At 57.5% G+C, this 56,211-nt stretch carries 59 protein-coding genes, 2 tRNA genes and 4 pseudogenes (2 of these 65 only partly in view); 39 read left to right on the top strand and 26 right to left on the bottom strand.

Annotation, left to right across the window (positions count from 1 at the left end; genetic code table 11):
• From JFT87_RS06520 to JFT87_RS06490, 7 genes are all read right to left on the bottom strand, one after another.
• On the bottom strand, positions 1-300 hold the start of the coding sequence (locus JFT87_RS06520; protein WP_201199841.1) for a substrate-binding periplasmic protein. The gene continues 456 nt to the left of window position 1, outside the view; only the first 300 of its 756 coding nucleotides appear in the window; it begins with the start codon at positions 298-300; the stop codon falls past the left edge of the window.
• Positions 301-372: 72 nt separating this feature from the next.
• On the bottom strand, positions 373-1,143 hold the full coding sequence (gene hisF / locus JFT87_RS06515; RefSeq protein WP_007949037.1) for an imidazole glycerol phosphate synthase subunit HisF: 771 nt from the start codon (positions 1,141-1,143) through the stop codon (positions 373-375).
• Positions 1,144-1,152: 9 nt separating this feature from the next.
• Positions 1,153-1,890, bottom strand: a complete 738-nt coding sequence (gene hisA / locus JFT87_RS06510; protein WP_201199840.1) for a 1-(5-phosphoribosyl)-5-[(5-phosphoribosylamino)methylideneamino]imidazole-4-carboxamide isomerase — start codon at positions 1,888-1,890, stop codon at positions 1,153-1,155.
• A 42-nt stretch (positions 1,891-1,932) separates the two neighbouring features.
• Positions 1,933-2,190: a DUF2164 domain-containing protein gene (locus JFT87_RS06505; RefSeq protein WP_095167374.1), complete on the bottom strand. Its 258-nt coding sequence runs from the start codon at positions 2,188-2,190 to the stop codon at positions 1,933-1,935.
• The gene (gene hisH, locus JFT87_RS06500; protein WP_201199839.1) at positions 2,191-2,829 is read right to left on the bottom strand and encodes an imidazole glycerol phosphate synthase subunit HisH; all 639 of its coding nucleotides are present in this window, start codon (positions 2,827-2,829) and stop codon (positions 2,191-2,193) included.
• Positions 2,829-3,422, bottom strand: coding sequence for an imidazoleglycerol-phosphate dehydratase HisB (hisB, locus tag JFT87_RS06495; protein ID WP_003218037.1), 594 nt, complete (start codon positions 3,420-3,422; stop codon positions 2,829-2,831). Before hisB ends, hisH begins: the two co-directional genes overlap by 1 nt.
• A gap of 309 nt (positions 3,423-3,731) precedes the next feature.
• Positions 3,732-5,396 (bottom strand): OFA family MFS transporter, encoded by a 1,665-nt coding sequence (locus JFT87_RS06490; protein WP_201199838.1) that lies wholly within the window; start codon positions 5,394-5,396, stop codon positions 3,732-3,734.
• A gap of 317 nt (positions 5,397-5,713) precedes the next feature.
• Here JFT87_RS06490 and JFT87_RS06485 point away from each other — a divergent pair, with 317 nt between their 5' ends.
• The 22 genes and pseudogenes from JFT87_RS06485 (at position 5,714) to JFT87_RS06380 (ending at position 23,239) form a co-directional block, all read left to right on the top strand.
• Positions 5,714-6,118 carry an acetyl-CoA sensor PanZ family protein gene (locus JFT87_RS06485; RefSeq protein WP_201199837.1) on the top strand — a complete coding sequence of 135 codons (405 nt, stop codon included), beginning with the start codon at positions 5,714-5,716 and terminating at the stop codon, positions 6,116-6,118.
• A 76-nt stretch (positions 6,119-6,194) separates the two neighbouring features.
• Entirely contained in the window at positions 6,195-8,426 is a 2,232-nt protein-coding gene (locus JFT87_RS06480) for an AsmA family protein (RefSeq protein ID WP_201199830.1), read from the top strand.
• Positions 8,423-9,490: an A/G-specific adenine glycosylase gene (gene mutY, locus JFT87_RS06475; protein ID WP_201199820.1), complete on the top strand. Its 1,068-nt coding sequence runs from the start codon at positions 8,423-8,425 to the stop codon at positions 9,488-9,490. Before JFT87_RS06480 ends, mutY begins: the two co-directional genes overlap by 4 nt.
• On the top strand, positions 9,487-9,759 hold the full coding sequence (locus tag JFT87_RS06470; protein WP_008024947.1) for an oxidative damage protection protein: 273 nt from the start codon (positions 9,487-9,489) through the stop codon (positions 9,757-9,759). Before mutY ends, JFT87_RS06470 begins: the two co-directional genes overlap by 4 nt.
• 103 nt (positions 9,760-9,862) lie before the next feature.
• Positions 9,863-9,938 (top strand) — tRNA-Phe (locus tag JFT87_RS06465).
• A 207-nt stretch (positions 9,939-10,145) separates the two neighbouring features.
• Positions 10,146-11,349: pseudogene (locus JFT87_RS06460) on the top strand (tyrosine-type recombinase/integrase).
• Between the two features lie 101 nt (positions 11,350-11,450).
• Positions 11,451-12,368 carry a hypothetical protein gene (locus JFT87_RS06455; RefSeq protein WP_201199818.1) on the top strand — a complete coding sequence of 306 codons (918 nt, stop codon included), beginning with the start codon at positions 11,451-11,453 and terminating at the stop codon, positions 12,366-12,368.
• 124 nt (positions 12,369-12,492) lie between these two features.
• On the top strand, positions 12,493-12,747 hold the full coding sequence (locus JFT87_RS06450; protein WP_201199816.1) for a helix-turn-helix transcriptional regulator: 255 nt from the start codon (positions 12,493-12,495) through the stop codon (positions 12,745-12,747).
• 134 nt (positions 12,748-12,881) lie between these two features.
• Positions 12,882-13,052: a helix-turn-helix domain-containing protein gene (locus JFT87_RS28755; protein WP_446739716.1), complete on the top strand. Its 171-nt coding sequence runs from the start codon at positions 12,882-12,884 to the stop codon at positions 13,050-13,052.
• Entirely contained in the window at positions 13,049-13,732 is a 684-nt protein-coding gene (locus JFT87_RS06440) for a KilA-N domain-containing protein (protein WP_201199814.1), read from the top strand. The genes JFT87_RS28755 and JFT87_RS06440 overlap by 4 nt, the downstream gene beginning before the upstream one ends.
• Positions 13,733-14,209: 477 nt before the next feature.
• Positions 14,210-14,452, top strand: coding sequence for a hypothetical protein (locus JFT87_RS06435; RefSeq protein ID WP_201199812.1), 243 nt, complete (start codon positions 14,210-14,212; stop codon positions 14,450-14,452).
• Positions 14,449-14,709, top strand: coding sequence for a hypothetical protein (locus JFT87_RS06430; RefSeq protein WP_201199810.1), 261 nt, complete (start codon positions 14,449-14,451; stop codon positions 14,707-14,709). The genes JFT87_RS06435 and JFT87_RS06430 overlap by 4 nt, the downstream gene beginning before the upstream one ends.
• A 207-nt stretch (positions 14,710-14,916) precedes the next feature.
• Positions 14,917-15,405: a hypothetical protein gene (locus JFT87_RS06425; RefSeq protein WP_201199808.1), complete on the top strand. Its 489-nt coding sequence runs from the start codon at positions 14,917-14,919 to the stop codon at positions 15,403-15,405.
• A 12-nt stretch (positions 15,406-15,417) separates the two neighbouring features.
• Entirely contained in the window at positions 15,418-15,705 is a 288-nt protein-coding gene (locus JFT87_RS06420) for a hypothetical protein (RefSeq protein ID WP_201199806.1), read from the top strand.
• Positions 15,698-15,925 (top strand): hypothetical protein, encoded by a 228-nt coding sequence (locus tag JFT87_RS06415; protein WP_192559525.1) that lies wholly within the window; start codon positions 15,698-15,700, stop codon positions 15,923-15,925. Before JFT87_RS06420 ends, JFT87_RS06415 begins: the two co-directional genes overlap by 8 nt.
• Complete coding sequence (locus tag JFT87_RS06410) at positions 15,922-16,803, top strand: toprim domain-containing protein (RefSeq protein WP_201199804.1); 882 nt, start codon at positions 15,922-15,924, stop codon at positions 16,801-16,803. The genes JFT87_RS06415 and JFT87_RS06410 overlap by 4 nt, the downstream gene beginning before the upstream one ends.
• The gene (locus JFT87_RS06405; RefSeq protein WP_201199802.1) at positions 16,790-18,592 is read left to right on the top strand and encodes a DUF927 domain-containing protein; all 1,803 of its coding nucleotides are present in this window, start codon (positions 16,790-16,792) and stop codon (positions 18,590-18,592) included. The genes JFT87_RS06410 and JFT87_RS06405 overlap by 14 nt, the downstream gene beginning before the upstream one ends.
• 645 nt (positions 18,593-19,237) lie before the next feature.
• Positions 19,238-19,846 carry a hypothetical protein gene (locus JFT87_RS06400; RefSeq protein ID WP_201199798.1) on the top strand — a complete coding sequence of 203 codons (609 nt, stop codon included), beginning with the start codon at positions 19,238-19,240 and terminating at the stop codon, positions 19,844-19,846.
• Between the two features lie 111 nt (positions 19,847-19,957).
• Positions 19,958-20,308: a hypothetical protein gene (locus JFT87_RS06395; protein ID WP_201199796.1), complete on the top strand. Its 351-nt coding sequence runs from the start codon at positions 19,958-19,960 to the stop codon at positions 20,306-20,308.
• Between the two features lie 3 nt (positions 20,309-20,311).
• A complete protein-coding gene (locus JFT87_RS06390; RefSeq protein WP_201199795.1) occupies positions 20,312-20,932 on the top strand; it encodes a tail assembly protein in 621 nt (206 codons plus the stop codon).
• A 713-nt stretch (positions 20,933-21,645) separates the two neighbouring features.
• Positions 21,646-22,982, top strand: a pseudogene (locus tag JFT87_RS06385) (S-type pyocin domain-containing protein).
• Positions 22,979-23,239: a bacteriocin immunity protein gene (locus tag JFT87_RS06380; RefSeq protein WP_201199794.1), complete on the top strand. Its 261-nt coding sequence runs from the start codon at positions 22,979-22,981 to the stop codon at positions 23,237-23,239. The pseudogene JFT87_RS06385 and the gene JFT87_RS06380 overlap by 4 nt, the downstream one beginning before the upstream one ends.
• Positions 23,240-23,765: 526 nt before the next feature.
• Here JFT87_RS06380 and JFT87_RS06375 read toward each other — a convergent pair.
• Positions 23,766-24,596, bottom strand: coding sequence for a DUF4238 domain-containing protein (locus JFT87_RS06375; protein WP_201199793.1), 831 nt, complete (start codon positions 24,594-24,596; stop codon positions 23,766-23,768).
• Positions 24,597-24,962: 366 nt separating this feature from the next.
• On the opposite strand from JFT87_RS06375, the gene JFT87_RS06370 reads away from it, so the two are divergent.
• The gene (locus JFT87_RS06370; RefSeq protein WP_201199792.1) at positions 24,963-25,319 is read left to right on the top strand and encodes a DCL family protein; all 357 of its coding nucleotides are present in this window, start codon (positions 24,963-24,965) and stop codon (positions 25,317-25,319) included.
• Between the two features lie 500 nt (positions 25,320-25,819).
• On the opposite strand, the gene JFT87_RS06365 is transcribed toward JFT87_RS06370, so the two are convergent.
• Positions 25,820-26,149: a hypothetical protein gene (locus JFT87_RS06365; protein ID WP_201199790.1), complete on the bottom strand. Its 330-nt coding sequence runs from the start codon at positions 26,147-26,149 to the stop codon at positions 25,820-25,822.
• A gap of 58 nt (positions 26,150-26,207) precedes the next feature.
• Entirely contained in the window at positions 26,208-26,627 is a 420-nt protein-coding gene (locus JFT87_RS06360) for a hypothetical protein (RefSeq protein WP_201199789.1), read from the bottom strand.
• Between the two features lie 1,300 nt (positions 26,628-27,927).
• Between JFT87_RS06360 and JFT87_RS06355 the strand changes: the two are divergent.
• The 3 genes and pseudogenes from JFT87_RS06355 to JFT87_RS06345 all read left to right on the top strand — a co-directional run.
• A pseudogene (locus tag JFT87_RS06355) lies at positions 27,928-28,779 on the top strand (SDH family Clp fold serine proteinase); the annotation flags it as partial.
• A gap of 289 nt (positions 28,780-29,068) precedes the next feature.
• Positions 29,069-29,911, top strand: coding sequence for a KilA-N domain-containing protein (locus JFT87_RS06350; RefSeq protein WP_342367168.1), 843 nt, complete (start codon positions 29,069-29,071; stop codon positions 29,909-29,911).
• 739 nt (positions 29,912-30,650) lie between these two features.
• Entirely contained in the window at positions 30,651-31,004 is a 354-nt protein-coding gene (locus tag JFT87_RS06345) for a hypothetical protein (RefSeq protein ID WP_201199787.1), read from the top strand.
• Here JFT87_RS06345 and JFT87_RS06340 read toward each other — a convergent pair.
• Positions 31,001-31,291 (bottom strand): YceK/YidQ family lipoprotein, encoded by a 291-nt coding sequence (locus JFT87_RS06340; RefSeq protein ID WP_201199785.1) that lies wholly within the window; start codon positions 31,289-31,291, stop codon positions 31,001-31,003. The genes JFT87_RS06345 and JFT87_RS06340 overlap by 4 nt on opposite strands.
• 277 nt (positions 31,292-31,568) lie before the next feature.
• Between JFT87_RS06340 and JFT87_RS06335 the strand changes: the two are divergent.
• The 4 genes and pseudogenes from JFT87_RS06335 (at position 31,569) to JFT87_RS06320 (ending at position 34,575) form a co-directional block, all read left to right on the top strand.
• Positions 31,569-32,626, top strand: a pseudogene (locus JFT87_RS06335) (PDDEXK nuclease domain-containing protein).
• Between the two features lie 68 nt (positions 32,627-32,694).
• Positions 32,695-33,663, top strand: a complete 969-nt coding sequence (locus JFT87_RS06330; RefSeq protein WP_201199783.1) for an alpha/beta hydrolase family protein — start codon at positions 32,695-32,697, stop codon at positions 33,661-33,663.
• 37 nt (positions 33,664-33,700) lie between these two features.
• On the top strand, positions 33,701-34,117 hold the full coding sequence (locus JFT87_RS06325) for a hypothetical protein (protein WP_201199781.1): 417 nt from the start codon (positions 33,701-33,703) through the stop codon (positions 34,115-34,117).
• Between the two features lie 5 nt (positions 34,118-34,122).
• Positions 34,123-34,575, top strand: coding sequence for a hypothetical protein (locus JFT87_RS06320; RefSeq protein WP_201199779.1), 453 nt, complete (start codon positions 34,123-34,125; stop codon positions 34,573-34,575).
• A 72-nt stretch (positions 34,576-34,647) separates the two neighbouring features.
• On the opposite strand, the gene gabP is transcribed toward JFT87_RS06320, so the two are convergent.
• Positions 34,648-36,039 (bottom strand): GABA permease, encoded by a 1,392-nt coding sequence (gene gabP, locus JFT87_RS06315; RefSeq protein ID WP_201199777.1) that lies wholly within the window; start codon positions 36,037-36,039, stop codon positions 34,648-34,650.
• 562 nt (positions 36,040-36,601) lie between these two features.
• Between gabP and JFT87_RS06310 the strand changes: the two genes are divergently transcribed.
• The 6 genes from JFT87_RS06310 to JFT87_RS06285 all read left to right on the top strand — a co-directional run bounded on the left by JFT87_RS06310 (position 36,602) and on the right by JFT87_RS06285 (position 41,302).
• Positions 36,602-37,375, top strand: a complete 774-nt coding sequence (locus JFT87_RS06310; protein ID WP_201199773.1) for an ABC transporter ATP-binding protein — start codon at positions 36,602-36,604, stop codon at positions 37,373-37,375.
• A gap of 13 nt (positions 37,376-37,388) precedes the next feature.
• Positions 37,389-38,135 (top strand): ABC transporter substrate-binding protein, encoded by a 747-nt coding sequence (locus JFT87_RS06305; protein WP_201199772.1) that lies wholly within the window; start codon positions 37,389-37,391, stop codon positions 38,133-38,135.
• A gap of 78 nt (positions 38,136-38,213) precedes the next feature.
• Positions 38,214-38,909 carry an ABC transporter permease gene (locus JFT87_RS06300; protein ID WP_201192248.1) on the top strand — a complete coding sequence of 232 codons (696 nt, stop codon included), beginning with the start codon at positions 38,214-38,216 and terminating at the stop codon, positions 38,907-38,909.
• Positions 38,906-39,595, top strand: a complete 690-nt coding sequence (locus JFT87_RS06295) for an ABC transporter permease (RefSeq protein WP_201199770.1) — start codon at positions 38,906-38,908, stop codon at positions 39,593-39,595. Before JFT87_RS06300 ends, JFT87_RS06295 begins: the two co-directional genes overlap by 4 nt.
• On the top strand, positions 39,576-40,808 hold the full coding sequence (locus JFT87_RS06290) for a methyltransferase (protein WP_201199768.1): 1,233 nt from the start codon (positions 39,576-39,578) through the stop codon (positions 40,806-40,808). The genes JFT87_RS06295 and JFT87_RS06290 overlap by 20 nt, the downstream gene beginning before the upstream one ends.
• Positions 40,809-41,226: 418 nt before the next feature.
• Positions 41,227-41,302 (top strand) — tRNA-Thr (locus JFT87_RS06285).
• 73 nt (positions 41,303-41,375) lie between these two features.
• On the opposite strand, the gene JFT87_RS06280 is transcribed toward JFT87_RS06285, so the two are convergent.
• Entirely contained in the window at positions 41,376-41,660 is a 285-nt protein-coding gene (locus JFT87_RS06280) for a helix-turn-helix domain-containing protein (RefSeq protein WP_201199767.1), read from the bottom strand.
• Entirely contained in the window at positions 41,650-41,967 is a 318-nt protein-coding gene (locus JFT87_RS06275; protein WP_201199766.1) for a transcriptional regulator, read from the bottom strand. The genes JFT87_RS06280 and JFT87_RS06275 overlap by 11 nt, the downstream gene beginning before the upstream one ends.
• A gap of 471 nt (positions 41,968-42,438) precedes the next feature.
• Here JFT87_RS06275 and JFT87_RS06270 point away from each other — a divergent pair, with 471 nt between their 5' ends.
• Entirely contained in the window at positions 42,439-42,720 is a 282-nt protein-coding gene (locus JFT87_RS06270; protein ID WP_122594001.1) for a DUF3077 domain-containing protein, read from the top strand.
• A 43-nt stretch (positions 42,721-42,763) separates the two neighbouring features.
• Here JFT87_RS06270 and JFT87_RS06265 read toward each other — a convergent pair whose 3' ends face one another.
• Together JFT87_RS06265 and JFT87_RS06260 are read right to left on the bottom strand one after the other, a co-directional pair.
• The gene (locus JFT87_RS06265; protein WP_201199765.1) at positions 42,764-43,441 is read right to left on the bottom strand and encodes an RES family NAD+ phosphorylase; all 678 of its coding nucleotides are present in this window, start codon (positions 43,439-43,441) and stop codon (positions 42,764-42,766) included.
• Complete coding sequence (locus JFT87_RS06260; RefSeq protein WP_201199764.1) at positions 43,441-43,851, bottom strand: antitoxin Xre-like helix-turn-helix domain-containing protein; 411 nt, start codon at positions 43,849-43,851, stop codon at positions 43,441-43,443. Before JFT87_RS06260 ends, JFT87_RS06265 begins: the two co-directional genes overlap by 1 nt.
• Positions 43,852-44,171: 320 nt before the next feature.
• On the opposite strand from JFT87_RS06260, the gene JFT87_RS06255 reads away from it, so the two are divergent.
• The gene (locus JFT87_RS06255) at positions 44,172-45,098 is read left to right on the top strand and encodes a LysR family transcriptional regulator (RefSeq protein WP_201199763.1); all 927 of its coding nucleotides are present in this window, start codon (positions 44,172-44,174) and stop codon (positions 45,096-45,098) included.
• On the opposite strand, the gene JFT87_RS06250 is transcribed toward JFT87_RS06255, so the two are convergent.
• The 10 genes from JFT87_RS06250 to JFT87_RS06205 form a co-directional block, all read right to left on the bottom strand.
• The gene (locus JFT87_RS06250; protein WP_010464672.1) at positions 45,015-45,332 is read right to left on the bottom strand and encodes an AzlD domain-containing protein; all 318 of its coding nucleotides are present in this window, start codon (positions 45,330-45,332) and stop codon (positions 45,015-45,017) included. The two genes, JFT87_RS06255 and JFT87_RS06250, sit on opposite strands and share 84 nt — an antisense overlap.
• Positions 45,311-46,027 (bottom strand): AzlC family ABC transporter permease, encoded by a 717-nt coding sequence (locus JFT87_RS06245; protein ID WP_201199762.1) that lies wholly within the window; start codon positions 46,025-46,027, stop codon positions 45,311-45,313. The genes JFT87_RS06250 and JFT87_RS06245 overlap by 22 nt, the downstream gene beginning before the upstream one ends.
• Positions 46,024-46,461 carry a GNAT family N-acetyltransferase gene (locus JFT87_RS06240; RefSeq protein WP_201199761.1) on the bottom strand — a complete coding sequence of 146 codons (438 nt, stop codon included), beginning with the start codon at positions 46,459-46,461 and terminating at the stop codon, positions 46,024-46,026. The genes JFT87_RS06245 and JFT87_RS06240 overlap by 4 nt, the downstream gene beginning before the upstream one ends.
• Positions 46,462-46,474: 13 nt before the next feature.
• Entirely contained in the window at positions 46,475-47,221 is a 747-nt protein-coding gene (locus JFT87_RS06235; protein ID WP_201199759.1) for a 2OG-Fe dioxygenase family protein, read from the bottom strand.
• 231 nt (positions 47,222-47,452) lie between these two features.
• Positions 47,453-48,739, bottom strand: coding sequence for an OprD family porin (locus JFT87_RS06230; RefSeq protein WP_201199757.1), 1,287 nt, complete (start codon positions 48,737-48,739; stop codon positions 47,453-47,455).
• A 295-nt stretch (positions 48,740-49,034) separates the two neighbouring features.
• Complete coding sequence (locus tag JFT87_RS06225) at positions 49,035-49,703, bottom strand: DsbA family protein (protein ID WP_201199755.1); 669 nt, start codon at positions 49,701-49,703, stop codon at positions 49,035-49,037.
• A gap of 270 nt (positions 49,704-49,973) precedes the next feature.
• Complete coding sequence (locus JFT87_RS06220) at positions 49,974-50,186, bottom strand: hypothetical protein (RefSeq protein ID WP_123598111.1); 213 nt, start codon at positions 50,184-50,186, stop codon at positions 49,974-49,976.
• Positions 50,187-50,430: 244 nt separating this feature from the next.
• Entirely contained in the window at positions 50,431-51,537 is a 1,107-nt protein-coding gene (gene aguA, locus JFT87_RS06215) for an agmatine deiminase (protein WP_201199753.1), read from the bottom strand.
• A gap of 4 nt (positions 51,538-51,541) precedes the next feature.
• Positions 51,542-52,420 carry an N-carbamoylputrescine amidase gene (gene aguB / locus JFT87_RS06210; protein WP_201199751.1) on the bottom strand — a complete coding sequence of 293 codons (879 nt, stop codon included), beginning with the start codon at positions 52,418-52,420 and terminating at the stop codon, positions 51,542-51,544.
• Positions 52,421-52,710: 290 nt separating this feature from the next.
• Entirely contained in the window at positions 52,711-55,623 is a 2,913-nt protein-coding gene (locus JFT87_RS06205; RefSeq protein WP_201199750.1) for an aminotransferase, read from the bottom strand.
• Positions 55,624-55,789: 166 nt separating this feature from the next.
• Between JFT87_RS06205 and rfbC the strand changes: the two genes are divergently transcribed.
• Positions 55,790-56,211 carry the 5' portion of a dTDP-4-dehydrorhamnose 3,5-epimerase gene (rfbC, locus tag JFT87_RS06200; protein ID WP_201199748.1) on the top strand. 124 nt of this gene lie beyond the right edge of the window, so 422 of the gene's 546 nt are visible here — the first part of the coding sequence; it begins with the start codon at positions 55,790-55,792; its stop codon lies beyond the right edge, outside the window.

Below are 56,211 nucleotides of genomic sequence, written 5' to 3'. Positions count from 1 at the left end.
CATCACGAATACGCCGTAACCGGGTTTTTCGAGGGCGATCTTGTAGATTCGCTCCCAAGGGAAACGTAGCGTCAGGCTGTAGGTGATGTTGGCGCGCTTGAACATCTCGCGGACGATGTCCACGGCGATGCCATTGATGTTCTCGTCTTGAGCAAAGTTTTTGCCATTCATCGCCATGTTGTACGGCGGGAAGTTTTCGGTCAGCAGCACCAGGTCGGTGGCAGGACTTTCTTCAGCGTGGGCTGCATTGATGAGCAATACAGAGGCGCTGGCGAGGACGAGAAGAAGACGTTTGAGCATGTCGGGCTACCGGAATCCATGGCGTGCCCAAGAGTGCCTTGAGCCCGCCATGCTGTCCACTGGCCTGTATGTTTAGCGCATCACGATTCCGCGATGAGCCATGTAGGCCTTGGCTTCCTGCACAGTGTATTCGCCGAAGTGGAAAATACTCGCCGCCAGCACCGCACTGGCGTGGCCTTCGAGGATGCCGTCGGCCAGATGCTGCAAGTTGCCGACGCCGCCGGAGGCGATCACCGGAATACCCAGCGCATCGCTGATCGCGCGGGTGACACCCAGGTCGAAGCCGTTTTTCATGCCGTCCTGGTCCATGCTGGTCAGCAGGATTTCACCGGCACCCAGGCCTTCCATCTTCTTCGCCCATTCAACGGCGTCGAGACCGGTCGGTTTGCGGCCGCCGTGGGTGAAGATTTCCCAGCGCGGGGTTTCGCCCGGCAGTGAAACCTTCTTCGCGTCGATGGCGACGACGATGCACTGCGAGCCGAAATGCTGCGCGGCTTCGCCGACGAACTCCGGGTTGAACACCGCGGCGGTGTTGATCGAAACCTTGTCCGCGCCGGCATTCAGCAAGTTGCGAATGTCCTGCACGGTGCGCACGCCACCGCCGACGGTCAGCGGGATAAACACCTGGCTGGCCATGCGCTCGACGGTATGCAGCGTGGTGTCGCGGCCATCGACGCTGGCGGTGATGTCGAGAAAGGTAATCTCGTCGGCACCCTGCTCGTCGTAGCGGCGGGCGATTTCCACCGGGTCACCGGCGTCGCGGATGTTCTCGAACTTGACGCCCTTGACCACCCGGCCGTTGTCCACGTCCAGGCAAGGGATGATGCGTTTGGCCAGCGCCATGGTCAGTCCTCAGCCTTTGTACGAATCGCAGAAAGCTTGCGCTTCAGCGACGTCGAGGGTGCCTTCGTAGATCGCCCGGCCGGTGATCGCGCCGATGATGCCTGGCGCCTTGGCGTCGAGCAGCGACTTGATGTCACCGAGGTTGTGAATACCGCCGGACGCGATCACAGGAATACGCGTGGCAGCGGCCAGCGCCGCGGTGTACGAAACGTTGCAGCCCTGCATCATGCCGTCTTTGGCGATGTCGGTATAAACGATCGCGGACACGCCATCAGCTTCGAACTGCTTGGCCAGGTCGATGACCTGAATGGTGCTGATTTCGGCCCAGCCGTCGGTGGCGACGAAACCGTCTTTCGCATCCAGACCAACAATCACTTTGCCCGGGAACGCGCGGCAAGCTTCAGCAACGAAGGCCGGATCTTTTACGGCTTTGGTGCCGATGATCACGTAGCTCACGCCCGCTTTGACGTAGTGCTCGATGGTTTCCAGGGAACGGATACCGCCGCCGATCTGGATCGGCAGGTTCGGGTAGCGCTTGGCGATCGCGGTGACCACTTCGCCATTGACCGGCTGGCCTTCGAAGGCGCCGTTCAGGTCGACCAGATGCAGACGGCGGCAACCACCCTCCACCCACTTGGCAGCCATGCTCACCGGGTCATCGGAGAACACCGTGGAATCTTCCATGCGGCCCTGGCGCAGACGAACACAGGCACCGTCTTTGAGATCGATAGCGGGAATAATCAGCATCTGGCAAACCTTCAAATTCGATTGTTCAGCTTCGCTCGAAAATCAGTTTTTCTCGAGCGCCCACAGGTCGCTTTCGATGCTTTCGAACCTTTCTTTAAGGTGCGTCTGCACATCGAAAATCGCCCTGTTGTAATAGTGCGGCGCAATTTCGCGGGTAAACAGCTCAAGGATTTCCCCCGCTTCGAACGAACCCAGGTCCAGTTCGAAACGATCCTCCATGAACCGCTTGATCTTGTGATTCGCCTCGTTCTCCTGCTCAGGAGTGAGGGTCAGGATCGGCGGCTTCTTCTTGACGGCCATTTACCAGCGACCATCCCACGCGGCGAAGTTCTGCAGCAATTGCAGGCCATGGGTATGGCTCTTCTCCGGGTGGAACTGCACGGCGAAACGCGAGCCATCGGCCAGCGCCGCAGCGAAATCGACACCATAGTGACCGCCACCCACCACTTGCCGCGCATTGCCGGCAGCGATGTAGTAGCTGTGCACGAAGTAGAAACGCGCCAGGTCCGGAATGTTGTGCCACAGCGGGTGATCCACCGTCTGCTTCACTTCGTTCCAGCCCATGTGCGGGACTTTCAGGTGTTCGCCGTCTTCATGCAGGTCTTTGCCGAAGAACTTCACCGCGCCCGGGAACAGGCCGATGCAGTCAACGCCTTCGTTCTCTTCACTGCTGTCGAGCAAGGCTTGCATGCCGACGCAGATGCCGAGGAACGGACGGTCCTGGCTGACTTCACGCACCAGCGAGTCGAAGCCCAGGCGACGGATCTCCGCCATGCAGTCGCGAATCGCGCCGACGCCGGGGAATACCACCCGGTCGGCTTCGCGAATCACATCGGCATCGCTAGTGATCAAGACCTTGCCGGCACCGACGTGCTCGAGGGCCTTGGCCACCGAGTGCAGGTTGCCCATGCCGTAATCGATAACCGCGACCGTCTGCATTACAGAACGCCTTTGGTCGATGGCATCTGACCGGCCATGCGGTCATCCAGCTCTACAGCCATGCGCAGGGCGCGGCCGAAAGCCTTGAACACGGTTTCGATCTGGTGGTGAGTGTTGGTGCCACGCAGGTTGTCGATGTGCAAGCTGACGAGAGCATGGTTGACGAAGCCCTGGAAGAATTCCTGGAACAGGTCAACATCGAAGCCGCCAACGGTGGCGCGGGTATAGGGAACGTGCATCTGCAGGCCAGGACGGCCGGAGAAGTCGATCACCACGCGCGACAGCGCTTCATCGAGCGGTACGTAGGCGTGGCCGTAGCGACGGATGCCTTTTTTGTCGCCGATGGCTTTGGCAAAGGCCTGACCCAGGGTGATACCGACGTCTTCCACCGTGTGGTGGTCGTCGATATGCAGGTCGCCCTTGCTGACAATATCCAGGTCGATCAGCCCGTGACGGGCGATCTGGTCGAGCATGTGCTCAAGAAAAGGTACACCGATATCAAATCGGGCCTTTCCGGTGCCATCCAGGTTGATCGAGGCTTTGATCTGGGTTTCCAGAGTGTCGCGCTCGACAGACGCCTTACGTTCGGCCATCACCAGCTCCGCAAAATCATTGGGCGAAAAAGGCAGCCATTATAGGGGCGCGGGCGCCAAACAGAAACACGATACGTGATATCCCTGACGGACAGACCCCCGTGCTGTCGGGGATAGACATGTCCGTACAACCATTTTGCAGAACACACAAAACAAATGTGGGAGCGGGCTTGCTCGCGAAAGCGGTGTGCCAGGCAACATAGATGTCGACTGACACTCCCTCTTCGCGAGCAAGCCCGCTCCCACAGGGTTCGATGCTATGCAGGGCTGACCTGGGCCTCTCAGGCTCAGGCCAGCCCGGACAACATCTTAGTGGAACAGTACTGCTGTTTTCTGCAGGGTCACCCAAACACCCCACGCCAACGGAATACCCACCACCAACCACGCAGCAATCGCCAACGGCTTGCTGCCCGGCGCGGCCTTCCACTCCAGCACAGTGCTGCTGTCAGCACCCTTGTCGTGGCCCAGCGCCTGTTCGGCAGCCAGTTGCGCGTCGGTCATAAAGTACTTGTCGGCCACCGGGCGAACCAGCAGGTTGCACAGGAACCCCAGCACCAGCAGGCCCGCGAGGATGTACAGCGTGATGTCGTAAGCGGCAGCACGTTCAACGCCGATGCTCAGCTGATATTCACGCAGGTAGTTCACCAACACCGGCCCCAGCACGCCCGCCGCCGCCCACGCGGTCAGCAGACGACCGTGGATCGCGCCGACCATTTGCGTACCGAACAGGTCCGCGAGGTAGGCCGGAACAGTCGCAAAACCACCGCCGTACATCGACAGGATGATGCAGAACGCCGCTACGAACAGCGCAACGTTACCCAGGTGACCAAGGTTCGGGATCAGTGCGTACAGGGCAAAGCCCAGGGCGAAGAACACGAAATAGGTGTTTTTGCGGCCCAGGTAGTCGGAGAACGATGCCCAGAAGAACCGGCCACCGATGTTAAACAGGCTCAGCAACCCCGTGAAACCGGCCGCAATGGCCGCGATGGAAGCCAGTTGCCCGGCGTCCAGCTGACCGAATGGCAGGTCAACACCGATCAATTTACCGCCAAACACTTCCTGCAACAGCGGCGAAGCCATGCCGAGAATGCCGATACCGGCGGACACGTTCAGGCACAGCACCAGCCACACCAGACGGAATTGCGGGGTTTTCCACGCCACGTTCACGTGGACATGACGATGAGTGATCATCGCGTTCGCCACTTTTTTCGCCGGAGCCGTCCAGCCTTCAGGCTTCCAGCCGGTTGGCGGAACGCGGTAGGACAGTGCGCCACCGATCATGAACACGAAGTAGATCGCGGCCATCACCAGGAAGCTCTGCCATACGCCCACGCCAGTTGGCGAAGCAAAATGGCTCATCAATGCCGCAGCCAGCGGAGCACCAACCATCGCGCCGCCACCGAAGCCCATGATCGCCATGCCCGTCGCCATGCCGCGCTTGTCCGGGAACCACTTGATCAGGGTCGAGACCGGCGAAATGTAACCCAGGCCCAGGCCGATACCGCCAATGACCCCGGAGCCGATCCACATCAGCCAGATCTGGTGGGTATAAATCCCCAGCGCCGAAATCAGCAAACCGCCGCACCAGCACAGTGCCGATACAACACCAGCCTTGCGTGGCCCGGCATGTTCCAGCCAGCCACCCCAGATCGCTGCCGAGCAGCCGAGGAAGATGAAGAACAGGGTGTAGATCCAGCCGAGCATCGAGATCGGCCAGTCGCATTGAGATGAGAAAACTTGCGAGATGAAGCTCATGTCCGGCGCGCAAGCGACTGGAGCGGTCACGCCCAGGGCTTTGGACAGCGGCAACCAGAACACCGAGAAGCCGTAGGCCATGCCGATGCAAAGGTGGATGGCCAAAGCGGCCGGTGGTACCAGCCAACGGTTGAAACCGGGCTTGGCGATGATGCGTTCCTTGGACAGGAACGCGGGCTGGCCGGCCTTGAGGCCGTCCGCCGTTATGCTCGTGCTCATTCTGTATCCCCCAATTATTAGTATGGTTCGCCAGCCACTCTTCACCCACAGCCTTTATGCACGCAGGCATGACCGTTTTTTGGGTGAAACCCGTTTGGGCGCGATGTTCAGTCGCAGAAGGACGGACGAACCGGCAGAGGTTACCATTTGCTCGTGACAGAAAAACCAAACTGACATCACCTTTTGTATGTCATCTGTTCTCCTCCCTGTTGGAACGGCGGGAGGCTGCGATCTTTTGATCCTGTTTTTTTAAAATCAAAATCAAAAGATCGCAGCCCGCGGCAACTCCTACGCAGGGCTTTTCCTACGGAGCCACCATGCCAGTCATCGTTGAGACGCTTGCAGACGCCACTTACCAGGATCAGCAAGACCTGCAAAAGATCTACCGCGATGCGCCGCACTGGCTGTTTGCACCGTTTGCCGGTGACGTGCAGTTGATCGAAGGCTGCCTGCGGGACGGCTCACTGATTGCCGGGCGCTTCAACGATCGGCTGCTGGGCGCCGGACGCCTGCAACGTCAACCGAACGTCTGGCATTTGTCGCAAATTTGCGTGCGAAAAATCACCCGTCGCCGTGGCGTGGCAGAGCGGTTGGTGAACGAAGCGCAGAAAATGGCGTCGCAATCGGGCGCGACATTACATTTGCTAGCGCCTGCCGGGCACCTGGAAGCCCAGGCACTGGCGGCCAAACTGAACGTGCCATTGGATGTACTGCCGACATGAACTGACCGGTCGTCAGTTTTGGGGCGCTATACTCCCCGGCTATTTTTCGAATTCGACTAACTACAAGGACTCGCCCATGAAAGCGTTCGGCAAAATCCTGGGTCTGGTACTTCTCGGGCTGTTGCTGATCATTGTGGCGCTGGGCTTTGCCCTGACCCACCTCTTCGATCCCAACGACTATAAAGACGAGATTCGCCAGATTGCCCGCGACAAGGCCCACATCGAGCTGACGCTCAATGGCGATATCGGCTGGAGCCTGTTCCCGTGGCTGGGCCTGGAATTGCACGACGCCAGCATCGCGACCCTGATCAAACCCAACGAACCTTACGCAGACTTGCAAATGCTCGGCCTGTCGGTTCGCGTGCTGCCGCTGCTGCGCCGTGAAGTACAGATGAGTGACGTGCGCGTCGAAGGCTTGAACCTGCGCCTGAACCGCGACAAGGACGGCCACGGCAACTGGGAAGACATCGGCAAGCTCCCGCCAGAGCCCAACACTGCTCCAGCTGGCACCCCGCCGGCTGCCGGCGAGCCTGCGCCAGAAGCCCCCGCTGTAGCGGAAAAACCGCCGCAGCCGATCCGCCTGGACATCGACAGCCTGACCGTGAACAACGCGCGGGTTGAATACAACGATGAAAAAACCGGCAAGAACTACAGCGCCGAAAGCATCCAGATGAGCACCGGAGCTGTTCACGATTCGACCAACATTCCGCTCAAACTCACGGCGTTCCTGTCTGCGAACCAGCCTGCGCTGCGGATTCGTACCGAGCTTAACGGTGAGCTGCGCATCGCCCGCGCCCTTCAGCGCTACCAGTTCGAAGACATGAAACTGTCCGGCGAAGTGACCGGCGACCCGCTGCAAGGCAAGACCATGACCTTCGCCGCCCAGGGTCAGGTGCTGCTGGATAAAGCGGCCAACGTCGCCGAATGGACCGGGATCAAGATCTCTGCCAACCAGTTGCGCGCCTTGGGTGAACTGAAGGTCAACGACCTCGACAAGACCCCGCAAATAAACGGCGGCCTGTCGATTGCCCAGTTTGACCTGGCCAAATTCGTCGACAGCATCGGCCAGAAACTCCCGGCCATGGCCGAAGGCAGCCTGAGCAAAGTCGAGCTGGTCAGCCGTCTCGCCGGGACGCCCACCAGCCTGGCGTTCGACAACATCAACCTGAAAGTCGACGACAGCAACTTCAGTGGCCGGATCGCCGTCGAGGACTTCGCCAAGCAATCGCTGCGCGCCACCCTCAAGGCTGACACGTTCAACGTCGATCGTTACTTGCCGCCCAAATCCGCCGAAGCCAACAGCGCCACGCAAGTGCGTCAGGCCGAAGTGGCCAGCACCGAGGCCGATGCCATGGCTGGCGCCGGGACTACACCGCTGCCACCGTCACCGACCAAAGGCGCCTGGAGCACCGAGCGCCTGCTGCCGGTGGAACGCCTGAGTAAACTCGACGTAGATGCCGACCTGACCTTCGGCCTACTGACCCTCGACAAACTGCCCATCCAGAACGCTGCGCTCAAAGCCTCCGGCCAGGGCGGCTTGCTGACCCTCGAAAACCTGCGCGGCGACTTGTACAACGGCAACTTCGAAGCCAAGGGCACCCTGGACGTGCGTCAGCAAGTGCCGGCCCTGAGTATGCAAACCCATATCACCAAAGTGCCGGTGGAAAAGATCCTCGAAAGCCAGGGTAAAAATCCGCCAGTCAAAGGCCTGGTGACGCTCACCAGCGCGCTGACCGGCAACGGCAACAGTCAGAAAGCACTGATCGAAAGCCTCAACGGCAACGCCAGTTTCGTCATCAACAACGGCGTGCTGCTCAATGCCAACCTTGAGCAGCAACTGTGCAAAGGCATCGCCACCCTGAACCGCAAAACCCTCAGCGGCGAACCACGGGGCAAGGACACGCCGTTCCAGGAACTCAAGGGCAACCTGACCTTTCGCAACGGCGTGGCCAGCAATCCCGACATGAAAGTGCGCACCCCGGGCATGACCGTCAACGGTGACGGCGACGTCGATCTGCGGGTGCTGGGCATGGACTATCGCGTCGGCATCATCGTCGAAGGCGATACCAGCGCCATTCCGGATCCGGCCTGCCAGGTCGGCGACAAGTTCGTCGGCATCGAGTGGCCGTTGCGCTGCCGTGGTCCGCTGGAACTGGGAGCCAAGGCCTGCCGCCTGGACAACGAACGCATGGGCCAGGTCGCGGCTAAATTGGCCGGCGACAAGCTCAGCGACAAGATCGACGAGAAGCTTGGTGACAAAGTCAGTCCTGAACTGAAAAACGCATTGAAGGGGCTGTTCAAGCGATGAGAGCCGAGCAGTTTTCATCGGCGGTGCTGGACTGGTACGACCGCCACGGCCGCCACGACTTGCCCTGGCAACAGGGCATCACCCCGTACCGGGTGTGGGTCTCGGAAATCATGTTGCAGCAAACCCAGGTCAGCACCGTGCTGAACTACTTCGACCGTTTCATGGCTTCGTTGCCGACGGTTGAAGCCCTGGCTGCAGCGCCGGAAGACGAAGTGCTGCACTTGTGGACGGGCCTGGGCTACTACACTCGCGCACGCAATCTGCAGAAGACCGCGAAGATCGTCGTCGCTGAATACGGCGGCGAATTCCCCCGTGATGTGGAAAAGCTTGTCGATCTGCCGGGCATCGGTTTGTCCACGGCCGGCGCCATCGCCAGCCTGAGCATGGGCCTGCGGGCGCCGATCCTCGACGGCAACGTTAAACGGGTCCTGGCGCGCTTTACCGCGCAAGAGGGTTATCCGGGTGAGCCGAAGGTCGCCAAACAGCTCTGGGCGAACGCTGAGCGCTTTACACCGCATGATCGAGTCAACGCCTACACCCAGGCGATGATGGATCTGGGCGCCACGCTTTGCACTCGCAGTAAACCGAGCTGTCTGCTCTGCCCGCTGGAAAAGGGCTGCGAAGCGCACATGCTCGGCCTGGAAACCCGCTACCCGATCCCCAAACCGCGCAAAACCGTGCCACAGAAGCGCACGTTGATGCCGATGCTCGCCAACGGCAAAGGTGCGATTCTGCTTTACCGGCGGCCTTCCACGGGCCTGTGGGGCGGTTTGTGGAGCTTGCCGGAACTCGACGACCTCGACGACCTGCAACATCTGGCCACGCAGCACTCGCTGGAACTGGGCAGCCAACAAGCGCTGCCGAGCCTGGTCCACACCTTCAGCCACTTCCAGTTGTCCATCGAACCCTGGCTGGTCCAGGTCCAGGAGTCCGGTCATCACGTGGCCGAGGCTGACTGGCTCTGGTATAACCTCGCCACCCCGCCGCGCCTGGGCCTTGCCGCCCCGGTCAAAACCTTGCTCGAACGCGCGGCCGCCGTATTGAACGCAGGAGAGTCGTCATGACCCGCACCATCATGTGCCGCAAGTACAAAGAAGAATTGCCAGCCCTGGAGCGCGCCCCGTTCCCGGGCGCCAAAGGTCAGGACATTTTTGACCACGTCTCGGCCAAGGCCTGGGCCGACTGGCAGAAACACCAGACGCTGCTGATCAACGAAAAACGCCTGAACATGATGAACGCCGAAGATCGAAAATATCTGCAGGGCGAAATGGACAAGTACTTCTCCGGCGAGGAATACGCCAAGGCCGAAGGCTACGTTCCGCCGGCTGAATAATCCCGATATTTCGGGGGTCGGAACGTAAGCGACGGTAATAATTAAAATTTTTTTGAAAACTTTCTTGACGACCCCCTGAAAAACCAGTTTAATGCGCCCCGTTGCCCAGATAGCTCAGTCGGTAGAGCAGGGGATTGAAAATCCCCGTGTCGGCGGTTCGATTCCGTCTCTGGGCACCACCTTTCGTTTTCAGGTGATGCCAAGCACACCTGAAAGCACACAAGAAGCCCGCCTAGTGCGGGCTTTTTGCTTTCTACGGTTCCCAACCGTTCCCTTGTAAGCCCAAACATATGTGAGTAGATTCGTGAGTAGATCCAGTTCGGTCTACAAATCTACTCACACCACCGTGGCAAAAGCCCGGCTGGTGTGGCCTGCAAGGAGGCAGCGTGCCACTCTCAGATACCACCATCCGTACCGCCAAGCCGAAGGACAAGCTTTACCGGCTGACCGACGCCAACGGCTTATGCCTTGAAGTAACCCCGACTGGTTCCAAACTATGGCGCTATCGGTACCGCTTCAACGGCAGCGCGAAGATGCTGGCGCTCGGCCCATACCCAGCGGTTACCCTGCTGAAAGCTCGTCAACTTCGCGATGGGGCACGCCAGCTACTGATTGAAGGCACCGATCCCGGCGAGCAGAAAAAACCGCCAAACAAGCACAGAAGGTCGAGGGGCTGACTTTCGAGACGTTGGCGCGAGAGTGGTTTGCCTACAACGCCCCCGCTGGGCAGAGAGCACAACCTACAAAGCCAAGCTGTACCTGGAGAATGATTTGATTCCGGGTATCGGCGCCCGACCGGTGAAAGCGATCACTCGGCCCGATCTGGTGGAGCTGGTGCGCAAGGTTGAAGCTCGGGGCACGCTAAATGCCGCCGGTAAGATCAGACAATGGCTACACCAGATATTTCGGTATGGGCTGGCCAAGGGCGTCGTTGACGCCAACCCGGCCACGGATCTGAGTGTGGTAGCAGCACCACCGAAAGCTGCCCGCCATCATCCGCACGTCACCTTTGCTGAACTCCCAGAACTGTTGGCCAAGAGCGAGGCCGCGAATATCCACTCGCTTACCCGGCATGCCATCCGCCTGCTGACACTGACGGCCGTTCGCCCGGGCGAGCTTCGCCAAGCCCCCTGGGCTGAGTTCGACTTGGAGCGCGCAACCTGGACAATTCCGGCCGAGCGCATGAAAGCCCGCCGCCCTCACATCGTCCCTCTGCCCCGCCAGGCCGTCGCCATCCTGCGCCTGCTCCAAGAGATCACTGGCCGCTACGCACTGGTCTTTGCTGGCGCCAATCCCGAGCGCCCCATGAGCGAAAACACGGTGAACAAAGCGTTGCGGATGATGGGCTACGAAGGTAGGCAGACCGGCCACGGTTTCCGTCACTTACTCAGCACGGAACTGAACGGTCGCGGGTACAACAAGGATTGGATCGAACGTCAACTGGCCCACGGTGACAGCGACGAGATACGCGGCACCTACAACCATGCCGCCTACGTCGAGCAGCGCCGGGAAATGATGCAAGCTTGGGCAGATTCAATCGACGCACTTTGCGCTGGCGCTAAAGTGGTGAGCATCAAACGAAAGGCATAAAGAGTTTTGGCTGGCCTAGCTCGACGGAGCGAAAAGCGGACTTCCCACCCGCCTGACTGGCAGACCTATTCAGTAGTGGGAGCGCTTGGAAGGGTGACGTGATGAATGACGGAATAGTACGTGGCATAGACAAAACCCAATTATTGGGACATTGCAGCACGGAAGATGAATTAGTAGAAAAACACATCACTGACGTAATTCATCAACATCACACCCTAGGTGATAGCCTGGTTGAACTGGAAAACTTTGGCGCTTGGATGATGACCCTCCAAGAAGCTGCTGAGCTAATCGCCTGCGATCAATGGTCTGCCGGGAATGTAAACATACCTGAGCTTACTGCATACACTGGCCACCTACTGTCATACGAGGCAACCTCTAAACTCGTAAATATCACGGAGATATTCCTACCAAAACTGATTAACGCCGTTGAGATAGGTCGCCTTAAAGCCGCGAGAACCCTACGTGATTTTGATGAGATCATTGTTCCCGACCTGACCTTCGTCGATTACAGCGCGTTATGTGAGTGGCTGACTGGAAGAGGATATACACCTGGGGAGGCATTTGAGGAATGGTATGACCGGGCTATTAATATTTCGGACAGACTGGTCGAAGAGGTAATCTGGCTGCGAAGGGCCGCTAGAGACGAAATAAAAGCAATGCCTGTAACAATCGGCTACTCGAGCGTTCAGGTGATTGACAATGAAGCAGGCGTCGAGGTCTTAAGTAGCCAATTAAAGTCAGCCCTTTTAGAAAATCAGCACTTACGAGAAAGGTTGGCGAAAGCTGAGTTAACGCGACAAGAAACAGCACATAATACATCTAAGAAGTCACATTTGCTGGCCACTGCTGCGCTGTTAAAACTATTAGAGTCGCCAATTGATCGCCCAAGACCTCAAGGAATGAAACAGTCCGCCATCAAGTCAGCGATTTTGGAGCGTTTCTCTTTTCGTGGCTTGAAAGAGCGCAATCTTGACGAAATATTTTCTGCCGCAAACAAGGCTATGGCAGAAGAGAAATAACCTCACCCAGCGATTTATACGCTCACCGCAATTGCGGAACGAAAAACCGCAATTGCGGTTACACCTACCGTAATCCGCCCCAGCATAAGCCCATGTTCTCAACGCCACCCAAGGAGGCGCTAGCATGGCAAACACAACCCACCCAATCCGCAAGCAAACCGAACAATCCCCAGTCCAGCCTGAGCGGCCACTTCGCTTCATCAAACTGGGTGAAGTCAAAGCCCTGACCACCCTTTCGACATCTGAAATTTACCGTCGCATTGCAGCCGGGCGCTTTCCCAAGCAGGTAATGCTCGGACCAAAGTCCGCCGTCTGGATCGAAGCAGAAGTTATCGCCTGGTGCGACTCCTTGGTCGCGCTGCGAGTGGAGGCTGCATAAATGGCCAACCAAAAAAAGGCCAACCCAATAAGGCCAGCCCAGAAAAAACTCACCTCTACGATACCAGTAATCTCGCCCAACTAGTTCGGCTTGTTCCCCGTCTTCGTCAGGGGCCGGCTGACACCTTCACCATAATGCGCGAGCTGAACATCTGCCGTCCTGGCGCCCGTATCTGCGACTTGCGCAATACCGGCTACAAGATCATCACCAACCGCATCACCATGACGGATGAATGGGGGCGCACCCACCGCGGCGTTGCCGTTTACACACTGATCGCTGAACCAGGTGCGAAGGTGGCGGCATGACAGCCCGCATAATCCCATTCGACTACCAAGGCCACACAGTCACATTCAACGCCGAAGGCTGGCTTCACGCGACCGTGATCGCTGAACGCTTCGGCAAGCGCTTGGATCATTGGCTGGATAACGCTGAGACACTCGAGTACATCCGTGCGCTGGATGAGATTCAGCATCACGGCTCGGGGCCGTCCACTATCGTGAATACCCGGAAATCCGGGTATTTGAAATCTCGCCGCGGTAACGCCGGCGGCACTTGGCTCCACCCCAAGCTGGCAGTGGCGTTCGCCCGCTGGTGTGATGCCAAGTTCTCTGTTTGGTGTGACATGCAAATCGAGGCGCTGATACACGGCGACCAGGCGAATTGGCAACAAGCACGCCAGCAGTCAGCTATTGGCTATCGCGGCCTGTGTGAAGCGCTGGCGATCGCCCACGAGGAGAGCGGCAAGACTCCCCAGCGGCACCACTTCATCAATGAAGCAAAGCTGATCAACCAGGCAATCACCGGACAATTCGCCGGCCGCAATCGCGATCAACTCAGCGCGCATGAGCTGGTGCTGGTCACTCTGATTGAGATCCGCGACGTGCTGCTGATCGGCCAGGGCAAAGACTTCGCGGCCCGCAAAGCATCCCTATTGCGCTATGTCCAAAGCCTTACCTCCAAGCACCTTCGGAGTGATGCCGCATGAACGCCTTGCTCATTATCGGGGATGAACAGTCGATAACTTTTCTTGCCAGTAGTCACACCCGCCGGTATGGTTCGCCTGTCGCTGCAAATTCAGCGACCGACCTTGGCGGGTCGAACAGTAAACGGCGCAACAGCGCCCCCATTACGATTGCAGGCGCTTTTTTGCGTCCGCATTCTCGTGTTATGGCGGGTTGCGCAGGAGCACCCTCGGGTGCGCCGGGTTCCGTTTACCCCGGTCCGCCAATCCTGTGCAACTCGCCACCCTTCCCTGCTTGGCGGCAGATAGGAGTGGCTCCAGTGAAGTAAACGGAGCTACACCCATGAAACACGCCCTAATTCCGTCCAAAGTCCGCGCCTTCGCTCACCGCCGCATGGCCCTGAGCGCTCTCCGCGCAAACTCGTCTCTCTCAGTTCGTCTCGCCCGCTACAACGCCCACATGGCCATCGTCCGCACTCTGGAATCTGTCGGGGGTGTCGCATGACTGCCGCAGCCCGTTCCGCGCATCGAGTTGCCAGTGACGCCTTCGAGCACCTGAGAGGCTGCCAGGAGGTTTTGCAGCAGCTTGAAGCATTACTGATCGCCCTCAAAGAATCCTCCCCGCAACACTCCAACCAGTCGCGCCTCGCCTCACTGGGTGCGTTCGTCGCGATGGATCACGCGAACTCGGTGGATTGTTTCATCGAGGACTATGAGCGCCTGCTGGAAGGGAGCGCGGAATGATGACCAAATCGAAAGCAGGCACCTGCAAACAGGTGGCCCAAGAGGCAATGTTCCAGCTCGATTGCTGCCGCGAGTTTACCGACTGGATGCTTGCTCTGATGACCGCCATTCGTGACGACCAAAAACACTCAGATGGAAAGAACGTTCCTGGTCTGTCGAACCTTGGCGTGTACCTGGCAGAAACGCAGCTTGGGGATGTGGAGCAATCATTTGAGCTGCTCAGTGACAACCTGTCGAACCTCGGAGGTGCGGCATGACTGGCGCACTCCAGACCAACACAGGCGTGGTCGACAATCTGCGAGATGCGCAGGACATTATGGTGCTGCTGGCGATGTCGCTGGCGCTGATCGCCTCCCCTCCACTCACATCCTTGTGGCCCGCGTTACCGCCGTGTTCGCACAGCACGCAGCCATGACTTGGGCCGAACTCCTGGGTGATGTCATCGCCGAGCAGGAGGCCACCAAATGATCCAGCCACTGAAATTCAAGCCGCGGAAAACGTATCCGACGCACCGCCTCCCCTATGTCGGCTACGAGAACTATGCCGATCGCTATGGGCGAATCGGATATTGGGATGTCCCTTTGACTGGTGGCTACAACGGAGGCTGGGCGACCGGTCGCGCCTTGGGCCTCGTCGCAATCAAGCACATGAGCCAACACGATCACGACGGTGATGGCGGCCACCTCAAGAGCATCGCGTCTGCCTGGATTGATCGAGCCAGCACTGCCGCCCCAGCGGAGCTGGAAACTCTGCAGGGGCAGGTGTTGGGGTTCATGGAGGAGATCGGCCGATGGGCGCACGCGGCAGCGATGGCGTCCCGTTGCAAGCTCGCCAAGCTCGACGAGAAGGCCGAGCTCCAGAAGGCAAACGCAGGCTTAGGGCTCAGGCCTGTAGCGACCAAAAGCCAGCCACCGCAGGCAATGCAGAACGCCGCGCAAACACTGATTCGATAAAGAGTTAAGACCATGGAATTTCAAAACGGCGCGTCTGCGTCGACGGGATCGGCTTGCCTGAAGAAAGCCACCGAACTGTTTTACGTCACTCACCCGAAGGCGCCCAAGGCGTTGCTGGGGCCATTCTTGACTGAGGCCGACGCCGAGTGCGGACGCGTAGTTATGCGTAGCGCCGGCGCCCAGGTCACGGCGTGCTTGGTCGACTCCATCGACGACTTCACCCGTTGGCACGGTGTGAACAACGGACAAGTTTGCCGGGCCTTTGCTGGCGCTGATCGACGGGAGGTCAGCCATGGGTGACGTGACCCCAATCAATCGCAAGAGCAGTGGCGGGCCACCCGCTGCCGGCGCTCATATCGATAGCGCCAGCTACGTGCTGCTGGTGGAAACGCTGGTCGGCTTCTTGGAGCTGCGCATCTCGGAAGGCGACCAAGGCCGTCACTGCGATGAGCTGGAGCGCCTGACTCAGAAACTGGAGAGTTTGGCCAAGCGGTTTACCCCGCCGAAGGGGGCCGCATGACTGAGGCAACGATCCTATTCCGTGATGCGCTCCAGGCCGTCTATGGCCCCCTCGACTGGATTCCAGAGCCCGACGGTGCAATCCACCGATTCCGTGTGCCGGAAGATAAGCCTGGTTCGCTCAACGGCTGGTATGTGCTGTACCTGGACGGCATTGCATCCGGTGCTTTCGGGAGTTGGAAAGCCGGAGGCGCCAGCACCTGGTGTAGTCGCGAACCGGTGGACGCCCGCGAAGCGGCCCAGATCCGCGAACGTGTTGAGCTGGCCAGGCGCCAGCGAGTGGCCGAACAGCGCCAGCGCCATGAGCGAGCGGCGGCAAAGGCCAATCACTGGTGGTGCAACGCGCGCCGCGCATCACCAGACCATTCGTATCTGGTGGCGAAGGGCGTTCGCTCCTACGGCTTGCGCCAGCGTGGGGCTGAACTACTCGTTCCGCTGTACCTGGACGGTCAGTTGGTCAACCTGCAACGAATTGCTCCGGACGGCGGCAAGCGCTTTCTCTTCGGCGGGCGGATCAAGGGAACCTATTCCCCGCTGGGCATCATCCAGCCCGGCGCGGTGCTTTGTATCTGCGAAGGGTGGGCGACCGGCGCCAGCCTCCATCAGCACGGCGGATACGCGGTTGCCGCAGCCATGAACGCGGGCAACTTGATGCCGGCCGCTATGGGTCTCCGCTCGCGCTACCCAGCCCAGCCGATTGTGGTAGCCGGCGACGATGATCGCCTTACCGAAGGCAACCCAGGCCGCGCCGCTGCAAACGCAGCAGCCGCAGCCGTGGGTGGTGAGGTCGCTTTCCCTGACTGGCCAGACAACGCACCTGAATCCCTGACTGACTTCAACGACCTTGCAAACTGGAAACTCGCCAATGGCCAAGCCTGACGCCAACGTGATCACCCTTCGGCCAGAAGCCGCCACAATTGCACCAGCGCGTCCCTGCTGGGCGGTGTACGAGCATTGGGTAACCAACGAGAACGGCCGCAAGCTGCGCCCCGGGGTGTACTGGCACAGCTTCAAGCGCACCGCCGCCGATCAGGACGACGCGGAGAGCGACGCCGCCGACCGCCCGATCACCGACGAATGGATATCCAGCCCCGTCACAGTCGTCGCTCGCACCACAAACAGCGACGATGGCAGCGAAGGTCGATTGCTGCGTCTGGTCACCGAGGGCGGCATCAAGGAGTGGATCATCGCCATGGAGGTGTTCGGCGGCAGCGGCGAGGACGCCCGGCGCGCCTTGTTCGGGATGGGCGTCATTATCGCCCTCAAGAAACGCGGCACGTTCATGGAGTACCTGCTCGACCAGCATCCTGCAGAAGTGTTCGCCACCACCAGCCGGCCGGGTTGGCATGAATCGGGCGCGTTCGTGCTGCCCGGGAGGACGATCGGCAGCGACAAAGTGCGATACCAGGCCAGCAACAAGGCGCAGGTTCTTTTCTGCCGCCGTGGTGAGCTGGCGCTGTGGCAATCGGAGGTGGCTGCCAAGTGCGCAGGCAATCCGGTGCTGACACTGGCGATCGGCTGCTCGTTGGCCGGCCCGCTGCTGAGTCTGGTCGGCGTGCTGGGTGGTGGCGTTCACCTGGTGGGCGACAGCTCGAGCGGCAAATCCTTGGCGCAGTTGATCGGCTCGTCGGTGTGGGGTGACCCGGGCGTGTTCGCCGCCAGTTGGGACATGACCAAGGGTGGACTTGAGATCGAAGCGTCGAGCCGTAACGACACCATCCTGCCGCTGGACGAAATCAAACGCGCCGACCCCAAGCGAGTACAGGAAATGGCCTACTCCCTCGCCAACGGCCAGGGTAAAGGCACCATGACCCGTGAGCGTGAAGGCCGCGCCAAATTGAGCTGGCGCCTGCTGACCCTTTCCAGCGGCGAGCGCTCGCTCTCTGAACACGCCGCGATATCCGGCAATGCCGCCCACGCTGGCGCCGAATTGCGCATGGTCGACGTGAACGCCGGTACTCGGACACACCGGGCCTTCGACGAATTGCACGGGCTTGAGGGGGCGGACTTTCACCGACAGCTCACCGTGGCGGTAGGCGCCCACCATGGCCACCTTGGGCCAGAGTTCGTGGAGCGTCTGGTCGCAGCCGATGACAAGCCTGGCCTGCTCAGTGACTTTGACGGCATCCGCGCCCAGTTCGTAGAGGACAACGCGCAGGCCGGCCGTGTCGCTGACCGGTTCGCCGTGATCGCGCTGGCTGGCGAGATGGCCATCGCCTACGGACTGCTCCCGTGGGAGCCGGGTACAGCCCTCGCCGACTGCCGTCTGCTCTACGGCGAATGGCTCTCCCGTGTCGGCGGAGGGAATGCCGAAGACCGCCAGATCTTGGCCGGCATCATCGATTTTATCGACAAGCACGGCAGCAGCCGTTTCTCGGACGTGGACGCACCCGAGGCGGACGCAAAGGTTTTCAACCGCGCCGGGTACTGGGAGGTGGTCGCCAACAAGCGACTGTTCCTCTTCAACAAGTCCGCGCTCATCGAAGCCGCCCATGGGTTCGGCCTCACCCGCGTCATCAAGGCGCTGGAGGTTGGCGGAGCCCTGGCCAAGCGCGACACCGATCGGGATAGCCGAAAAACCAAAAAGTACCGCATCCCCGCCGGCGGATCTGCTCGGCTGTACGTCATCGACACGGAAGCTCTGGATGGCGAAGGCGGTGCCGTATGACCTCTACCAACACCAGAGACGAATGCCCGACTTCACAGGAACCTACAAACGTGGGGAACAGGGGGAACGGGGGAACAGCCAGCAAAGACGCGGCTTGTAGCCGTTCCCCCTTATTTGGTGTTTGGGGAACAGGGGGAACACAAACATGTTTTTGAATATAAGTAAGCAGCGCTTTCCTGACGTTTGGTTATCACTGTTCCCCACAAAAAAACGTGGGGTACAGAATCCCCCTCTGAAAGCCCCGGAATCATTGGGTGTTCCCACTGTTCCCCCGTTCCCCCGTTTTTTTCACAGACACATTTGGGCAATGGTGCAAATCGGGCGAGGTGAAGCCGTGAGCCTCCTTTCCAGCCTGCTCGATCACATGCCGCCAGCTATCACCGGTACCGACTCCACAATTTTGCGGAGCCGCCCAGAACCTCGCCCGAGCCTGGTTTTGGCCAACCTCGTCGAGCGCACTCCGCGGCTCATCACAAGCTCACACGCAAGCGCCGCCACTGCCACGCCTGAATGGCGACGGGCGCGCGACCATTACCTCAACCACATCATGGTTTGTCGGAGTTGCTACGCGCCTACCGGCCGCCATTGCCCCGCAGGCGCCCACCTGCGCGCCAGCTATGACAACACGCCCATGGAGGCGCACCAATGACGCCAAGCCTTATCGCCCGCTTGTGCAACATCGCATTGAAACCCGGCATCAGCGCCAGCACGCAGCTCATCACAACTCGGCGGATCTGCCGCGCCATTGCTGACCAGCTCGACGCTATCCGCGCCGAACGTCGAGCCATTCGCCGCGAAGCCGGCAAATTGAAAGCGTTTCTGCCATTCACGCGGCAAGCGATCGAGGAGCTGGAGGAAAGAGCCCGGGAACATCAGGAGGCTATCCGCACCGGAGCACAGGATGCGCTCGCCGGGTTCGGCCAATCGCTGATGTTCGACCGGGAAGGGCTGGCGCAGGCGTTGGGATTCGACCGGATGTGCGACCTGCTGAGCGTCAACCCGGTACATCGCCAGCAAGCCAGAACAGACGGAGACACCAGCCTTCGCGGGTTGGCCTACCTCTCCCAACTGGAGGACAGCGCCGACCACAAGAGTGAGGAATGGGGCGCCGGTGGCCCTCTGTATCGCGCCTGCCATGCCGCCGTGATCCGGTTCATCAGGGAATGCCCCGAAGACCAGTTGCCTGATCCCTTCGCGCCTGGCGCTCCCTTCGGCCCGAAGCTCCCGCCAACCCTAAGCATCGTCGGCAAGTAGAGACCCAATTACGCGACACGTATTGCGAATCACGAAAACGTGTCGCTACACGGAGCAACACAACCGGGCATCCGCCCATCAATGGCGCCACGGCGTCGAAGGAGGCAATACATGTCACACCACATGCGCTTCGCGGAAGCGTGCAAGGACACAGATTTCACCACTGACCCCGGCACGATCGGCGGGTACATCGTCTGGACGGTAGAGCACGTGCGTGACGGCCAGCGGGTGGAGATTGAGGGGCCTTTCTACACCGAGGAGGAGGCCAGGATCTCCGCCGAACTGATGCGCATCGAATACCGGGGAGCCCGGGCGTACAAATCGACTCACTGCTCGGCCTGGAATCCAGACGTGAAACGCGAGATCGCAATTCGAAACGACGCAATGGCCGCCCGCATGATCCTCGCCGGCCAGCTCGGTATGGAAATTCCCAAACACAGCGCCCAAGGCGCCCAGGAGTAACAAATGGCGATGGCAACAAATTTTGGCAATAAGACCCTGATCCTGCTCGGCGGTAGCGCTGGGAAACTCTTTGGTCGGGAACACTTGTACGAGCTTTCCACGGGGGATGTTCGCGAAGCGGTCAAGGCCGTCGACGTAAATCACCCCGGCCTCGTGAAATACCTGGCCAACGCCAGGAGCAAAGGCTTGGAGTTCGCCGTCTTTCGAAACAAGCGCAACATTGGAGAGAGAGAAATAGGTCTCGGCGGTGCGCAGGAGATCCGCATCGTCCCGGTGATTGCGGGCAGCAAGCGCGCCGGCACCATGCAGACGGTCCTCGGTGTTGCGCTTATCGCGATCGCCACCATCGCGACCGGTGGTTTTGGTGGACTGGCCGCTGGCGGTGCGTGGGGAGCCGTGGGAGCGGCAGGTATCGCCAACGTGGCTGGCGGTGTGATTCAAATGATAAGCCCCCAACAAGGCGGCCTCAAAACGAGCTCATCACCAGAAAACGCCGCCAGTTATGCCTTCGGCAGCGCACGAAACACCACGGCCAGTGGCAACCCGGTCCCGATCTGCATTGGCCATCGCAGGTGGGGCGGAATAATCATCTCGGCCTCCATTCATGCAGAGGACAAAGCGTAACGGCCGGGGACTAGCCGGTGATACAGTCGCCATTTTTCGGAGGGAAGACGATGCAAAGGATTATCACGGCAGTTTGTTGTGTTGTTGCTCTGGGCGGCTGTACCACATCACTCCAGGATATGCGCACAGAGGGGCCTGAAAGGACTTTCACAACCCAGAAGCCAGAGCAGCAGGTAGCAGAATGCATCCTCTATGCCTGGCAAAACGAGTCGCTGGCGGGAGTTCACTACGCGGTAAGCCTTCAGCCTCGCCCAGGTGGTGGTAAGTCAGTAGTTAACGCCGGAAACAGAGAGATGGCGGACGTGATCGGCGGAAAGGGACAAACCGCAATCCGGTTCTACTCCAGTAGCAGCATGGGATGGATAACGGATCGACGAGCCGCAAGCATCCAGACCTGTCTGTGACTATGTCGACCCCAAGGACAGGCTGAGCACCAAATGTCGTATCGGCCTGTCTCATTGGAAGTGGTAACCAAGCGTGGTAACCACCATTGGTAACCACCCCAGCAGCGCACTCGCAGGCCAACCGATAACCCTGACGTGGTTCACTCGATGTCAGGTTTTGTCAGGTTCTCGAAGTGCTCGAACACACCTGGCGTCTGGCGATAAGCCACCACTCGACACTTCGCCCTCAGCGGTTATTCTCCTTTTTCGAAAATGCCGTTCGCCAGCGGCGAGCTTGCCTCAGGATGGAAAGGATTCAGGAATCAAGGAATGAGCGGATACGTCCCCAACCCACCGAAGGGCTACCGCAACAGCGGCACCGAGCCCGTCGATATACATGCCCAGCGTTGGGCTGAATACAAAGACCTCCCGGCGAAGAACGAGACGAAACCTGCCAGCAAAGGCTGTGTATTCGCCAAAAGTTGTGATCTTGCAGATGGTGTGATCGATCACAAAAAGCCTGCCGGATTTATCCCGGTCGAGACCCTGGCAAACTACGGAGAGTTTTCCCTCCTCGGCGGTCGCGAGACCGACGCCGCGGGAAATATCCAGCTGAAAAAATCAGCGGCAGTGCCTTACCCGCAGCCTTGGGAACTCTCCTTTTGGGTGGCGCTGGCGCCGCGGCTGCCTCTTGTGGCGGGCTGTGTACGGCTGGAGTTGCTGGGGGCGCGGGTGTTGCAACCGGCTCTGCTGCAACGGGGGCTGCTGGTAGTACCGGCGTTCTCACCGCCGGCGTGGCCGCTGGTACATTGGCGGGGATAGTCGCGCTAATGTGGCCGTCGACCCTTGGTGACAGCTCCCTTTACACGGAAGACCAGCTTCGGTCACTGGAGAAGGCCCGAACTCGCGTCCGCCTCCATGTTGAGGAGCAGGCGGACGGAACCCTAAAGGGGTACGGGTACAACACTCAGAAGCGCAGTGACTGGGAAATGATTCCTGTCGTGCAATTCGTCCAGCAGGGATCTCAGCAAGTGGCAGACTTCGGCGACGGTGTAACCCTCATATGGACGCCGGCGGTTGATCCCTCGAGCACCGCCGGTATCCCGCCGTTAGAGAGTGCTCCTCAAGCTCCACAGATTTGGATTTATCCGCCGACCGAACAAGCTGACAGCATCATTGTCAGCCCGATCTACCCGGACCGATACAAAGATTTCATCCTCGTATTCCCGGCTGATTCAGGTGTACAGCCGCTGTACATTGTGATGAATGTTCGTCTCAACCCAGGCACCGTTACTGGGCAGGGAACAGACGTGACAGGCATCTGGCTCGCCGGCGCCAGCGTCGGTCTAGGGTCGCCCGTGCCGACGCGAATCGCAGATCAGCTAAGGGGAAAGAGCTTCAGCAGCTTCGATGCTTTCAGAAAGGCATTCTGGATAGCGGTCGGGAGCGATTCGGAGCTCGCCAGTCAATTCAACGACAGCAATAAAGCCCGAATGCTTGAAGGTATGGCGCCTCGCGCCCGGGCGATTGATACCGTGGGCAAGCGCCGATCCTTTGAGCTTCACCACGGGATTCCTGTTTCTGAGGGTGGCGAGGTTTACGACGTCGACAACCTCAGCGCCATGACACCCAAACACCATATTGATACCCACCGGAGCCCGAAATGATCGCACTCAAAAGCAGCCTTTCCGAATACACGGAGAGCGAATTTCTCGCACTGATCAAAGAAATCTGCAGCGCCGCTGGCACCGAAGACTATCAGGACGAGTTGCTAGAAAACTTCATCGAAGTAACTGGTAATGCTGCCGCCTCTGACTGGATTTACTACCCAGAGAACGGCGAGGACGACTCGCCTGAAGGCATTCTGCAAACAGTGAAGGACTGGCGAGCGGCGCAGGGTTTGCCAGGGTTCAAGAGAGCGTAACAACTCTTCACGTCGTGATGTCACCCAATCAGTTCAAGGCCGGTATCCACCTCGGTATCCACGTTTTGGTTAGATCTGGCGGGGATACCTTGGTGGTGACCATATGCGGTGACCACCAATGGTGACCGCTCTCCCTTGGTCACCGACGCACCAAATCCCCTTTGCCGAAACGCCCCACGGAAGGCTGGCGCCTAGTTCCGGCCGGCGTGTTTCGCGCAGTTCGTCGCGCGCATCCGTCGCGCACCTGGTCAATGCGCGAAGCCATCCCCAGGCAAGGCTTCACGCACCCTTCACGCAGTCTCTTCACGCGCCTGGAGTGCGCGCACTTCCTGTGGGAGCGAGCTGTGTGACGTTGGTACGCAGCCAGGTACGCATCATTGGTACGCCCCCGTCGATGCATACCAGCACCAAGTTCGCACTGAGGTTCGCAACCATTAACGCGAGAACTGCGAATCGGCCTGCCAACAACAGAGCGCTCCCAGACCGTTCACCACCCATTCAGGTACTCACGATTCGCTCGCAAAACTTAGTACGGCCTATCATCAAACTGCAGCTCGAATGGTGGGCTGATCTTTCGAACAACAGGGCTCACTGCAAGCCGACGCGCGAAGTAGAAGTCAGTCGCCCGCGCTATGGCTGCTTGGTTGATGACTGTAACCTGGTCAGGAGTCAGTATCGAATCGGGTAGACCAGCTACGATCGCGATCTTGGGTGAGAGCGGAACTATCATCATGTCGTCAAAGCAATCCGGAACGATGAACTCGTCAGAATAAGATCGAGCAATGCCCCACTGCATTGTCTGGTTGTCTTGGAGAAATTGATTCTGATATCCAAAAACGTGCAAGCTCGCCATTAGCCTGCCCTTCATAACGCCATCGACGGCATACATGACGTGCTTTCGCTCCAGGATCTCCTGTTGGTCTTTGGTTAGAGAGTCTCCAGCGACTCCATAGAGTGAGACGTCTTCCAGACCTTCAAGCCTGAATTTATGGCGTGTACGCCAAAGGGAAAAGAACTCCTCCACGATGCGCTTCTCGAAAATACCGATGGTAATCACGGAGCCATTCTCTATGGCCCGAGCTAATGCCTGAAAGCGATCCTCAATGTTCTTTCCTACCCCCGCCTCGGTTTTTTGATCCCAAACCCGCTTGGCGCAGAAGATCGCATTATTAGGCTTTAGCGGTATGACGCGGCCCAGCTTCTTAACGAAGACCTCAACTATCCCGTCTGAATTTGTAAAGCGTTGGATACCTGCTTTCGGGAAGACATGCTGGTCTACTGTCAGACGGTGAGGATTACCAGGTTGGGTAGGCTCAAACTTCACGATTCGCTTTCCTCGGATCTGCTCTGGAAGCATTAGGTTCGCACCTTTGGTTCGCACCCTACAACGCGAACTGGTGCGAACCTGGCAGCCGGTTACCAGGTCGGTTACCACGGAAAGTTACCAATTGGAGCGGTTGCCAGTCGCTGGTTTCCACTGAGGTTCCCAGGGTTTTGCAGTGGTTTCCACTGGTAACTCGGCCACTTTAGTTGTGACCATACAAATAAGCATAGGGAGCGCCCCTCGATACTCTCCCCGACCAGCTCAGATATCTGTGTCCATAACCAGCTATGCAAGATTGTTGCCGATGATGTCGAAACATCACGCCCAAAAAAGTCTGTGCTACGTTGATTCTGGTGAGCGTAACTCCGCCCCGGAGCCCAGCCCAAAAAGGAAAACTGTATGCCCGCTAAACCCGTTGTTCTGCCAAGTCGAACTTTTGCGACCCAAGGAGAGGCGACGGCATTTTTCAAGGCCATGCTCGCGCGGTACGGCGATGGGGAGTTTCTGAACTCTGATGACGAAGACATCCTTTACGAACTCTTGCAGCGCCACCCCGAAGCCGATGAAAAAATCGGAGCGGGCGTCCAAGCTTTTTATCGTCAAAGATCGCCTGACCATCCTACAAGTTGCTTCCATGTTTTGCGGGTCGACGGAAAAAAACGGATTTCGGGTATCCCACCTGTATCACGGGCCGGGCTCCCGGTCTGCGGCATGGGTTTTATGAAGCCTGTAGGCGTTCAGTTGTGCCTGAATTAATGCACCAAAAACAGCAGATATTCGACTTATCGCCAAGTGGAATACACTGCGTGAAAACTGGTGAGTTGACGACAATCCACACGTCAGAATATCGCCACACCGAGCCGAGATTTAGGGACATTGTGTCGGGGTTCATTCATGCAAAGAACCTGGCTATCACCCCCTCAATGGTGACCGTAAGCCAGGATATGCACTACCAAACCGTTTTCACTGATCCTGCAATGGCTCGTGAATTCATCGACTTTCATAGGGCAGTCGCAAAGCTCGAAATCTTTAAAAAATATGTGCGATAAAATTGGCCTTTTGACCATTAATACCGACCTTTAATGCCTCCTAGGTGACTATATCCGCGCTCAGCAAATCGACACGCACCGATGCGCCACGACAGAAGTTTTCCGTTAAATATCACATATCTGTAACGTCAACGACCCGGCGAACGCTGCAAACATATTAACAGGGCAGCCCGTTTAAAAAACGGATAAAAATATATACAGCACGCACTACTTGAAGTTATGCATCACCAACCTTGAAACAATGGCTACCATACTAAGGCCATACATTAGAATAATCGAAATATGGGCGATCGGCTTGAGCTTGGCCTCATTCAACTTACGCATTCCATGCCGCTCGTTGACCACAATTAAAAACAACCCAACGAACACAACACAGGCGCCACTGACTATACGCATCCCCTCAAAAAAGCCGCTTTCCCCCTCCTCAAATAGCATAGCAAGCCCCACCGCGAGAATCACCGCAGCAACCGCAAAATTCTTATAGTGATCAAAAACAAACTTTACTGCATTATCATTTCCAACTAACTTTTTAAGCATAAATCCCTCGACACATTAAAAGCCAACTTCTTCACCAATCAGCCAAACACGATCACTGTCACTTAATTATACAAACTAGCAGCACTTTAAATTTTTGCTGCATTCTCCTGTCACTGACAAAAATCTGGATAATGATTTTTCGTCCCTTTACATCTCGGAAAACGCTTACACCCCCAGAACTCCCCCCAGCATTTTTGCCTACCCTGGCGGTTCTTACTGACATACCTCCACCACAAATTGGGCATTTAACTTTGAGCAAACTCTTGGGGTGAGCTGCCTTTGGGCGCGGAACCGGGCTATTCGCTGGCGGCGTGATAACCTTCAAATTGATAGTCGGGATTTCGGTGGCGGTGGCGGTGGCGGTGGCGGTGGTTGGGATTTCACTATTTTCTCTAAGCTTGGCTAGCCATTTTTCCCTCCCTGCGCTGTATGCGACCACTGCCCAGACAGTCGCACCGATGCTAAGCAAGAATTTCATAGCACCGACTGTTCGATCAACACCGCCATGGGAGGAGCATGCTCCTCGCCGACCTATCGACGCGGAAGCCCAGCCGTCACTACAAACGGCTCCTCCAAGTAGAATCGACAACAAAATCATCGCCCCTAAAAAGACGGTAATTCCCACAAGCCAGGTCCGGTCCTTGGAATACAAAATCAGGTCCCTCATCACACATAATCGGGATCGGGCGTAATGACCCGAACAAGTTTGGCGTTTTGATATCACATCGAATTTGATTGGTCATCAATAGCTGTCTCAACCATGCCCACCGTGAGCGTTGAATTCAACGCACCGTGTAGATCCCAACCCGCTGGCGCCGGCTTTTACTTTGACCACACTTTGACGAAATGTGAGACAGGCATGAGACGGAATCCGCGCAGGATGGCCATCCGAGGCTTATTCCGTGCGGGCCGCGTCAAAGTAGGCCGTCTGGCCGTCTCATACCCCTGACAGACCCCTGACGGATTCTGGACAGGCTCTGGACGGTTTGACTGAGCGCATTTTGTTAGGTGCCGGCCGGACGCCCCAGTCATCAAGGGCGGAACAGCGCGGAAGACTGACCTGGTATTGGAGCGGTCCAAAATGGATGAGCGAGCATCAGTGAAGGAGCGGCCATAATCCTTGACCACCCTTGACGGAGCCTTGACGAGATTCTTGACAGGTCTTGACGGTTTGATCTGTCGCCACCAGTAGCTGGAACGCTGAAAGCCACGCAAGACAACGGTTTGCGGGCATTCTCGCAGGCTTGCAGGCGCCAGCCTCGTGAAGAATTCAAGAGCTGGTCGTCAAGGTAACTGCTCGAGCAATCATCAGAATTCCGCCGACGGGATGAGGGGGTACCCGGCCAGACAAATGCTGAGCGCGCCAAGCAATACTAGACAGGCCCTAGACGGATTTTCGCCGACAGACCACATTCAAATTGCCTACAGCCCAAGCAATACGACGCCGCCAGCGTGAAAGGTACTGTGCTGACGATTTATGTCGTCAGGTATTTTCCGAGGCTTCCAGCGACCTGACAGCAGGTTGGAGCAGGGTCACCAACTTCTGCTCGACTGCCCGGCGCCTTTTCATTTGTGTTGCTATATTCGAATCACAAATTCTCGGACGGGGAGACGTTGATGGGCTTATTTGAAGAGGCATGGAAGAATATTGCAGACCTGAGCGCCTCTCAGGCGCGGGATTGCTACATCTATGTCGGAAACGTAAGCCGCAATGGATATGATCGAATAACAGATGAATTCATTAGGAAAAAACTAAAAGCGCCTACCTCTTCCTTGCGACGTACGGAGGAGATCCATCGGCAGGCTACCGTATCGCAAGAGGACTTAGACACCATTACGATCATTTGACGATCGTAATCCCCACCTATTGTAAAAGTGCGGGGACGCTAATGGCGATTGGTGCTGATGAGTTAGTAATCGCCGACAAAGGTGAACTTGGCCCTTTGGATATGCAACTGAAAAAGCCAGACGAGTTATTTGATATGTCGTCTGGGCTTGATATCACACAGGCAATGGCTTTTTTGCGTAGTCAATCAACAGAGATTCTCAAAAGTGCGCTTGTGGATCTCAACGTGCAGCTCTCTGTAACCACCAAAACAGCAGCGGAAATCGCAACAAAGTTAACGACTGGTCTTATTGCCCCCATCTATGCACAAATAGATCCTTACAAAATTGGTGAATCACAACGGGCAGTATCAATAGCTTTTTCCTATGGAAAGCGACTAAACGATAAAGTAAAAAATCTTAAGACTGACGACTGCCTTCGATCTCTTATGCTTGACTATCCATCACATGGATTCGTGATCGATCGCAAGGAAGCATCGACTCTTTTCAATAAGGTTCGCGCTCCGTCGGAAGCTGAACTGAAAGCCGTCGAATCACTCTATGGTTTATGCCATGATCCCGACATGACCCGTCCATTTGTGGCGCTAATCCCATCATCAGCCGAAGGTACCAGCAATGACACCGTCCAAAGCAGCCCAGGAACAAGCGTTGAGCCGGCTGTTCACTCCTCAGAGGGAAATGGAGGGGCTGCCCGCGGGCAACCTGATCCAGATGATGAAAGAAATATCGCAGGAGCAAGTGAAGGCGGTCCGCAAGTATCCGATTCCGAAAGCAACAGACTTTAGTCGTCTTTAAGTAGGCAGAAGCCCGGTTAACGCCGGGCTTTTTGTTTCTTTACAGCCCATCTTTATTCCCCGATTGACGCGACATAAATGCGGAATTTCATTACCTGGCGCACCCTGCCCTACCGAATTGGGAGACCAGCTATCCATGCGGGTCGCGCCTCAGGAAAATGCGTAGAGAGTCTCCGCCCCCACCTAGGAGGTTAGATATAGACAACCTTCCCATCGAAGCAAGAAACACAATCCTAAAGCGCAATAGCCGAGTGCCACTAGACCGGGTATAAGAGCTAGTGTGACGCCGAAGACCTCGGCTAACCCAGCACTCCAGTACATCTGGGTGCAGGCCACGTCACCTTATCGCCACGAGGGGAACAAAATGGTTCAAATGGATTTGCCGGTTATTCCGCACGAGATGGAAGGCAACCTAATTCACCAGCGCGCCGTAGATGGATACATCAACGCCACAGCAATGTGCCAAGCGGCTGATAAAAAATTTAGCCACTATCATACGACAAAGACGAATAGTGATTTTCTTGAGGCTTTGTCTAAGTCGCTCAAGCTGCCAATTGCGGTCTTGGTCCAGTCAGTAAAAGGCGGCAATTACCAAGGTACTTGGGTACATCCCCAGGTAGCTCTCCACCTCGCTCAGTGGCTATCGGCAGATTTCGCTGTCCAGGTGACCGCTTGGATTACCGAATGGATGGCTGGAGGGGTATCGCCAAAAAATGCTGCGCGTATCCCTGTACATCTCCAGCGGTATATAGCAAACAGAGCGAAGATTCCCCACACACACTTCTCGATGCTCAATGAAATTGTTCTGGCTCTGATTGCGCCGTTAGAGGCTGATGGTTACGTCTTGCCCGAAAATATGATCCCTGACATCTCTAGCGGGAGAATGTTTTCTGGTTGGCTACGGAAAGAAAAAGGCATTGAGCCAAAAGATTTTCCAAACTATCAACATCAGTATCTTGATGGACGCATCGTCGACGCCAGGCTTTACCCTATAGAACTGCTAGGCGAATTCCGACTGTACTTCTACGGTACGTGGATTCCCCAACGATGCCGCACCTACTTCCAGGAAAAAGACCCTGTAGCGCTGCAATACCTACCTGCGTTACTAGAAAAATTAGCGTAACACATTGATTTCACACCGATGCCGAGATACCGGCATCGGTTGATTTGATTAAGCCCACTCTCTTGAGAAACCGCCCGGCAGCGATGTTCCAATCTAGGTTAGATCCCAGCACTCCCCACCCGATCACCTCCCTTACCTGACACCAATGCTGATTGCGAAAACTAACCACAAGAATGACCACTACCCTGATCCGGGGTGGTGCTGGCGCGAGGGAATGGTAAGAACGCCTCTGTGTGGTGCAACTGTCACACGGCGCCATCGCCATCGCCATCGCCATCGCCGAAAAAGTGTGGCGATGGCTCCTCAAAAGTGAGGTGCGAGATAATCGGGCCACTTTTGGACTGATCCATCAATGAGTGGTGATGATGACCACTCCTTTGCACTGGCGGCAGATTTATCGAGATGGCATTACCACTCGTCGGGCATCGACAGAGGAAATCAGCACGGTTTCGGTCGCCGCCGGCAGGTTTCAAAACAGAGCCGCATTTTAAAAAGAGAGTAGATTTGTGAGTAGACTTACATATCGACAAAAGACAAACCCTTTAAAACCGTGACCTGCAGCCAGCTTTTCGATTCCGTCTCTGGCACCAAATACCGAAAACCCTGAATCGCAAGATTCAGGGTTTTTTTATGCCTGCGATTTGGTAAACACTGAGCTCAGCTGTTTACGCGGCGCTTTTCCAACAGCCGCAATCCGCGCTACTTTGGCCGCCCCTTACGGAAGAGGGTCATCAAGCTGATGAACCAGAAACGAACCCGCGTGCCCCTGCCCCATCCGCCGCCGTATCGCCCGAGTCGCACAACTTACTGGCTGACTATTTTCGTTGCCCTGCTGATTGTTTTCGGCATCAGTGCATCAATCTGGATGCTGGTCGACAGCTGGCTCACAGGCTCCATCACCACCAATAACCGCGGCCCACGCAGCACCTACACACTGGCTCTGCAACCGCGGCGATTCTGGGTTGAGTTTGTGTCGCAAAGCATCGGCACGGCGTTCATGCTGGCGTTTTCTGTGTTTGGCTTGTGGATCTATCGCAAGGTGCAAGAGCCTGTGCACACACCGAAAAGCAAACGCCGCACAAAGAAAACCTAAAGTGTATTGATGTAATCGACAGGCAGCAGAACCGTGTCCAGCGCGGCATCTACTGGCAGGGATACAACGGTGATGATCGGACAGACAATCATCATGTAACAGATGATGGCCGCCGGCATGCCATCGCTGCCGCCTCCGCGCACACCCAGAAGGTGCAGGTTGCCATCAACCCCTCGGTAATACTGAGCATCAGACAAACCGTCATTCAAACGCCCGATGAACGTTCCGCAGCCCACCAACTGCAACACGAGGCCTGCCACACAACCAATACGCAAAATCCCTTTCAAACCGGCGCTTCCTTACATCACAAAACAAGAGGCGCGGGATTGTACCGGCGCTTCAACCTGACAAACACCCATCGCTATCCTGCATCAGTCCAGTGGAACACCAGATTGGCGGGTGTAAGAAATGGACTACATCCCTTTAACCGTTGAAGCCGTTTTCCTCGGCAATGTCCTGCAACACCAAGCGCCTCTTCCTGCGGATTTCGTCGTCTCTCCCGACATACCGCAACGGTAACTCTTGGCATGCTTTTGCCTCTGTTCCCAATGATGCGGAAGACCGATGAGCCAGCTAAAACCTGCTGACATGCAAGACCCGAAAATCGATTCATTGCTGGGGAGCTTGGCGAATTGATTCGCCAGGCGCGCCAGAAGGTTTTGAGAGCGGTCGATACCGCTCAAGTACAAACCTGTTGGCAGATTGGCCGGCATATTGTCGAGTTCGAGCAGGAAGGTGCCCAAAGGGCCACGTATGGCAAGCAATTGCTGGCGACGCTTGCGAAGGACCTGACAGGGAAGTTTGGGAAAGGTTTTGATGACCGTAATTTGAGGTATATGCGGGACTTTTATCAGACCTTTCCAAATTGGAACGCACTGCGTTCCGAATTGAGCTGGACCCACTACCGAAGGCTGCTACGTGTCGATAACGACAAGGCACGCAAGTGGTACATGGACGAAGCCGCCAATCAAAACTGGTCAAGCCGCGCGCTGGAACGCCAGATCAACACCCTCTACTACGAGCGTCTATTGATGAGTCGGGACAAGGCTCCCGTCATGACGGAAGCCGCTACCAACATCAAAACGATGACCGACAGCCCTCGGGAATTCATCCGGGATCCCGTGATGCTCGAGTTTCTCGGCCTGCCCAATGCAGGACTCGTTCTGGAAACCGAACTTGAACAAGCACTCATCGAGCAACTTCAGGGCTTCCTGCTCGAGCTGGGGAATGGTTTTGCTTTTGTCGCCCGCCAGCAACGCATAAGCACCGAAGGCAGAGACTTCTACATCGATCTTGTGTTCTACAACTACCTGCTCAAATGCTTTGTCATCTTCGATCTCAAGCGCGGTGAATTAACCCATCAGGATGTTGGCCAGATGGACATGTATGTGCGCATGTATGACGACCTCAAGCGCAACGATGAAGACGGGCCCACCGTCGGTATCATTCTTTGCGCGCAAAAAAACGAGTCAGTGGTGCGCTACTCGGTGTTACAGGGCAACGAACAACTGTTCGCCAGCAAGTACAAACTGGTGTTGCCGAGCGAGGAGGAGTTGCGCGCTGAGCTGGATCGGGAACGACGGGCAATTGAAGAGCGTCTGCTCAACCAAACAGACCGATAACCCCGACAGATTGTCCATAAGCTGCGCGAAGACTATCGTTGGCAGCTACCCGCAAAGGTCCAAAGCCAATGAATTTGCAGGACATGCCCTCACCGGCACCAGCCCAGGCTGAGTTAACGTCGCCAGTTACTAGCACCCCCTTCAAAGAACCCGCCTGCGACGGCTTCACCCTCGGCGGTTTCACCTGGCGTCACGCCTTCCAGGACACCGCCCGCCCGGTCGTGATCATCAACGCCGCCACTTCGGTCCGTTGCCGACACTACTCGCGCTTCGCCGATTACCTGTTCGCCAATGACTTCGATGTCATCACCTATGACTACCGTGGCATCGGCGAATCGCGGCCGGCGTCGCTGAAAGGGCTGGACGCTTCCTGGTCCGACTGGGGCGCGCTGGATTTCGAAGCGATGCTCAAGCGCGCTCAGCGTGAATTCCCCGGCCAGCCCATCGACGTGGTCGGCCACAGCTTTGGCGGCTGTGCGGCGGGCCTGGGGGCCTCTGGGCACCTGATCCGGCACTTGGTGACGGTCGGCGCGCAGTTCGCTTACTGGCGCGACTATGCGCCCGCTCACCGTTGGCGAATGTTCGGCAAATGGCACCTGGTGATGCCGCTGATGACGATGATCTGCGGTTACTTCCCCGGCAAACGTCTTGGCTGGCTGGAAGACACGCCCGCCGGCGTCGTCCGCGACTGGAGCACGCCCACCGCTCGCTACGAGCAGCGCCCCAGCGGTCGCGTGATCCACGCAAAGCACGGTCGGCTGCCGTTCGCCAATGTCACCGCAAAAACCCTGGCCATCAGCCTTAGCGACGATCCTTACGGCACGATCCCGGCCATTGAGCGCTTGCTCGGCTACTTCACCGGCAGCACGACCACCCATCTGCGAATCGCCCCGAAAGACATTGGCGAAGAAGAAGTCGGACATTTCGCCTTTTTTCGTAGCCCATACCAAGCCACACTATGGCCCATTGCATTGTCCTGGCTGCAAAACGGCGAACTGGCCCCCGATACTCCCGGGCGGCGAGTTTCACGTAGCTGAGTGACCTGCCCTCTCAACGAAATACGGAACGACGCCCATGGCATCCGCGAACAAGCAGCAAAAACGCGCCACCCGCGCCAAAGCCAAGGCCAAGCAGAACCGCACCCAACGGGCTGCCGCGCCGGTGGAGCTGGACCCGAACGATGACCGCATCGACTTCGAATCGGTGGACCTGACCGAACTGTTCAAGACCATGATCGACGCTGAAAAAATCAGTCAGCAAGCCATGTGCACGGCTTTCCTCGAAGACCCATTGCTGACGCTGGTGTACGAACAGGAAGGCGAAGAAGGCGCGATGGACTTCATCCTCGCGGCGCTGATCGAGTATCGCCAGTGGTCCACCGAAGCGGACGAAGCCGGCGCCCTGGCGTGGATCGAATCCCCAGCCTTCCAGGCTGACTACGTGGCGGCGTCCGACGCCATCGCGGCCCAAACACAACCGAAAGCGAACTGAAATTAATGGCATCCCTGAACAAGCAACAAAAACGCGCCAAACGCGCCAAGATCAAAGCCAAGCAAATCAATATCCACGGCCGTAAACCCGCCGAGCTGGACGATGACCTGGGCGACATCGGCGAGCCGATCCCGGAATACACCCTGGCGATGTTCAGCAAAATGCGCGACGCCGAAGCCATCGGCCGTAACGACATGCTACTGACCCTGCTCACGAACCTCGCCGACATCATCACCGACCACCCAGAACTTCTGGACATGGAAAACGCCGACAACGAAGCCATGGCCGCCACCCACCTGGCCGCCGACATGTTGATCGACTACCGCATGTGGACCGACGGCATGGACCGCGAAACCGCCCAGGCCTGGCTGACCGATCCGCAGTTCATCACTGATTTCGGCACTGCGCTGGATAGCTATCGCGAATCGCTGGACGCGCAGGAAGAAAAGGCTGAGTAATCGCCTTCGAATAGAAACAAAACGGCCGCTTGTCATCACTGACAGCGGCCGTTTTGCATTACGCGATGTGAATCAGTTCAACACCACCGCTCCAACCTTCTGCATCTTGCGACGACGGGCTACGAACAAGCCGACCGCCACTACCAGCAAGCTCAGGAACCCGGTCGCGAGGATCTCCACGCGGTGGGCGTCCTGGAACAGCATGATGGTCAGGGCCGCGACGATGAAGATGATCACCGCGTAGGTCAGGCCCGGGAACAACCACATGCTGAAGGCGATTTTTTCGCCGCGTGCCATACGCTGCTTGCGCATACGCAGTTGCGAGATGGCGATCACCAGGTACACCAACAACGCGATGGCGCCGGAGGTGGCCAGCAGGAAGTCGAACACAGCGGCCGGGGCCACGTAGTTGGCAAACACCGCCAGGAACGCAGCAGCGGTGGACAGGATGACTGCCCAGTACGGCGTGCCGCTTTTGTTGGTGCGTTGGGAAACGGCCGGCGCATCACCGCGTTTGCCCAGGGAGAACATCATGCGCGAAGCGGTGTACAGCGCCGAGTTCAGGCAACTGGTCACAGCCACCAGCACCACGATGTCGACGATCAGCTTGGCATTCGGGATGCCCATACGCTCAAGTACAGTCTGGTAGGAACCCACAGCAGCCAGAACCGGATCGTTCCATGGCACCAGGGCCACGACGATGAAGATCGACACGAGGTAGAACAAGCCGATCCGCCAGATCACCGAGTTGGTGGCCTTGGAGATTTGCTGGCCAGGATTCTTCGATTCCGCGGCCGCGATGGTCACGATCTCGGTGCCCATGAAGGAAAACATGGTGGTCAGGATCGCGCCCAATACAGCGCCCATGCCGTTTGGCAGGAAGCCTTGGGTGTCGAACAGGTGCGAAACGCCGCTGACCTGGCTGTTCGGCAAGAAGCCGAAAATCGCCAGAATGCCGAGACCAATGAAGCCGATGATCGCGATAACTTTGACCAGAGCGAACCAGAATTCGAACTCACCGTAGTTCTTCACGCTGAACAGGTTGGTCACCGTCAGCAGCAAAGTGATAACCAGGGTGAAGGCCCAGATCGCCACATTCGGGAACCAGGCATGCAGGATGGTCGCGGCGGCGTTGGCCTCCAGCGGGATCACCAACACCCAGAACCACCAATACAACCAGCCGATGGTGAAACCGGCCCAATGCCCGATCGCGCGGTCGGCGTATGTCGAGAAGGAGCCAGTGTCCGGCGAAGCGACGGCCATTTCGCCGAGCATGCGCATCACCAGCACGACCAGCGCGCCGGCAGCGGCGTAGGCCAACAGCACGGCTGGGCCGGCAGCGGCGATGGCGTGGCCCGAGCCAACAAACAGGCCGGCGCCGATAACACCAGCGATCGACAACATAGTCACATGACGCGGTTTGAGCCCCTGTTCGAGGCCATTAGAGCTTTGGGTGCTGCTCATTGAAACTACCTTTGCAAGGAAAGCGATTCAGTCCACCGCGTCTGGCATTTCTTTCTCGTAAAAAGAATCCAACGGGGCGTTCCGTATTCTGCACGCAATAATTGCGCCAAAATGTTACAGAGTCCCGAGAACCGCGGCTCTTAGGCTGACCGGGTGGTCATCGCAAGTCATTGAGATTAATGGCAATTTGCCAGAGCGTTACCCAGCGACCCACTTGAAGGACGAATCAACGCACCATAAACACACTTAAAAAATGCGCGACGCACAATAAAAGTGCAGATCCGGAACGTTTGTCCGGTTAGCGCTTCCAACACCCCGTCAAAGCTGGCAACATCGCGCCTTTTTTTACGTGCCCCCCGCTCCGGCTTGTATTTAAAGCGGGGTCAAACGTCTGTTCGGTTGATAGCAGCGCGACAGTCTGCTCCACCGATGCGACAACCTGCCACACACCATCCGTTTACCGCCCGTAGCGCTGTTGGCTGCCATTCGAACGCTATGCTAGCTTGGCCGCCTCGCCAGGAAGGCCACCAACAGCAGGAGCGAAACACTATGAGGAACGCACATGGCTGAGGCCACGCCCGCGCTTGAAATCCGCAACTTGCACAAACGCTACGGACAGCTTGAGGTGCTCAAAGGCATCTCGCTGACCGCCCGCGACGGCGATGTGATCTCGATCCTGGGTTCCTCCGGTTCCGGCAAGTCCACGTTCCTGCGTTGCATTAACCTGCTGGAAAACCCGCACCAGGGCCAGATCCTGGTAGCCGGCGAAGAACTCAAACTCAAAACCGCGAAGAACGGCGAACTGGTTGCCGCCGACGGCAAACAGATCAATCGCCTGCGCAGCGAGATCGGTTTTGTGTTTCAAAACTTTAATCTCTGGCCGCACATGAGCGTGCTCGACAACATCATCGAAGCCCCGCGCCGGGTGCTCGGCCAAAGCAAAGCCGAAGCCATCGAAGTCGCCGAAGCCTTGCTGGCCAAGGTCGGCATCGCAGACAAGCGTCATGCTTACCCGGCGCAACTGTCCGGTGGTCAGCAACAACGGGCGGCGATTGCCCGCACGCTGGCGATGCAACCCAAGGTCATCCTGTTCGATGAGCCGACTTCCGCCCTTGACCCGGAAATGGTCCAGGAAGTACTTAATGTCATCCGCGCATTGGCTGAAGAAGGCCGCACCATGCTGCTCGTGACCCACGAAATGGGTTTTGCCCGTCAGGTCTCCAGCGAAGTGGTGTTCCTCCACCAGGGCCTGATCGAAGAGCAAGGATCGCCACAGCAGGTGTTCGACAACCCGCTTTCGGCGCGCTGCAAACAATTCATGTCCAGCAACCGCTAACGGAGCTACCCGCATGCAGAACTACAAAAAAATCTTCCTGGCCGCCGCCGTCACCCTGGCCTTCAGCGCCGGTGCCGCCGCCGAAACCTTGAAGATGGGCATCGAAGCGGCCTACCCGCCGTTCAACAATAAAGATGCCAGTGGCAATGTCGTCGGCTTCGACAAAGAAATCGGCGACGCCCTGTGCGCCAAGATGAAAGTCGAATGCACCGTGGTCACCTCTGACTGGGACGGCATCATCCCGGCCCTGAACGCCAAGAAGTTCGACTTCCTGATATCCTCGATGTCGATCACCGACGAGCGCAAGCAAGCGGTGGACTTCACCGACCCGTACTACTCCAACAAGCTGCAATTCATCGCCAAGAAAGACGTCGACTTCAAAACCGACAAGGCTTCTCTGCAGGGCAAAGTGATCGGCGCACAACGTGCGACCCTCGCCGGCACCTGGATGGAAGACCACATGGAAGGCGTTGAAACAAAACTCTATGACACCCAGGAAAACGCCTACCTCGACCTGACCTCCGGTCGTCTGGACGGCATCCTCGCGGACAAGTACGTCAACTACGAGTGGCTGAAAAGCGACGCCGGCCGCCCTTACGAATTCAAAGGCGACCCGGTGGAAGAAAGCGACAAGATCGGTATCGCTGTACGTAAAGGCGACCCGATTCGCGCGAAGCTGAACCTTGCTCTGAAAGAAATCGTTGAAGACGGCACCTACAAAAAAATCAACGACAAGTACTTCCCGTTCAGCATCTATTGATTCTGACCTGCCTGACCGGCACCGTTCGCTGACGGTGCCGGTCCTTGGCATTGCCTGCCGCGATTTGAAAAGAAATCCATGATTATCGACCTCTACGGATTCGGCCCGGCGCTCGCCGCTGGCGCGCTGATGACTGTGAAACTCGCTCTCTCGGCCTTGTGCCTGGGGCTGGTGCTCGGTCTGCTCGGCGCCTTGGCCAAGACTTCCCCGCACAAGCCATTGCAATGGCTGGGCGGCACGTATTCGACCCTGGTTCGTGGCATCCCGGAATTGCTCTGGGTGCTGTTGATCTACTTCGGCACCGTCAATTTGATGCGTGCCTTGGGCGAATTTTTCGGCAATCCCGACCTCGCACTCAATGCCTTCGCCGCTGGCGTAATCGCGTTGGGCCTGTGCTTCGGCGCCTACGCCACGGAAGTGTTTCGCGGCGCGATTCTGGCGATCCCCAAAGGTCACCGCGAAGCCGGCGTGGCCTTGGGCATGTCGAAATTCCGGATCTTCACCAAACTGATCATGCCGCAGATGTGGCGCATCGCCCTGCCGGGCCTGGGCAACTTGTTCATGATCCTGATGAAAGACACCGCGCTGGTGTCGGTGATCGGCCTGGAAGAAATCATGCGTCATGCGCAAATCGGCGTGACCGTGTCCAAGCAGCCGTTCACCTTCTTTATGGTCGCTGCTTTTATGTACCTGGGCCTGACCATCCTGGCCATGACCGGCATGTACTTTCTGGAACGACGTGCCGCTCGCGGCTTCGCGAGGAGCGCCTCATGAACTGGGAAGTCATCATCAAGTGGCTGCCGAAACTGGCCCAAGGCGCGACGCTGACCCTGGAACTGGTGGCCATCGCCGTGATCGCCGGGTTGCTGCTGGCGATTCCGCTGGGCATCGCGCGCTCATCGCGACTCTGGTACGTACGGTCATTGCCCTACGCGTACATCTTCTTTTTCCGTGGCACGCCGTTGCTGGTTCAGCTGTTCCTCGTCTACTACGGCCTGGCGCAGTTCGATGCCGTGCGTAACAGCTCGATGTGGCCGTACCTGCGCGATCCGTTCTGGTGCGCCACGGCGACCATGACCCTGCACACAGCGGCTTATATAGCCGAGATCCTTCGGGGCGCGATCCAGGCGATTCCACCGGGCGAGATCGAAGCCGCGCGAGCACTGGGCATGTCCCGGCCCAAAGCGCTGTTCTACATCATCCTGCCCCGTGCCGCGCGCATCGGCCTGCCGGCCTACAGCAACGAAGTGATCCTGATGCTCAAGGCCAGTGCCCTGGCCAGCACGGTGACCTTGCTGGAACTGACCGGCATGGCGCGCACCATCATTGCCCGGACCTACCTGCCGGTGGAGATCTTCTTCGCCGCGGGCATGTTCTATCTGTTGATGGCTTACGTGCTGGTTCGCGGCTTCAAGCTGCTGGAGCGCTGGCTGCGCGTCGATGCCTGCCAAGGGCGTTGATTCCTCCTACGTGCTGACGGGCGAGGCCCTACTCGCCCGTTTCGCAGCGCTGGATGCTTTTCTGATTGAGCATCAGGCGCTGTGGAAGCCTCGACCGTTTACTCATCTGCGGCTTCCTTGGGAAGCGTCCTACCCGGAACTGGCTTTATGGCTACGCGGGCGGTCGCTGGAGGAAGCGGAAAACAGTCATAACCAACCTTGCTTGCTGGATGCGCCGGAGCCGTTTGCTTCATTGGCGGCGTTGTCGCTTGAGCTGAGTTCAGTGGGCGAGTTGCCGGCGCAAGCGCTTGAAGCGGCCGGGCATCGGTTAAATGTCGATGTGCCGGGACGCAAGTGGCAGCAGATCGAGGCGTTTGCCAGTCGCTTGTCATTTGCTGCATTGCCGCAACATTGGCTGGATTGGTGCTCGGGCAAAGGTCACTTGGGTCGACGCTTGCTGCAAACCGGGCAACAACTGACGTGCCTGGAATACGACCCTTCTTTGGTGCTGAGCGGTCAGGCACTCAGCCAGCGTCATCAGTTGCATGCGCTGCACGTTGAGCAAGATGTACTCGCGGCTGGCGCTGCTTCCTTATTGAAGAACGATCACACCCCGGTTGCGCTGCACGCCTGTGGCGATCTACATGTGCGGTTGATCCAACTTGCCAGTGCGGTGGGCTGCAAACAACTGGCCGTCGCGCCCTGCTGTTATAACCGGATCAGCCTTCCTGCCTATGAGTCGCTTTCCTCGGCGGGTTTGCGATCGGACCTACAGCTGTCCCTCGACGATCTCGCATTGCCGATGAGCGAAACCGTCACTGCCGGTGCTCGCGTCCGACGTCAGCGCGATACTTCGATGGCCAGACGTCTTGCTTTCGACCTGCTGCAACGGCAACTGCGGGGCGTCGACGAATACCTACCCACGCCGTCCCTGCCCAGTGCATGGCTGGATAAATCCTTCGCCGACTACTGCCATCATTTGGCCGCACTGAAAGAGTTATCCACAATCGGCCCGCAGGATTGGCCAACCCTTGAAGCCGCCGGTTGGCAGCGACTGGCCGAAGTGCGCAATCTGGAACTGCTGCGGGGCCTTTTCCGCCGCCCGCTGGAGTTGTGGCTGGTACTCGATCGGGCACTTTTTCTGTCCGAACAGGGGTACACCGTTCGCCTCGGCACCTTCTGCGAAACCACGCTCACACCACGCAATTTCCTGCTCTTGGGCGAGCGCTCTTAAACAGCCTCAGCCTGTGGATAACTCTGTTGATGGAATTCTCGCGGATCCAATAAATGCGCTGTTTCGTGACTGAAACACTGCTGGTCATTTTTTGTTCACATAAATAAAAAACCCTAAAAACAGGGATTTGCGAACAAATGAGAACAGGTCCACAAAATCTGGCCTAAGTGCGCTTTTGGCCCAGCCAGTTGTGCATAAGCTGCCAATGAAAACGACATAACGGCTGGATTTTTTGTGTTTATGGGCAACAAAAGGCGTAAAGAAACCTGACTGTAGAGGGTTCGCCAAAGGTCGCTTTCGCCCAGTGAAATATGGAGCCATCCGCTGCTCTCGAGCCCAAACTAGCGCCCACTTAAAAATAGTCTGAATTCAGGGGTTTACAGAACCAACGCAATCGCTATAATCGTCGCCCTAACACGCCGGTATAGCTCAGTTGGTAGAGCAACTGACTTGTAATCAGTAGGTCCCGGGTTCGACTCCTGGTGCCGGCACCATACAAAACAAAGCCCCTGCAGAAATGCAGGGGCTTTGTTGTTTCTGAGTAAGCCAAAAAGCCCCAAACGGGGATCAGGCAGGGTACAAATCCCGCAACGCCTCAGGATGCTGGCTAGCAACACGAAGAAGCGTCTGTGCCGCTCCCGTCGGCTGACGTCGCCCTTGCTCCCAATCCTGCAACGTCCGCAAACTGACGCCGATCAGTTTGGCAAACGCACTCTGAGAAACCCCCACTTTGGCGCGCGCTTCAGCAGCCGCTGACAACGGCACCTCCGTAACACGAGCCGCTTTGCCGGCTTTCATTTGACGTACAGAATCCAGCAAGTCCTGCTGAAACTGTTCAAGTTCATTGATCATCGCTGATTTCCTCCTTCAGTTTTTTGAGGAAGGCTACGGGTAAATTGTCGAATTGCGCCTTGGTGTAGGCGATCAGCAACCAAATTGAGCCTTCTAAAAGCGTGTTGTAGTAGATGACACGTGTACCACCTCGTTTGCCCATCCCGCTACGGGACCAACGAACCTTGCGCAGGCCGCCGGTACCGGGAACCACATCCCCGGCCAACGGATTAGCCGCCAGCCAGGTAATGAATTCATGACGTTCGCCATCGTCCCAGATGGACTCAGCGTAGCGCTTGAAAATTTCGGTTTCGATAATCGTAAACATGGGTCTAACTATACGGCTACGCCGTACAAACAAACCATAAACGTTTATAGGGACAGATCGACGAAATGCATGGCGCGAAGCCTTGTGAAATCTGTTGTAACGACAAGCCACTACTTGCCACCGTTGCTCATTCGCCCCTCGCAAAGCTACCGTTCAGTTCGTCGCTGCCAACTCAGCGACCGGGCCTGAGAACCCGAGTAATATGTAGGCGCACAAGCGCCACCAAATCACGATTGCCGGCGTTTTTTTGTGCCTGCATTTCCGTGTTATGGCGGCTGTGCGTGGGAGACCTTCGGGTCTGCCGGTTTCCTACATTTCCGGTTCTCAGCCTGCGCACAGCTGTCACCCATTCGCCTGAGAACGAACGTGGCAGCTCTCATTTGATACAGGGAATTCACAAATGAAAGCCATTGATCCGTCAGCACACCGGTCACTTCACGCCCGTCCATCTCGAACGGGCGGTGAAGCGAAATGACCCATTCTCAAGATCTGAAAACCCTCGGCCTCACCCACTTTTCCTTTCAATCCAATCAAGCAATGTTCCGCACCAACCGTGGTGTACCGGTAATCGCCGCCCTTTCCCACGCCTCACACTTGCTTCATATTTCACGACTGCTCACTGCGGACACTTCAGTCTCTCGCGACCCTGACCTTCATGCTTATGCCTCGCAGTATCTGCAGGAGTTAAGCAAAGCGCTGATCGATGATGTCGTGAAAGTGATGGATGCGCCGCCGGACAAGCCGTTGATGTAAACACCGGTGTAAGGCCCTCGCTGATACGAGGGCTTTTTGCGTTTCAGACCTGACTGATTTCAAACACAAACGAAATCCGCCGACTACTCGCACTCCAAACATACCGAATATGCTTCCCCTGCTTCGGAATCGACACCGCTGGCGGCCGAAACGCCGCCACACATTCATGCCCAGGCAACCGAACGCTGTTGTAGAGCAATCCCCAGGACAACGTTTCCCGCAGTTGTCGGGCGAAGGCTTGAGACGGGCCATACGCAGTCGTGTCCGGATCATGAAGCTGCGGATAGTTCTGACGAATGTCATGCAGCGGTTTGACGACTTTGTTGACGTAAGTCCGCATGGTCAACTCAAGGTCCGGCTCATTGGTGGCGGCGAGGAAACGCTCTTGGTGGTAACTCGTTTCGGCAATGGCGGCAGCCTGGCTGCTGGCGGCGTAATAGACGCCAAACGTGCCATCGGTAAAGCGGCTGGTTTTGCCGATGTGGGTGAACGCGGCCATGACGGGCGTAGAGCCGGGGCCTGAAATCCGGTCTTCGGGGCGCACGCGAGAAAGCATGCCGGCCTCTTCCATCAATCGGTCATTGGTCAGTGCTTCGAGAGCGTAAGCGGTCGGCAGATCTTCGGGGTCGAGCACGTCTTCGAACAACGCGATCGGCGGGAAGCTGCTGTTGACGATCCGATAGGCCCGCGACCACTGCGGATCGGCCAGTTCCGGCGCCATCAACCGCGCACTCCGTCGAGGTAGCGGCGCACGTCAGCGATGTCCACCACGCGGCCGACCAGCATGTAATCCAAAGCCGTCTGGCCATTGAACGGCGCAGCGGTGTTCGGGCTACTGACCCATTTGTAAACACGCTCGCGGCTGTTGCTGAAGATGATGCTCAGCGCCTTATGGATGCCCATCAGGTAGGAAATGCGCTCCAGGGTGTCGTGGGGCAAACGCACGTTGGGCGGCAGGTGTTTGTACTTGTAGAACGTGGTGTTGCCGACTTTGCCCAGCAGGGTACGTTGTTGCTCGGCGCTGCAGCCCCAGCGTTCCATGAGGTTGAAGAAGAACTTGAGCGCGACCCGGCCGGCTTCCGGGGAGTCGATTTGTTGCTGTGGGGTCAGGGCTGGGGATGAGGTAGGCACAGGGAGGCCTCCTTTAAAATATCGTAAGGTCAGCCTAGTACAGATACGGATAATTGTGTGAATTTAATCCGCATGCGAACAGCCACCTTCTAACTCGCCGATCTAAAAATCCGTACAACCCTCACACTTTTTTTACCTCAATCACCCCCAAGTCACCAAAAACCCCGATCCTGTGTAAGCCTCCAGCCATCGGCTACGGAATCAATTCGCTACTAAAGCCGCGACAACTATGCTCAGGTGCAGGAATATAGCCGGCATAGGCGCCGGATAGGCCGCAAGGTACACAACAATTGCCAGCCCACTTTAGAGGGCATTACCCCATGGATAGCAGAACCTTACGCAACCTCATGCGCATCGTGCAGACCGGCTCGTTGTCGGCGGCGGCAGAGCATTCCTGTTTGACGGTGCAGGCGTTGGCCGCGCAGTTGAACAAGGTCGAAGAGCAGTTTGGTTTTCGCCTGTTTCGACGTTCCAACAAGGGCTTGACCTTGACCGCGCAGGGCACGGAGCTCACGCCGTATATAGACAAGGTCCTGGTCGCCACGCGGCAAATGGAAGAGAAAGTCACTGCATTGAAGGTGCCCGGTCAGCGCACGCTGAAGGTGGCGTTGAATACCACGCTGTCGGAGGATTTCAATCGGCGAATGATCGGACGCCTGTTTGAGGTGTTTCCTGACCATCAACTGGAATTCTCCTACGCCGAGTCGATGGAAAACCTCAGTAAGCTGAAGAACGAAGACTTCGATCTGGCCGTGCTGATCGGCCCGCAAAAGCCTGGTTTACCGAGCATTGTGCTGCCGGATGTGCACGTTCAGGTGGTCGGCGCTCATTGTGGCCAGGAGAACGACCCACTGGTGTTGCTGGGCGATAAGCTTCAGGTGCGTCCGGCGGACGATTGTCCGTATTCCCACAGCTTTTTGCGCTTTCTTGACGCGGGTCTGGGCAATTACGAAACCGGTCAACGGACGATTTATTCCTGCAGCGAGACCCTGACGCTGTCGCTGATCACGCAAATGGACGGCCTCGGCATGGTGTCTCGCGAGGCGGCCCAGCGTAACGGCTTGACCATTTTCCCGGGTTTCGAGGATTTCCTCGAAGTGCGGCTGGCGATCAACAACCCTGACTTGTCGGGTCAGGCGTTGAGTGATGTCGTCGATTTGCGCCTACATGAACGAGCCGAGCGCAATGTACGCAGCCGTCCCGACCGCCACACTCAGAAAGAGGTTTTTGCTGAAATACGCACATAACAACGTCGGAATCGCTGCATAGAATTCCGGGCGATCGAGCTGCACATGCTGGTCCTTGATTAACAAGGGCGTGAGGCTGATCGCAGCGACGATCGCCACTGGCAGGTATTCCAGCGCCCGGGCAACGAAGGGTGGCCAATGGTCGGTGTTCACTTGCAGCGGCAACGCGCGCGGCAGGAAGGTCACGGCCATCATCAGCACGACAACCAGAATCAGGAACGTTTGGTCAGGCATACACCCACCCCGCAGCCGACGAAAGTGGCAATAAACACATTAAACGGTGAGCTGCCGACCAGGCTGAGGGCGCCCATGCAGACGACCGCGGCCAGTGCGGCGATCAGCTTGTTGCGGGTGTTGCACAGTGACACCAGCACATAGAGCATCATCGCGGTCAGGGCGTAGTCGAGTTGATACTTGATCAAGTGCGACGCGTACTGCGCGCAGATCGCCCCGAGCAAACCGCCGAGCACCCACGAGGTGTGGCAGAACAGGTTGAAGCCGATCAGGTAGCGCACGTTGACCGGCGCTCCGCTGCCCAGTTTCACACTGTGGAAGGCGAACGATTCATCGGTCAGCCCGCCGGCATAACACCAGCGCTCGAAACGACTGAGCCCCAACGCCCGCAAGGCCTTGGCCATGTAGACCGACATCAGCATGTGCCGCGCGTTGATCAAAAACGTGGTGAGGATAATCGTGGTCAGCGAAGCGCCGCTGGAGATCAGCGCCAGCGCGGCGAACTGCGAAGCGCCGGCATACACAAACAGGCACATCGCGACCGGTAACCACACGGGCAACCCGGCGTTGACGGCCATCAAACCAAACACAAACGACACCGTGAAGTAGCCGGCCACTACCGGGCTGGCTTCAGCAAACGTGCGCGAAGGCTGCGGCTCGACCATCAGCGGCTGGCTGCTGGACGTCTCATTCATAGGTCCCTCTCAAATGTCGTTTCGCCGCGAGGCTCGCAAAAACCCTGGGCGGTCCAAAAGCGTTTGCCGGCAAGGTTAGCATCGTCGACGAACAGGAACATCCGCAGTACACCGACCCGTTTCATGTCCGCCGAAGCGGCTTCCACCAAGCGCTGGCCCACGCCTTGGGCGCGATACTGCGGGCTCACCGCCAAATGGTTGATGGTGCCACGGCTGCCGAGCATACCGCCCAGCACCGCGCCGACCACTTCGCCACTGAGGTCGAGCGCCAGGTACGCGGTGGTGGTCTTCTGCACCAACACACCGCGCAGGCATTTGGCGTCCTGCCACTCGCAGAACGACACTTCGTCGAACTGCCGGAAAAAGCGCTCCAGGCGCACAGCATCCTTTGCATTGGCCCGCCACATCATCACTGATGCAGAGGGGTTGTCCATGGGGTCGAGCTGTTCAGCGAACAATGTCGAAAGCGGTCCCGGGCCGCGAGAAGGAAATCGCCAGGATTTGCCGGTACGCCATGTCGTGGGAATGGGTATTTCGAGCCGGGGTCACGTAGTGGCGCATGTCGCGATCGAGGAAGAACGTGGTGTCGAGGATTTCCTGATAGGTCGTCGACGCCAGTTGCTCTTCGTGGGCGCTGTAGAGGCGGCTTTCGGCGCCGTCCACATTGTTACGTCCCCAGAAGTGCACACCGCTGAACGGGTAACCGTCGCAATGAATACCTTCAGGAGTGATTTCCAGTTGTTTGCCGGGTTTGATCTCAATGCGGATCTGATGGATCTGGCATTGCCAGATTTCATCGTGCAATTCCGGCGGCAGGACGTTTTTGTACACTTCAAAATCGATATCGATGAGGCTGCGCATCACCGGCGAATTGATCACTTCATCGGAGAAGTCCTGGAAGTGGCGAACCATTCCACCGACGTAGCTGTTGTTGGCTTTGGACTGAACATAGGCACGGTGCTCCAGCTGCTTCAAGTCGCGGGTCACCGGGTTGTATTCGAAGTCACTGTAGCGACGGAAACGCATTCCGGATTCGGACTGGCCGTAATAGCTGTCCGGCTCCATGTTTTCCCAACTTCTGGTCAGTCTGACGAAGTCGGCGAAATGACCGTAGAGATTGAAGTCACCACCCTGGACGTTGACAAATTTGTCGCGCCTTAGCGATTCGCCAACTTCTCTGTTTAAAACGATCATTACTAGTCTCCGCTGCATTTAGCGGCTCAATCTAGTATCTGCAGGATTTTCGGCCCATGAGAAAGAATTTCAGGCATATCAAGCGTTGCTTTAAACGCGGTAAAAAGATGCTTTGAATCGACTTTTTTATGCCAAAAGAGGCGTCTTTAGAACGTTTTTACAAAAAAATCAGCAAAAAAAAACCCCGAGCCAGTCGGGGTTTTTAGTGAGTTTTATCAACTCAGCCGATCATCAGAAGATGTTGATCGGGTAATCCACGAACACACGTACTTCGTTACCGCTGACGTTGTACTCGCTGGATTTCTGCGACACGCGCAGGATCGAGCTGCGCAGTTTCACGCTCAGGTCTTTGGCCGGGCCACTTTGCACGACGTACTTGAACTGGTTGAAGATCTCGCGCTCGGTCCCGCCTTCGCTGGTGGACGTGGTGATGTTGTCACCGCGCACATAGGCGAAGTTGTAGCTCAGACCCGGAACGCCGAAAGCGCCGAAGTCCAGGCCGTAGCCCAGTTGCCAGCTGCGTTCGTCTTCAGCATTGAAGTCGGACCAGTAAGAGTTGGACAGGTAGATGGTGTTGCCACCGTCGCCGACACGACCCTGGTCTTTCTGATAGCCGCCGTAGGCGTAGCCCAGGTTGCTGTCGCCAGTGCTGCGCTGGTGAGCAACGGTGAACGAGTGCGGGCCGGTGGCAAAAGTCGCTGCCAGGCTCCAGATCTTGTTGTCGTCGCCGGTGATACCGTTTTCACGGACGTAGGAATCGTCCAGCTTGGTGCGGTAGCCGTTGAAGTCCAGGGTCAGGGACTGATCCTTGTCGATCGGGAACACGTAATTGGCGTTCACGTATTGCTTCTTCAGCACGTCTTCGACGTCGGAAGCGTAAACCGCAGCCTTGAACTGTTCGGTGAACTGGTAGCTACCGCCCAATACGTTAATCGACTTCAAGCCACCACTGTCACGGCCTTCAGCGCTCTTACGCGATTCGGCGGTGAAGCGACCGGCGTTCAGCACCAGGCCCTGGATCTCTTTGGAGGTGATCAGCGTGCCGGTGTAGCTTTCTGGCAGCAGGCGCGAGTTGTCGTAGTTCAGCACCGGCAATTCCGGCATCTGGTCGCCGTAGGTCAGCGTGGTGCTGGACAGACGGAACTTGACCGCTGCGCCGCCCTTGGAAAGGTCGTTGGCCGGGCTGCCGCTGTCGCCCTTTTTGAAGAAATCGATACCTTGGGCACCGCTGCGATCTTCGCTGCGCTCCAGGTTAAGTGCGTACAGACCGAAAGCATTCACACCGACACCGACGGTGCCTTGGGTGAAACCGGACGAGAACGTACCGATGGCCGCTTGGCCCCACTCGGATTTATCCGGGTTGCCGTCTTTGTAATCACGATTGATGTAGGCGTTGCGCAGCAGCACTTTGAGGCTGCTGTCTTCAACAAAACCCTTGGATTCGGCCTGGTCGTTAGCCATGGCTTGTGTAGCGCTCAACATCCCCAGAGCGATCAGGCTGATTCGCTTGTTCAACATATTATTTTCCTTATTACCGGTTGATACGCGCTGTGCCGAACGGCTGAAACGGCGCTGTCGCGCTCTTTTTTCACCCAAAAACAAAAGGCCCGCCCACGAAAAATCGCGGCGGGCCTTTTATTGTTTTGTGAGTCGTGGCGGTCGGCCACAGGCGTTGGCGCGAATCCTATCCGCGCCCTTAACCCTGTGTCAATTTCATGAATCGTCTGTGAATAGGTGAAAAACGTCTAAGAAACATAAATTTAGCGCTGACTCCTTGCACGCAAATGCCCACTGTCAGTGAATACAGCGCCCGTCACACACATCCGTCGAGTCCACAAAGTGCTGATGATTTGCTTGTCCCATCGATGCTCATCGACTGTTTCAACCAATCGGCAAAGGCCTGCGGCTTGCCCAGCCAGGAACTGATGTCGAGCAGTTGGAACTGTCCGTTGTTTTCCAGAGCGAACGTTGGAAACCCCTGGCCGCCCAATTGAGCCAACAATTGGCGGCTGACTTTTATGTGCGCCTGGCTATCAACGGATTCAAACGCAATGTGGAAGTGTTCTTGTGCATAACCCATCTCCATCGCCAATTCCAACAGCACGGTTGAATCGGCAATTCGCCGTCCTTCTACATAGTGTGCAGTTTGCAACCGTCCCAGCATCTGCAGCCCGCCTCCGTTAATTGACTGCGCTGCCATGACGGCGGCAATCGGTGGCGTCGAATCGAAAACCGCGGAGTGATCGCGCAGCAATCCTTCGAAATAGGCCTCACCGAACGGCTGGCCGGTGTACTCGGCGATGCGCCGATCATGGGGCATCACATAGTTGCGCAATTGTGGCGAGACGATCTGGCGATTGGCGCCGCTCATCATCCCACCGCCATGGGCAATCACTGGCAGGACGGTTTGGGCCGCTTGCACCAACGGTTTTGCCCCGTAGCACCAGCCACACAACGGGTCGTAAATGTAATGAAGGATCATGGGAAGGCTCCGGCAAAGAAGTAGGAAAACTCGATGCCGGCAGACTAGTCCTCAGGCCGTTGCGGAAAAACGCCGGAATGGATTTCAGTCTGTTTCAAGAATCGGTCGAATGCCCGGGGTGACCGACAACCGCAACGACTTGAGCCCGAAGCGGACCCGACCAGACTCCACCCGCTCCCACAGTTGATCTCCAGTGATCAAAAAAATCTTCGCCCATAAAAAAGCGCCGCCTTCCCGGCAGCGCTTTTATCAATCCGTTGTTTTTCTTTTTTATCCTTCCATCACATCCCACAACGCTTCCAGCTCCGCCTCGCTGAATAAACCAGCGGGGTAGCGCTCGATCATCATCCGGCGCGGATCAGGTTCCCTGATCTGACGCGTTCCATTGGATTTCAACCAGTGCGCAAGGATCTGGAGCGATTCGCTATTGACTGCCAGGGGATGCAATGTCCGCTCGCTCACTACATTCACTTCGGCGTTCATTTCAGCGCTCTCTCCCGGTTTGTGAGCGGCTAACTTATCCAAGGTTTATGACAGAACATCGCAGCTCTCCCCTCCCTGTTTTGCACCATCACAGATACAAGAGCTGTGCCAATATTTCTTAGGTGTCGATGAGTGGATACAAAAAAGCCCGCAGTCCTGACGGGCTGCGGGCTTTCTCTCATGCGCTGTGCGGCAATTGCTGCCTGGTTGAATATGCAATCAACTCAAGCTGTTACAACCCCACTCACTCCTTGTGCGGCGCGGGCTGCTGTTGGGTAAGGCAGTGGATGTTCCCGCCTCCCAGTAACAGTTCGCGGCCCGGCACCATCACCACTTCGTGCTGCGGAAACAGGCCCTGAAGAATCTCTTTCGCCGGGCCATCCAGCGGGTCGTCGAAGCTTGGTGCGATGATGCCGCCGTTGACGATCAGGAAGTTCACGTAGGAACCGGCCAGACGAACGGTCGGATTGCGCTCCTGTGTGCCGTCCACCGGATCGACACCCGCGCACTCTTCCTCGGTTGCATACAGCGGCCCCGGAATCGGCATTTTGTGCACCGTGAATGGGCGACCTTTGGCGTCGGTGCTGCTTTCCAGCACTTTCATCGCCGCCTGGCAGCGCGGGTAGTTCGGGTCCTGCGGGTCATCGGTCCAGGCCAGCAATACTTCACCTGGGCGCACGTAGCAGCAGAAGTTATCCACATGACCGTCGGTTTCGTCGTTGAACAAACCGTCCGGCAGCCAGATGATTTTATCCACAGCCAGATTCGCGCTGAGCACCGCTTCGATGTCTGCACGGTTGAGGTGCGGATTACGATTGCGGTTGAGCAGGCATTCTTCGGTGGTGATCAGCGTGCCTTCGCCATCGACATGAATAGAACCGCCTTCGAGCACGAAGCCCTCGGTGCGGTAGCGCTGGCTGCGCTCGATCTCAAGGATCTTGCCGCCCACCTGCGAGTCACGGTTCCACGGCGAGTACAGACCGCCATCAAAACCGCCCCACGAGTTGAAGTCCCAGTTCACACCACGGACTTCACCACTGTTATTGATGACGAAGGTTGGGCCGGTGTCGCGGACCCAGGCGTCGTCGCTGGACATCTCGACAACACGAATATTCGGCACATCCAGACGGGCGCGGGCGTTTTCGTACTGACCGGCGGAAACCGCGACGGTCACCGGCTCAAAACGGGCGATGGCCTTGGCCACTGCGACGTGTGCGGTTTGCGCCGGTTTGCCACCCAGACGCCAGTTGTCCGGGCGCTCGGGCCAGATCATCCAGGTCTGGGTTTGTGCTGCCCACTCGGCCGGCATGTAGAAGCCGTCGGCGCGTGGGGTGCTGTGTAATGTGGTCATGGGATCAGGACTCCAGGGAACCGTCGAGGGTTTTGATCGCATTGTATAGGTTCGGGCGACGATCACGGAACGAGCCCCAAGCACTGCGGATGTGCTCCAGCTCGTCGAGGTCGAAACTTTGAACCAGCACGCCTTCTTCGGTCTGGTTGAGTTCCTGGACCTTCTCGCCAAACTGGTTGGCGATGAACGACGAGCCGTAGAAGGTAATGTCGTAGCCGTCCTGCTCTTCGTTGCCGATGCGGTTGCTGGCGATCAGCGGCATCAGGTTGGCGCCGGCATGGCCCTGTTGCACACGCTGCCAGTGGTCACGGGAGGAAATGGTCTTGTCGTGCGGCTCGCTGCCGATGGCGGTCGGGTAGAACAGGATTTCCGCGCCGAGCAACGCCATGCTGCGGGCGCACTCCGGGAACCACTGGTCCCAGCAAATGCCCACGCCGATTTTCGCGTAACGGGTGTTCCAGACTTTGAAGCCGGTATCGCCCGGGTTGAAGTAGTACTTCTCGTGGTAGCCAGGGCCGTCCGGGATGTGGCTTTTACGATAAATCCCGAGGTTGGCACCGTCGGCATCGATGATCGCGATGCTGTTGAATCGCGCGCGGCCGGCCAGTTCGTAGAAGCTGATCGGCAGCACCACTTGCAGTTCTTTGGCGACTTTCTGGAAGTGCTTGATGGCGATGTTGTCTTCGACGGTTGTGGCCAGTTGCAGGTATTCAGGGTTCGGTTTCTGGCAGAAGTACGGGGCCTCGAACAGTTCCTGGATCAGGATGATCTGCGCACCTTTGGCCGCGGCCTCACGGACCAGCTTCTCAGCGGTCTCGATGTTGGCTTCAAGGTCCCAGGAACAAGCCATCTGGGTAGCGGCGACGGTAACGATACGGCTCATGAATCATCTCCTGGGCAATTGCTTGAAGGTCGAGTGTGACGACGACCAATGACAGAAAGAGAAGCACCGGGCGTGGTTGATCACACCGTGGGCAATGGCGACTTTATAGCCGATAAATATCTGCTTTAAAAGCTGTTGATATGCCTTCTGTCTAAATTGACCCAGATAAAGCCGATAACAATCGAACTTAAACACCATCCTGCTCGCGATAGCGGTGGCCCAGTCAGCATCAATGGTGCATGTTCCACCGCTATCGCGAGCAGGCTCACTCCCACAATAGGGGTAGGTGTTTACAGGCCCTCTGCGAGCACCTTCGAGAGCATGTCGACAAAGAAATCCACGCTCTGGCGCGAGGTCACCATCGGTGGTTTGATCTTCAGGACGTTCAGATAATCGCCCGTCGGCTGCATGAAAATCCCCAGCTCACGCAACCGGTCACACAGCGCCGTGGTTTCTTCAGTCGCCGGCTCCAGGGTTTCACGGTTACGGATCAGCTCCACACCCAAGTAGAAGCCCGACCCATGTACCGCACCCACCAACGGATGAGTTTCGATCAGCGCTTCAAGCCGTTGCTTGAAATAGCCACCGACGACCTGTGCGTTCTCCCAAAGCTTTTCCTCTTCCATCACATCGAGCACCGCCATGCCGACCTGGCAACTGACTGGGCTACCGCCCGCCGACGAAAAGAAGTAACCCTCGGCCTCCAGCGCTTCGGCGATTTCCCGGCGGGTGATCACTGCGCCCAGTGGCTGGCCGTTGCCCATGCCCTTGGCCATGGTGATGATGTCCGGCACCACGCCCTGCTCTTCGAAGCCCCAGAAGAAGTGGCCCATGCGGCCGTAACCAACCTGTACTTCGTCGGCGATGCACACACCGCCCTGAGCGCGGACCAACGCATACACCTGCTGCAAATACCCAGGCGGCAACGAGATACCGCCGGCATTGCCATAAACCGGTTCGCAGATGAAACCGGCCAACTGGCGTTTCTGCTCGGCGATTTTCGCCAGGTTGTGTTCGACACTGCGCACATAGTCCGGCGCGCTGTCCGGGCCACGGAATTCGCCGCGATAGGTGTTCGGCGCAGTCACCGGATGCACCCAGTCAGGGCGGCTGCTCAAGGCTTTCGGGTTGTCGGCAATCGAGGTCGAGACCGCGTCCGCGCCCACCGTCCAGCCGTGATAGGCCTCGAGCACGCTGAGCATGTCCCGACCGCCGCTGTAGGCCCAGGCCAAGCGAATCGCCAGGTCGTTGGCCTCGCTGCCACTGTTGACCAGGAATACCCGGTCCATGGAATCCGGCGACAACTTCAACAGGCGCTCGGAGAACTCGGCAACCGCCGCGTAGTTAAACCGCGAGTTGGTGTTGAGCATCGACCACTGACGGCTGGCGACGGCAGCCATGCGTGGATGACCGTGCCCCAGCACCGCGACGTTGTTGAGCATGTCGAGGTAGGAGCGGCCCTGCATGTCGATCAGGTGATTGCGCCAGCCGCGCTCGATGCGTGGCGGGTCGACGTAATAGTGTTTTTGGGTGCGGGCGAAACTGGCGTCGCGACGGGCCAGCAATGTCTGCGAATCAAGCTCTGCTTCAGCGTCACAGGCCAGCCCAAGCAAGGCTGCGGGCGAAGGGCACAACGCTTGCCAGGCCGCCGCGCGTGACGGCGTACAAAACAACGGAGCGTTGAGCGAAGCCACACGGCTCAACTGCACGACCAAAGACCCGCTGACCGAACCCAGCACCTGACCTTTGACCAGCGCCGCACCGGTATGCAGCGACGGCGTGACGCCCCACAGACGCACGCTCAGTTGCGGGCCATCCAGTTGCAGCACACCCACTTCCGGCTGGTGGACGACACCGGCAAACGGTGACTCGACCGTCGTACCGTGGGGCACTCGTAGCTCGACGTGCAGCGGGCAAGTGTCCGGTTCTGCGGCACTGTCCGGCCGGGTACGGGACAAACGATATTGACCATAACGGCTAGCCGCCAAACCGTGGGCTGCCGCCGCTTCGGTCAGCAGACGCCGATCGATACCCGCTTGCTCCCAGTTACCAGCCTCGAAATGTGGACTGAGCACGCCCAGATCGATCAAGGCAAACTCGCACCCCACCAGACCCGGCAATAACGGCGCAAACCCTTCCCTGCCAATACTCGGCAGGCTCTGGCCGACGGCGGTCAGGATCGCCGCTTCCATCAGCGCCAACGGCACCGATGTAGCAACGCGGAAAATTTCCCACTCATGAGTGAGATTGTCGCGACTGTAGGCGTTGCCCGGATCGATGCTGACCTGCTGCTCGCCACTGAGCACCAGCACCGCCGCGCGGGCCACGATCAGCGGCCAGAGCGCCAGCAGCTCTTCATACTGCAACGGATTGACCGCGTGATAGGCCTGAACCGCCGGCAAGATGTAAAACGGATCGCCATCGGCGTGATGCAGCAGCGCCGCGCACGTCACCGACAGATCGGTAATGCGCCAGGTACGAATCAGATCGCCAAAATCGATCACCCCTTGCAACTGCCACTGGCGTTTTGAATCCCGCTGCCAGACCACGTTGTCATCGGTGATGTCCATATGAATTGCCTGCACCGGCAGCTTCGCCACTAACGGCAGCAAACGTCGTTCTGCCTGTTCGGCGGCCTCGGCAATCAACGCGCGTTGCTGATCATCCTGGATGACTGGCAACAAATGGGCGATCAATGCGTTGGCGTGGCGGGCGTCCCATTGAAGGGTACGTTCAAGGCCTGGATGGTCGAAAGCGGCCAAGGCCAGATCCATTTCGCCGCAGAGCCGGCCAAATCCGGCTACCACCGATCCCGGCAAGTAATCGAGGTGCGTCAACGACTGGCCTTCAATGTAATCCAGCAGCCGCATATGGACAGGCTGACCGCCGACTTCCAGCGAGAGCAGGTCTGCGCCATTGTTGGCTGGAATCACCCGCGGCACATCCACACCGCTATGTTCGGCCAAATGCTTGAGCCCTGCGTGCTGGGCCTGCAACTCGAGCGCCGAGTAGTCGCCACGACAAATTTTCAGGACGAAACGACCGCGATCGCTGTCGACGCGAAAGTTGAGATCCTGCTGACTGCCCAAGGGCTGCAATACCCCGTTCAACCCGTAATGTGCCTGCAACAGCTCTAGTGCTTGCTCCGCAGACACTTGCGGGCTGGGCAAACTGACACGGTGAAGCAACGTGGCGAGCGGCATACAACGACCCCTGAAATTTTATTAGGCGCTTATATCGCCACCGCTTGGAGCGAGACGCAACCCCCGCCCTGATCGGCGCAAAGCAAAAGACAATCGCAGGACTCGCACCGGACGGCACTTTGCGCAAGAATGTCGACACATCAATGTCCATTGCTGGAGAAACCCCATGAATGTAGTCACCACCGACCTGCCCGGTGTTTTGATCATCGAGCCCAAGGTGTTTGGCGACGAGCGCGGTTTCTTTTACGAAAGCTTCAACGCCAAGGCTTTTGAAGAAGCGACCGGCCTGAACACACAATTCGTTCAGGACAACCATTCGCGTTCGCAAAAAGGCGTGCTACGTGGCCTGCATTACCAACTGGAAAATACCCAAGGCAAATTGGTTCGTGTCACTGCCGGCGAAGTGCTCGACGTGGCCGTGGACATCCGTCGCAGCTCGCCGAACTTCGGCAAATGGGTGGCGGTACGTTTGTCCGCCGACAACCATCGTCAACTGTGGGTGCCAGAAGGTTTCGCCCACGGCTTCGTGGTGCTGAGCGAATTCGCCGAGTTCCTCTACAAGACCACCGACTACTACACCCCGTCGGC

Origin of the sequence: Pseudomonas sp. TH15, from assembly GCF_016651105.1 — a bacterium.
Classification (GTDB): Bacteria; Pseudomonadota; Gammaproteobacteria; order Pseudomonadales; family Pseudomonadaceae; genus Aquipseudomonas.
The sequence above is the reverse complement of the archived record's forward strand: the minus strand, read 5'-3'. Positions and strand labels throughout refer to the sequence as shown.

Coding starts and splice junctions, on each gene's coding strand:
- hisF (WP_007949037.1), bottom strand. CDS start 1,143: ATGGCGCTGGCCAAACGCATCATCCCTTGCCTGGACGTGGACAACGGC.
- hisA (WP_201199840.1), bottom strand. CDS start 1,890: ATGCTGATTATTCCCGCTATCGATCTCAAAGACGGTGCCTGTGTTCGT.
- JFT87_RS06505 (WP_095167374.1), bottom strand. CDS start 2,190: ATGGCCGTCAAGAAGAAGCCGCCGATCCTGACCCTCACTCCTGAGCAG.
- hisH (WP_201199839.1), bottom strand. CDS start 2,829: ATGCAGACGGTCGCGGTTATCGATTACGGCATGGGCAACCTGCACTCG.
- hisB (WP_003218037.1), bottom strand. CDS start 3,422: ATGGCCGAACGTAAGGCGTCTGTCGAGCGCGACACTCTGGAAACCCAG.
- JFT87_RS06490 (WP_201199838.1), bottom strand. CDS start 5,396: ATGAGCACGAGCATAACGGCGGACGGCCTCAAGGCCGGCCAGCCCGCG.
- JFT87_RS06485 (WP_201199837.1), top strand. CDS start 5,714: ATGCCAGTCATCGTTGAGACGCTTGCAGACGCCACTTACCAGGATCAG.
- JFT87_RS06480 (WP_201199830.1), top strand. CDS start 6,195: ATGAAAGCGTTCGGCAAAATCCTGGGTCTGGTACTTCTCGGGCTGTTG.
- mutY (WP_201199820.1), top strand. CDS start 8,423: ATGAGAGCCGAGCAGTTTTCATCGGCGGTGCTGGACTGGTACGACCGC.
- JFT87_RS06470 (WP_008024947.1), top strand. CDS start 9,487: ATGACCCGCACCATCATGTGCCGCAAGTACAAAGAAGAATTGCCAGCC.
- JFT87_RS06455 (WP_201199818.1), top strand. CDS start 11,451: ATGAATGACGGAATAGTACGTGGCATAGACAAAACCCAATTATTGGGA.
- JFT87_RS06450 (WP_201199816.1), top strand. CDS start 12,493: ATGGCAAACACAACCCACCCAATCCGCAAGCAAACCGAACAATCCCCA.
- JFT87_RS28755 (WP_446739716.1), top strand. CDS start 12,882: ATGCGCGAGCTGAACATCTGCCGTCCTGGCGCCCGTATCTGCGACTTG.
- JFT87_RS06440 (WP_201199814.1), top strand. CDS start 13,049: ATGACAGCCCGCATAATCCCATTCGACTACCAAGGCCACACAGTCACA.
- JFT87_RS06435 (WP_201199812.1), top strand. CDS start 14,210: ATGACTGCCGCAGCCCGTTCCGCGCATCGAGTTGCCAGTGACGCCTTC.
- JFT87_RS06430 (WP_201199810.1), top strand. CDS start 14,449: ATGATGACCAAATCGAAAGCAGGCACCTGCAAACAGGTGGCCCAAGAG.
- JFT87_RS06425 (WP_201199808.1), top strand. CDS start 14,917: ATGATCCAGCCACTGAAATTCAAGCCGCGGAAAACGTATCCGACGCAC.
- JFT87_RS06420 (WP_201199806.1), top strand. CDS start 15,418: ATGGAATTTCAAAACGGCGCGTCTGCGTCGACGGGATCGGCTTGCCTG.
- JFT87_RS06415 (WP_192559525.1), top strand. CDS start 15,698: ATGGGTGACGTGACCCCAATCAATCGCAAGAGCAGTGGCGGGCCACCC.
- JFT87_RS06410 (WP_201199804.1), top strand. CDS start 15,922: ATGACTGAGGCAACGATCCTATTCCGTGATGCGCTCCAGGCCGTCTAT.
- JFT87_RS06405 (WP_201199802.1), top strand. CDS start 16,790: ATGGCCAAGCCTGACGCCAACGTGATCACCCTTCGGCCAGAAGCCGCC.
- JFT87_RS06400 (WP_201199798.1), top strand. CDS start 19,238: ATGACGCCAAGCCTTATCGCCCGCTTGTGCAACATCGCATTGAAACCC.
- JFT87_RS06395 (WP_201199796.1), top strand. CDS start 19,958: ATGTCACACCACATGCGCTTCGCGGAAGCGTGCAAGGACACAGATTTC.
- JFT87_RS06390 (WP_201199795.1), top strand. CDS start 20,312: ATGGCGATGGCAACAAATTTTGGCAATAAGACCCTGATCCTGCTCGGC.
- JFT87_RS06380 (WP_201199794.1), top strand. CDS start 22,979: ATGATCGCACTCAAAAGCAGCCTTTCCGAATACACGGAGAGCGAATTT.
- JFT87_RS06375 (WP_201199793.1), bottom strand. CDS start 24,596: ATGCTTCCAGAGCAGATCCGAGGAAAGCGAATCGTGAAGTTTGAGCCT.
- JFT87_RS06370 (WP_201199792.1), top strand. CDS start 24,963: ATGCCCGCTAAACCCGTTGTTCTGCCAAGTCGAACTTTTGCGACCCAA.
- JFT87_RS06365 (WP_201199790.1), bottom strand. CDS start 26,149: ATGCTTAAAAAGTTAGTTGGAAATGATAATGCAGTAAAGTTTGTTTTT.
- JFT87_RS06360 (WP_201199789.1), bottom strand. CDS start 26,627: ATGAAATTCTTGCTTAGCATCGGTGCGACTGTCTGGGCAGTGGTCGCA.
- JFT87_RS06345 (WP_201199787.1), top strand. CDS start 30,651: ATGAACCAGAAACGAACCCGCGTGCCCCTGCCCCATCCGCCGCCGTAT.
- JFT87_RS06330 (WP_201199783.1), top strand. CDS start 32,695: ATGAATTTGCAGGACATGCCCTCACCGGCACCAGCCCAGGCTGAGTTA.
- JFT87_RS06325 (WP_201199781.1), top strand. CDS start 33,701: ATGGCATCCGCGAACAAGCAGCAAAAACGCGCCACCCGCGCCAAAGCC.
- JFT87_RS06320 (WP_201199779.1), top strand. CDS start 34,123: ATGGCATCCCTGAACAAGCAACAAAAACGCGCCAAACGCGCCAAGATC.
- gabP (WP_201199777.1), bottom strand. CDS start 36,039: ATGAGCAGCACCCAAAGCTCTAATGGCCTCGAACAGGGGCTCAAACCG.
- JFT87_RS06310 (WP_201199773.1), top strand. CDS start 36,602: ATGGCTGAGGCCACGCCCGCGCTTGAAATCCGCAACTTGCACAAACGC.
- JFT87_RS06305 (WP_201199772.1), top strand. CDS start 37,389: ATGCAGAACTACAAAAAAATCTTCCTGGCCGCCGCCGTCACCCTGGCC.
- JFT87_RS06300 (WP_201192248.1), top strand. CDS start 38,214: ATGATTATCGACCTCTACGGATTCGGCCCGGCGCTCGCCGCTGGCGCG.
- JFT87_RS06295 (WP_201199770.1), top strand. CDS start 38,906: ATGAACTGGGAAGTCATCATCAAGTGGCTGCCGAAACTGGCCCAAGGC.
- JFT87_RS06290 (WP_201199768.1), top strand. CDS start 39,576: ATGCCTGCCAAGGGCGTTGATTCCTCCTACGTGCTGACGGGCGAGGCC.
- JFT87_RS06280 (WP_201199767.1), bottom strand. CDS start 41,660: ATGATCAATGAACTTGAACAGTTTCAGCAGGACTTGCTGGATTCTGTA.
- JFT87_RS06275 (WP_201199766.1), bottom strand. CDS start 41,967: ATGTTTACGATTATCGAAACCGAAATTTTCAAGCGCTACGCTGAGTCC.
- JFT87_RS06270 (WP_122594001.1), top strand. CDS start 42,439: ATGACCCATTCTCAAGATCTGAAAACCCTCGGCCTCACCCACTTTTCC.
- JFT87_RS06265 (WP_201199765.1), bottom strand. CDS start 43,441: ATGGCGCCGGAACTGGCCGATCCGCAGTGGTCGCGGGCCTATCGGATC.
- JFT87_RS06255 (WP_201199763.1), top strand. CDS start 44,172: ATGGATAGCAGAACCTTACGCAACCTCATGCGCATCGTGCAGACCGGC.
- JFT87_RS06250 (WP_010464672.1), bottom strand. CDS start 45,332: ATGCCTGACCAAACGTTCCTGATTCTGGTTGTCGTGCTGATGATGGCC.
- JFT87_RS06245 (WP_201199762.1), bottom strand. CDS start 46,027: ATGAATGAGACGTCCAGCAGCCAGCCGCTGATGGTCGAGCCGCAGCCT.
- JFT87_RS06240 (WP_201199761.1), bottom strand. CDS start 46,461: ATGGACAACCCCTCTGCATCAGTGATGATGTGGCGGGCCAATGCAAAG.
- JFT87_RS06235 (WP_201199759.1), bottom strand. CDS start 47,221: ATGATCGTTTTAAACAGAGAAGTTGGCGAATCGCTAAGGCGCGACAAA.
- JFT87_RS06230 (WP_201199757.1), bottom strand. CDS start 48,739: ATGTTGAACAAGCGAATCAGCCTGATCGCTCTGGGGATGTTGAGCGCT.
- JFT87_RS06225 (WP_201199755.1), bottom strand. CDS start 49,703: ATGATCCTTCATTACATTTACGACCCGTTGTGTGGCTGGTGCTACGGG.
- JFT87_RS06220 (WP_123598111.1), bottom strand. CDS start 50,186: ATGAACGCCGAAGTGAATGTAGTGAGCGAGCGGACATTGCATCCCCTG.
- aguA (WP_201199753.1), bottom strand. CDS start 51,537: ATGACCACATTACACAGCACCCCACGCGCCGACGGCTTCTACATGCCG.
- aguB (WP_201199751.1), bottom strand. CDS start 52,420: ATGAGCCGTATCGTTACCGTCGCCGCTACCCAGATGGCTTGTTCCTGG.
- JFT87_RS06205 (WP_201199750.1), bottom strand. CDS start 55,623: ATGCCGCTCGCCACGTTGCTTCACCGTGTCAGTTTGCCCAGCCCGCAA.